The organism is Streptomyces kunmingensis, assembly GCF_039533535.1.
In the GTDB taxonomy this organism is placed as follows: domain Bacteria; phylum Actinomycetota; class Actinomycetes; order Streptomycetales; family Streptomycetaceae; genus Streptomyces; species Streptomyces kunmingensis.
Window position 1 is genome coordinate 375,847 of sequence record NZ_BAAATS010000027.1, and the last position, 55,967, is coordinate 431,813.

The window sequence follows — 55,967 nt, forward strand, 5'->3', positions numbered from 1 at the left end:
GCGAGCACGTCCGCGTGTTTCCTTTGAGCAACTGGACCGAGCTGGACGTGTGGCAGTACATCGCCCGCGAACGCGTCGCGCTGCCGTCGATCTACTTCGCCCACCGCCGCGAGGTCTTCAGCCGCGACGGCATGTGGCTGACCGCCGGCGAGTGGGGCGGCCCGAAGGACGGCGAGACCCCGCAGAAACGCCAGGTCCGCTACCGCACCGTCGGCGACATGTCCTGCACCGGCGCCGTCGACTCCGACGCGGAGACGCTTGAGCAGGTCATCGCCGAGATCGCGGCGTCCCGCCTCACCGAGCGGGGTGCCACGCGCGCGGACGACAAGATGTCCGAGGCCGCGATGGAAGACCGCAAACGCGAAGGGTACTTCTAGCCATGTCCACTCCCATGTCCACTCCCATGTCCTCTGCCACCGAAGCCGGTACGTTGCGGCTCGCCACGGCGGGCTCGGTCGACGACGGCAAGTCCACGCTCGTGGGCCGTCTGCTGCACGACTCGAAGTCGGTCCTCGCCGACCAGCTGGAGTCGATCTCCCGCACGGGGACACCCGATCTGGCCCTGCTCACCGACGGCCTGCGCGCCGAACGCGAGCAAGGCATCACGATCGACGTCGCCTACCGCTACTTCGCGACCCCGCGCCGCCGCTTCATCCTCGCCGACACCCCCGGCCACGTGCAGTACACCCGGAACATGGTCACGGGCGCCTCCACCGCCGAGCTGACCATCATCCTCGTCGACGCCCGCAACGGCGTCGTCGAACAGACCCGCCGGCACGCGGCCATCGCCGCCCTCCTGCGCGTCCCGCACCTCGTCCTGGCCGTGAACAAGATGGACCTGGTCGGCTACGAGGAGGCCGTGTTCGCCGCGACAGCCGAGGAGTTCACCGCCTACGCCACGGAACTCGGCGTGCCGCGTGTCACGGCGATCCCGGTCTCCGCGCTCGCCGGCGACAACATCGTCGATCCGTCCGCACACATGGACTGGTACGGCGGCCCGACCGTGCTCGAACACCTGGAGACGGTGCCGGTCGCCGCCGCCGCGCCCGACACACCGGCGCGCTTTCCGGTCCAGTACGTCATCCGGCACGACGAATCCCGCTACTACGCGGGCCAGTTGGCGTCCGGCACGCTACGCGTCGGCGACCCGATCACCGTCCACCCCTCAGGCCGTACGTCGACGATCGCGGCCCTCGACGTCCTGGGCACGGCGGTGGACGCGGCGCGGGCCGGGGAGTCCCTGACGGCCCGTCTTGCCGATGAGCTGGACGTGGCCCGGGGCGACCTGCTGGCACCGTCGACCGGCCCGGCCCCCTCGGTCACGCGGGACATCCGAGGTGCGGTCTGCCATCTGGCGGACGAGCCGCTCGTGGTCGGACAGCGTGTCCTGCTGCGGCACACCACGCGCACGGTGAAGGCGATCGTCAGGTCCCTCGCCGACGCCGACCGGTTGACGGCGAACGACCTGGGCCATGTGGTGCTGCGCACGGCCGAACCGGTTGTCGTCGACGATTATGCGGAGATCCGGTGGACCGGGGCGTTCTTGCTGCTGGACCCGGCGGACGGGACGACCCTGACGGCGGGGATGGCGGAGCTGCCCCGCTGAAGACATGACCCGGCGCCTGCCCGGATCGAATCAAGCCCCGTTCACTGGTTGCGCAGGCGCCACCCCGGCCCCCTGGGCTTGACGACGTGTTCGCGAGTTGGATTCTCGCGGTCGCGTACGAATCTACGACGCAGAACCTCGTCCCCCGTTATCAGCACACCTCCGGCAGCCCCTGGTGGGACGTCCTGCACCCGAGCCGGTGGACGTGTCGCTCTCCTCCTGGGACGCGGTCGTCGAGCTGCTGCTCATGACCGCGCGGGGAGAGAGCGAGGCGGTCGCCGCGGCTCTGGCCGAGAGGCCGTCCGGCTGACTCTTCGGAGAGCCACCAGCGGCGCCCCCGGGAACGTCAGCCAGGCAGAACCAGGCGCGGCTTCGGAGCGTCCAGGCGGCCCGTCTGGGGGCGGCGGCTTCCGGCCGCGTACGGCTGGGGCCATATCACCCCCGGCCCCGCATACCCCTGCTCCGCGGCAGCGTGCAGCGTCCAGTTCGGGTCGTAGAGGTGAGGGCGAGCCAGTGCGCACAGGTCCGTACGGCCCGCCAGAAGCAGGGAGTTGACGTCGTCCCAGGACGAGATCGCACCGACCGAGATCACCGGGACACCGGTCTCCCCGCGGATCCGGTCGGCGTACGGAACCTGGTAGGACCGTCCGTACGCGGGCCGCTCCCCGTCCACGACCTGCCCCGTGGACACATCGATCGCGTCGGCCCCGTGCGCGGCGAACGCCCGCGCGATCGCGACCGCGTCCTCGGCGCTCGTGCCGCCCTCGGCCCAGTCCGTCGCGGAGATCCGTACGGTCATGGGCCGGTCCTCCGGCCACACCGCGCGCACCGCGTCGAACACCTCCAGCGGGAACCGCAGCCGCCCTTTTGGCGAACCCCCGTACCCGTCCGTGCGCCGGTTCGTCAGCGGCGACAGAAACCCGGACAGCAGGTACCCGTGCGCGCAGTGCAGCTCCAGGAGGTCGAACCCGGACCCGGCCGCCCGCCGCGCCGCCGCCACGAACTCCTCGCGTATAACGGCCATCTCACCGGCCGTCAGCTCGTGCGGGATCTGGCTGCCGGGCTTGTACGGGAGCGCGGACGCCGCCACCAACGGCCAGTTGTCCTCCGCTGCGGGGAGCGGCTCGTCCATGCCCTCCCACATGAGCCGGGTGGAACCCTTGCGGCCCGCGTGCCCGAGCTGGACGCCGATCGCCGTACCGGGCGCCCGCGTGTGCACGAACTCGGTGATCCGGCCCCAGGCCGCGGCCTGTGCGGAGGTGTAGAGGCCGGCGCAGCCCGGGGTGATCCGGCCCTCGGCGCTGACGCACACCATCTCCGTCATGACGAGGCCCGCCCCGCCGAGGGCCCGCGCCCCGAGATGGACGAGGTGGAAGTCGCCGGGGACACCGTCCGCCGCCGAGTACATGTCCATCGGGGAGACGACCACCCGGTTGCGCAGGCGCAGCCCTCGCAACCGGAACGGCGTGAACATCGGGGGCGTGTCCGCGGGGCAGCCGAACTCCTCCTCGACCGCCGCGGTGAAGCGGGCGTCACGCAGCCGCAGATTGTCGTGCGTGACCCGGCGGCTGCGAGTGAGCAGGTTGAAGGCGAACTGCCGTGGTGGCTGCCCGAGATGGCGCGACAGGTCCTCGAACCATTCCAGGCTGGCCCGCGCCGCGCGCTGCGTGGAGGCGACGACGGGCCTGCGCTCGGCCTCGTACGCCTGCAACGCACCCTCGATCGTGGGGTGTTCGTGCAGACACGCGGCGAGTGCGAGGGCGTCCTCGACGGCGAGCTTGGTGCCGGAGCCGATGGAGAAGTGGGCGGTGTGCGCGGCGTCCCCGATGAGTACGCAATTGCCGTGCGACCAGCGGTCGTTGACGACGGTGCGGAAGGTGAGCCAGGCGGAGTTGTTGGACCGCAGGGACCGCCCGCCGAGCGCGTCGGTGAAGACCTTGGCGGCGCGTTCGGTCGTCTCGCGCACGTCCAGGTCCGCGAACCCGGCCGCCCGCCACACCTCCTCCCGCATCTCCACGATGACCGTGGACTCGCGGTCGCTGAACGGGTAGCCGTGCAGCTGCATCACCCCGTGCTCGGTCTCCGCGATCTCGAAGCGGAACGCCTCGAAGGCGAAGTCGGCGGCGAGCCAGATGTAGCGGTTGCGATGCTCCTCGATGTGCGGGCCGAACGCGTCGGCGTACGTCTCACGGGTCCGGCTGTGCACACCGTCGGCGGCGATGACCAGGTCGTACGCGGCGCGCAGCGCGTCGGCCGGTGGTGCCTCCGTGCGGAAGCGCAGGTCGACGCCGAGCCGGCGGCAGCGGTCCTGCAGGATCTCCAGGAGCCGGCGCCGGCCGAGGGCCGCGAAGCCGTGGCCGCCCGAGGTGTGGCGCACGCCCCGGTGCACCACGTCGATGTCGTCCCAGCGCACGAACTCGTCCCGCAGGGCCGCGTACACGACCGGGTCGGCGTGCTCGATGCCGCCGAGGGTCTCGTCGGAGAGGACGACGCCGAAGCCGAAGGTGTCGTCAGGTGCGTTGCGCTCCCAGACCGTGATCTCGCGGTCCGGGGCGAGACGCTTGAGGAGCGCGGCGGCGTACAGGCCGCCCGGTCCGCCGCCGACGACGGCGATGCGCTGTGCGCGCGTGGTCGCCCGCGTACTCACCGCGGACTCACCTCCCCTGCCACTTGGGCGGCCGCTTCTCGGTGAAGGCGGCGTGGAACTCGGCGTAGTCCTCGCCGTTCATGAGGAGCGCCTGCGTCGCCGCGTCCATCTCGACGGCCGCGGAGAGCGGCATGTCGAGTTCGGCGGTGAGCAGGGCCTTCGTCTGGGCGTACGCGAGGGCGGGCCCTTCGGCGAGCCGCTGGGCGAGGGCGAGCGCCGCCTCGTCGGCCCGGCCCTCGTCGGTCAACTCGCTGATGAGGCCGATCCGTTCGGCCTCCGGGGCGCGGACGGGGTCGCCGAGCATCAGCAGCCGGGTGGCGTGGCCGAGGCCGACGACGCGCGGCAGCAGATAGGCCGCTCCCATGTCACCGCCGGACAGGCCGACCTTGGTGAACAGGAACGCGAAGCGGGCGCTCGGGTCGGCGACCCGGAAGTCGGCGGCCAGGGCGAGGACGGCGCCCGCGCCCGCGGCGACCCCGTGCACGGCCGCGATCACGGGGAACGGCGCCTCCCGGACGGCCCGCACCACCTGGCCCGTCATCCGGTTGAAGTCGAGCAGCTGGGCGGTGTCCATGGCGAGGGTGGCGCCGATGATCTCGTCGACGTCACCGCCGGAGCAGAAGCCGCGCCCCTGCCCGGTGAGGACGAGGGCGCGGACCGTCTTCTCGCGGCTCAGCTCGGCGAGCAGGTCGCGCAGGTCGGCGTAGGCACCGAAGGTGAGGGCGTTGAGCTTCTCGGGCCGGGCGAGCGTGACGGTCGCGACGCCGCGTGCGTCCACGGCGTAGGCCAGATGGCGCCAGGTCTCGGTGCGCGGAGTGGAGCCGGTGAAGGGACTCATACGCGTGCGGCCTCCTACGGGCGGGCGTGGCGGGCGTTCGCGGCGGCTATCGTTCGAAGTTATCACCGGTTCGTGACTGCCGTCAGCAGAACGCGATAGACCTCGTGATCGGCGGCCTGCGACCCGGCATAAGCCCCGCGTCGGCCCATAGGGCCCAATGTCCCGAGGAACACCACCGGGAGCCTCTATCGGCGCACGCCGTACCATTCATAAAGTTGAAAGCAGGACGGCGCCCCGAGATGTCTTCCGTCCCGCTTCCTCCAGCCCGTCCCCGAGCCATCCCACTCAGGACTCGCCTTGCCCCCTCCCTCCGGCCCGCCCATCCCCACGTCGTGGCGGATGGCCCTGCCGCACACGGCCGCCGCCGTACCGGTCGCGCGTGCCCTCGTCCGCACCGCCCTGGCCGAGATCGAGTCTCCGGCGACCTGCGCGGACACCGCCGAGCTGCTCACGGCGGAGCTGGTGGCGAACGCGGTGGAGCACACGACGGGCGAGACCCCCATCGAGCTGGTGGTGGAGCTCCTGGAGACCGCCTGCCAGGTCGAGGTGCACGACCCGGACCCGTCGCCGCCCGCGGATCTCACCAACCCGGACGACGCCGAGATGCCCGACCCGTGGCAGGAGCACGGCCGCGGGCTGCTCCTCATCCGCACGCTCAGTTCGTCGTGCGGGCACCGCCCCACCGCGTCCGGCAAGGCGGTCTGGTTCACCCTTCCCGCGGTTCCGCGCCAGCGCCCGCCGTCGGAGTAGCGGCCTCGCCGAGCCGCGAGTGCCGGCGGCCGTAGAACGCGTAGACCAGCGCTCCCACGGCGAGGAACACCACGAACTGGACCCAGGTCGTCCAGCCCGTCCCCCAGATCAGGTAGAGGCACATCGCCACGCCGAGGGCCGGGCTGAGCGGGTACAGCGGCACCCGGAACGAGCGCGGGAGGCCCGCGTGCGAGCGGCGCAGGGCGACGACGGCGACGTTGACGGCGGCCATGGTGGCGAGCGTGCCGATGGTGGTCAGATTGACCACGGCGTCCAGTGACGAGAAGGCCGCCGGGACCGCGAAGACGAGCGCGACGATCCAGGTGTTGGCGACGGGCGTCGACGTCTTCGGGGAGACCCGCTCGAAGACCCGCGGGATCAGCCCGTCCCGGGACATCGACAGCAGGATGCGGGTCTGCCCGTACATCACCGCGAGCACGACGGAGGCGATGGCGACGACCGCGCCGAACGCGATGATGCCGCCGCCGACGGTGGAGTCCGTGACCTGGTTGACGACGAGGGAGAGCGCGGCGGGCTTGTCGCCGACGGCGTCCGCGCCGAGCGCGCCGATGGCCGCGACGGCGACGGCGCAGTACAGCAGCGTCACGACTCCGATGCAGATCAGGATCGCGATCGGAATGTTCCGCCGCGGGTTCTTGACCTCCTCGCCGGCCGTGGTGATCGCGTCGAAGCCGATGTACGAGAAGAAGGCGAGGGAGGCGCCGGAGGTGAGGCCGCCGATACCGGCCGACATGAACGGTGTCAGATGGCCCGCCTCGAAGGCGCTGAAGCCGATCGCGCAGAACGCGATCAGGATGCCGATCTTGAGGATCGCCATGGCGGCGGTGGCCCGCGCGCTCTCGCGGATGCCGCGCACCAGGAGCGTGGCGGCCATCAGGATCACGATGACGGCGGGCAGGTTGACGATGCCGCCGTCGCCGGGTCCGGCGGACAGCGCCTCGGGCAGCTGCCATCCGATGAGGCTGTTGAGCAGCTCGTTCAGGTACTGGCTCCAGCCGACGGCGACGGCCGAGACCGAGACGCCGTACTCCAGGAGCAGGCACCAGCCGACGAGGAACGCGACGCGCTCGCCGAGGGTCGCGTAGGCGAACGAGTACGAGGAACCGGAGACCGGGATCGCGCCGCCCAGCTCGGCGAAGGAGAACGCCGTGAAGATGCAGGTGATCCCGGCGAGCACGAACGAGATGACGACGGCGGGCCCGGCCTCGGCGACCGTGTCGGACAGGCCGACGAAGATGCCGGTGCCGACGATCGCGCCGACCCCGAAGCACACGAGCTGGAAGAGCCCCATCGTGCGCTTGAGGCCGTGCCCCTCCAGGTCGGCGCCGGACTCGGCGAGGAGGGACTCGGGGGACTTGATGCGCAGGCCGGTGGGGGTCGGCGACGGCGACGGCGACATGGGGGGTGGAGCTCTTTTCTTGTGGTGCGCTTTGTGAGGCGGTGGGGGTGCGACGGGGTGGGCCGCGGCTGGTGGGGCTGGGGAGGGTGTTCCGCCCCACCAGTGTGAACGGTTGTGCGGGCTTGGGTGTGACGTGTTACTTCTGGCCGAGCGTGGCGACCATGACGGCCTTGATGGTGTGCATCCGGTTCTCGGCCTCGTCGAAGACGACGGAGTGCGCCGACTCGAAGACCTCGTCGGTGACCTCGAGCGACTCCAGACCGTACTTGGCGTGGATCTCGCGCCCGACCTTGGTACCGAGGTCGTGGAAGGCGGGCAGGCAGTGCAGGAACTTCACGTCCGCGTTCCCCGTGGCGCGCAGCACGTCCATGGTCACCGCGTACGGCGTGAGCGACTTGATGCGCTCGTCCCAGACCTCCTCCGGCTCCCCCATGGACACCCAGACGTCGGTGACGACGAAGTCGGCGCCCGCGACGCCTTCCTCGACGGACTCGGTGAGCGTGATGCGGGCGCCGCTGCCCGCGGCCAGCTCGCGCGCCTTGGCGACGACCTCGTCCGCGGGCCAGTAGGACCGGGGCGCGACGATCCGTACGTCCATGCCCAGCAGGGCGCCGGTGACGAGGTAGGAGTTCCCCATGTTGAACCGGGCGTCGCCGAGGTACGCGAAGACCATGTCCGTCAGCGGCTTGTCGCTGTGCTCGGTCATCGTCAGGACGTCGGCGAGCATCTGGGTGGGGTGCCAGTCGTCGGTCAGCCCGTTGTAGACGGGGACGCCCGCGTGCTCGGCGAGCGTCTCGACGGTGTCCTGCGCATCGCCGCGGAACTCGATGGCGTCGAACATCCGGCCGAGCACCCGGGCGGTGTCCTTGCTCGACTCCTTCTTGCCTATGTGCGAGCCGGAGGGGTCGAGGTACGTCGTGGAGGCGCCCTGGTCGGCGGCGGCCACCTCGAAGGAGCAGCGGGTGCGGGTCGAGGACTTCTCGAAGATCAGCGCGACGTTCTTCCCGCGCAGGTACTGCGGCTCCGTGCCCGCCTTCTTGGCGGCCTTCAGCTCCGCGGCCAGGCCGACCAGACCGCGGAACTCCTCGGCGGTGAAGTCCGCCTCCTTGAGGAAGTGGCGGCCGGTGAGGTCGGGACGCTGGTCAGTCGCCATGGGGGCGCTCCTGGGATACGACGGGGACGGGCAGAACAAGAGAACCATGGAAGTCTATACGACCTTCCACATTTATATACGCTCACGTCGACCCGGACGCCGTCACCGCCCTCGCCCCGCCACCGTCATGGTGCCGCAGTCACCGGGTCCCTCTCGACCGGGCAGCTCATGCACCGCGGCCCGCCCCGCCCGCGGCCCAGTTCGCTGCCGGGGATCTCGATCACTTCGATGCCCTGTTTGCGCAGATACGTGTTCGTGGTCGCGTTCCGTTCGTACGCGACCACGACACCGGGTTCCACCGCGAGGACGTTGCAGCCGTCGTCCCACTGTTCGCGCTCGGCGGCGTGCACGTCCTGGCTGGCGCTCAGCACGCGGATCGCGCTCAGCCCGAGCGCCGCGGCGATGGCCCGGTGCATGTGCTCCGGCGGATGGTCGGTGACCTTCAGCTCCCGCGCCGAGCCGCCCGGCTCGATGGTGTACGAGCGCAGCATGCCGAGCCCCGCGTACTGCGTGAACGTCGAACCGTCGACCATCGTTATCACGGTGTCCAGATGCATCAGCGCCCGCCGCTTCGGAAGGTCGAGCGCGACGATGGTCCGCGCCGAGCCCGCCGCGAACAGCTTGTGGGCGAGCATCTCGACGGCCTGGGGCGTGGTGCGCTCGCTCATCCCGATCAGCACGGCGCCCTGCCCGATCACGAGGACGTCGCCGCCCTCGATCGTGCTCGGGAAGTCGGCCTGCCCCTCGGACCACACGTGGAAGTTCTCGTCACGGAAGAGCGGATGGTGCCGGTAGATCGCCTCGAAGTGGACGGTCTCGCGCTGCCGGGCCGGCCACCGCATGGCGTTGATGGAGACACCGTCGTAGATCCAGGCGGAGGTGTCGCGGGTGAAGAGGTGGTTGGGCAGCGGCCCGAGCAGGAAGTCGTCGAGCTCCATGACATGGAACCGGACGGACGTCGGCTCGGCATGCCGGTCGAGGAACTCCCGCTTCGTCATGCCGCCGATCAGCGCCTCGGCCAGCTCCCGCGCGGGCAGCGTCTCGAAGGCGGCCCGCAGCGCTCCGGTGGCGAGCGGGCCGTACTCCTTCTCGTCGAAGACCCGGTCCAGGACGAGGGAACGGGCCGCGTCGGACTCCAGTGTCTCGACGAGCAGATCGCCGAAGAGGTGCACGGTGACGCCCCGGTCGCGCAGCACGTCGGCGAACCCGTCGTGCTCCTGCCGGGCGCGCCGCACCCACAGCACGTCGTCGAAGAGGAGCTGGTCCTTGTTGCTGGGCGTGAGCCGCTTCAGCTCCAGATCGGGCCGGTGCAGAATGACGCGGCGCAGCCGCCCGGCCTCGGAGTCCACGTGAAGTCCCATGCGGTCATCATTGCCCCGCCAGGGGCGCGGGGAACTGCGCGAGCAACCACGACGGTGGTGCACCCGCACAGAATCCTCGACCGGCGACGGCGCGCGGGCCCCGGGGCTCTGCCCCGGGCCCCGCTCCTCAATCGCCGGAGGGGCTGATCCCCTCAGAACCCCTCAGAGCCGAGGATCAACCGGCTCGGACTCCAAGGCCAGCACCGCGAACACCGCCTCATGCACCCGCCACAACGGCTCCCCCTCCCCCAGCCGCTCCAGCGCCTCGACCCCCAGCCCGTACTCCCTGATGGCAAGACTCCGCTTGTGCCCGAGGAACCGCTGGCGCAGCTTCGCCAGGTTCTCCGGCCGCGTGTACTCCGGCCCGTAGATGATCCGCAGGTACTCCCGCCCCCGGCACTTGACGCCGGGCTGCACGAGCCGTCCCTTCTCGTCCCTGACCAGCGCCCCGACGGGCTTGACTACCATGCCCTCGCCGCCGCGCCCGGTCATCTCCAGCCACCAGTCGACGCCGGCCCGCACGGACTCCGGGTCCCCCGTCTCCACGTACAGCCGCCGCGTGGTCTGGAGCAGGCCGCTCCCGTCGTGCTCGACCATCCGGTCGATGAGCGCGAGCTGCTCGTCGTGCGGCAGCCCGGCCAGCGACCGGCCCCGCGCGGCGAGTATCTGGAACGGCGCGAGCCGTACCCCGTCGAGCCCGTCCGTGCTCCAGCAGTAGCGCCGGTACGCGTCCGTGAACGCGGCGGCGTCCGCGGCCCGCCCGCGCTGGCGGCTCAGCAGCCCGCCCACGTCGACGCCGCGCGCGGCCGCCGTCTCCAGCGCGCCGAGCACGCCGGGAAAGACGGCGCCGGAGGCCGCGCCGACCGCCGCGTACTGCGAGCGCAGCAGCCCGGACGCCTTGAGCGACCAGGGCATCAACTCGGCGTCGAGCAGCAGCCAGTCGGTGTCGAGCTCGTCCCACAGCCCGGCCTCGCCGACCGCGTCACGGACCCGGCCAAGGACCTCCTCGGTCACCTCCCGGCTGTCGAAGAACGGGCGTCCGGTCCGCGTGTAGAGGGAGCCCGTCACCGAGCCGTCCTCCACCCCGAACCGCTCGCGCGCCGCCTCCGCGTCCTTGCAGACGAGCGCCACGGCCCGCGACCCCATGTGCTTCTCCTCGCACACGACGCGGGTCACCCCGTCGGCCGCGTACTGGGCGAACGCCTCGGCCGGGTGCTCCAGGTAGCCGTCCTGCGACGACGTGGCGGTGGGCGCCATCGTCGGCGGCAGGTACGGCACCAGACGCGGGTCGACCGCGAAGCGGCTCATGACTTCAAGGGCCGCCGCCGCGTTCTCCTCGCGTACGGTGACCCGGCCGGTGTGCCGGGTCTCCACGGTGCGGCGGCCGTGCACGTCGGCCAGGTCGAGCGGTCTGCCCTCGTGCCCGCCGGGCGCCTCGGACGCCAGCGGCCGGACCGGCTCGTACCAGACCTGCTCGGCCGGTACGTCGACGAGCTCGCGCTCCGGCCAGCGCAGCGCGGTCAGCTTGCCGCCGAACACGACGCCGGTGTCCAGGCAGACGGTGTTGTTGAGCCAGGTCGCCGTGGGGACCGGGGTGTGGCCGTAGACCACGGCCGCCTTGCCCCGGTAGTCCTCGGCCCACGGGTAGCGCACGGGCAGGCCGAACTCGTCGGTCTCCCCGGTCGTGTCCCCGTACAGCGCGTGCGAGCGCACCCGGCCGGAGGTCCGCCCGTGGTACTTCTCGGGCAGCCCGGCGTGGCACACGACGAGCTTCCCGCCGTCGAGGACGTAGTGGCTGACGAGTCCGCGGACGAACTCGCGCACCTCGGCGCGGAAATCCTCGCTCTCGTTCCCCAACTGGGCGACGGTCTCGGCGAGTCCGTGCGTGTGCTGCACGTTCCTGCCCTTGAGCCAGCGCTCCAGCTTGTTCTCGTGGTTGCCGGGCACGCACAGCGCGGAACCGGCCTTCACCATCCCCATGACGCGGCGCAGCACGCCCGGCGTGTCGGGTCCGCGGTCGACGAGGTCGCCGACGAACACGGCGGTACGCCCTTCGGGGTGCACGCCGTCCTCGTAGCCCAACTGCTCCAGCAGCGTCTCCAGTTCGCTCGCGCAGCCGTGGATGTCGCCGACGATGTCGAACGGCCCCGTGAGGTGCCTCAGGTCGTTGAACCGCTTCTCGCGCACGACACTCGCACTCTCGACTTCCGCGACCCCGCGCAGCACATGCACCTTGCGGAAGCCCTCGCGCTCCAAGTGCCGCAGGGAGTGGCGCAGTTCGCGGGTGTGGCGGGTGATGACGCGGCGCGGCATGTCGGCGCGGTCGGTGCGGGCCGCGTTCCGTGCGGCGCACACGTCCTCGGGGACGTCGAGGACGATGGCGATCGGCAGCACGTCGTACTTGCGGGCCAGCTCGACGAGCTGGCGGCGGCCGTCCTGCTGGACGTTGGTCGCGTCGACGACGGTCAGCCGGCCCGCGGCGAGCCGCTTGCCCGCGATGTAGTGCAGCACGTCGAAGGCGTCACGGCTGGCGCTCTGGTCGTTCTCGTCGTCGGCGACCAGGCCACGGCAGAAGTCGCTTGAGATGATCTCGGTGGAGGCGAAGTGGGCCCGCGCGAAGGTGGACTTGCCCGAGCCGGACGCGCCGACCAGTACGACGAGGGAGAGGTCGGTGACGGGCAGCGTCCGTGCGTCGTCCTTCTCGATGGTCCGGGTACTGATGTCGCTCATGCGGCCTCCACCTCCGTCTTCTCGTCCGTCTTGGTGTCTGTTTTCTTGCCCGTCTTCTGGGGGCCCGTCGGCGCGGTCTTCTGAGTGCCCGTCGGCGCGTTCGGGGTCGTACCGTTCGAGTCGGTCAGGGTGAACACGGCCATCTGCGTGGGCGGCCCCACCTCGGCGTCCTCGGGCCCGACCGGCACGTACCGCACCCGGTACCCGTGCCGGACGGCCACGCGCTCCGCCCAGTCGCGGAACTCCTGCCGTGTCCACTCGAACCGGTGGTCGCCGTGCCGGACGTGCCCGGCGGGCAGCGTCTCCCAGCGCACGTTGTACTCGACGTTCGGCGTCGTCACCAGGACGGTGCGGGGCCGCGCGGAGCCGAACACCGCGTATTCGAGCGCGGGCAGGCGCGGCAGATCGAGGTGCTCGATGACTTCACTGAGCACCGCAGCGTCGTACCCCTTCAGCCGCTTGTCGGTGTACGCGAGCGACCCCTGGAACAACTGCACGCGCGCGGCCTGCCGCTCCCCCATCCGGTCCAGCTTGAGCCGGCGGGCGGCGATGGTCAGCGCCCGCACGGACACGTCGACGCCCACGATCTCGCCGAACCGCACATCCTTCAGCAGCGCCTGCAGCAACTGGCCCTGCCCGCAGCCCAGATCGAGCACCCGTGCCGCACCCGCCTCGTGCAGCGCGGCGAGGATCGCCTCACGCCGCTGCACGGCCAGCGGCACCGGCCGCTCCTCGGTGTCGCTCTGCTCGTCCACGGCATTGTCGATCTCGGCGACGTCCGTGTCATCGGCGTCCGCGAGCCGCACCAGCTCAAGTCGCTCCATCGCCTCCCGGGTCAGCGCCCAGCGCCGCGAGAGGTACCGGCTGGTGATCAGCTTCTGCTCGGGGTGCTCGGCCAGCCACCCCTCACCCGCGCGCAACAGCTTGTCGACCTCGTCGGCCGACACCCAGTAGTGCTTGGCGTCGTCGAGGACCGGCAGCAGCACATACAGGTGCCGCAGCGCCTGCGCCAGCCGCAACTCGCCCTCCAGCACGAGCCGTACGTACCGCGACGCACCCCACTCGGGGAACCGCTCGTCCAACGGCACGGACTCGGCCTCGACCGCCCAGCCGAGCGGCTCGAACAGCTTCCGTACGAGATCGGGTCCGCCCCGCGCGGGCAGCGCGGGCACCTCGATACGCAGCGGCAGGGTCTCCTCGGCGCGCTCGGGCCGCGCCTTGCAGACTCCGCGCAGCGCGCTGGAGAACACGGCGCTCAGCGCGACCGCGAGCAGCGACGACGCGGCGTAGGGCCGGTCGTTCACATACTGCGCGAGCGCCGCGTCGGGGGCGCCGCCGCGGCCCTTGCCCTTGCCGCGCCGGACCAGCGCCACCGGATCGACCTCCAGGAGCAGCGCGGCCGTGCAGCGCTCCGCGCTCGCCTCGGGGTAGAGGACGTGCGCGGTGCCGTAGGAGGTGGAAAACGCCTGCGCGCTCTCGGGATGCTTGTGCAGCAGGAACCCGAGGTCGGTCGCGGGGCGGTCCGGGGTGCCGGTGGTGCTGATCGTCAGGAACACAAGGCCGAGTCTCCCGCGCCGCCCGGCCCCCGGCCAGCGAGTTTCCCGTTCCTAGAGCTGCGACTGCACCTGCGAGGAGATCAGTTCCAGGTGGTCGAGATCGTCGAGGTCGAGGATCTGGAGGTAGACGCGCCCCGAGCCGATCGCCGCGTACCGGCCCAGCTTGTCCACCACCTCGGCCGGGGAACCCGCGAGGCCGTTGGCCTTCAGCTCCTCGACATCCCTGCCGATCGTCTCCGCCCTGCGCTTCACCTCCTCGTCGTCCTTTCCGACACACGCCACCAGCGCGTTCGAGTACACCAGGTCGTCGCCGGCGCGCCCGGCCTGCTCGGCGGCCGCCCGCACCCGGCCGAATTGCCGCTCGCTGTCCTCGATCGACGCGAACGGCATGTTGAACTCGTCCGCGTACCGCGCCGCCAGCCGCGGCGTGCGCGTCGGCCCGTGCCCGCCGATCAGCACCGGCACCTTGCCCTGCGCGGGCTTGGGCAGCGCCGGGGAGTCGGTCAGCTGGTAGTGCGTGCCGTCATGACTGAACGTGGACCCGGGCTCGGTCGCCCAGAGACCGGTGACGATCGCCAACTGCTCCTCCAGCCGCGCGAACTTCTCCTTCGGGAACGGGATCCCGTACGCCTTGTGCTCCTCCTCGAACCAGCCCGTGCCCAGGCCCAGTTCGACCCGGCCGCCCGACATCTGGTCGACCTGGGCCACCTGGATCGCCAGCACACCCGGCAGCCGGAAGGTGCCGGCGGTCATCAGCGTGCCGAGCCTGATCCGCTTGGTCTCCCGGGCGAGACCGGCCAGCGTGATCCAGGCGTCCGTCGGACCGGGGAGCCCGTCGGACGTACCCATGCGCAAGTAGTGGTCCGAGCGGAAGAAGGCGTCAAAGCCGAGGTCCTCGGTCGCCTTGGCCACGGCCAGGAGCGTGTCGTAGGTGGCCCCTTGCTGGGGTTCCGTGAAAATTCGAAGATCCATACCCCCCATCCTGCACGTCCGGATCCATCCCGCACGGCCGGATGCACCCTGCACGGCCGGATGCACCCTGCACGGTCGGATCCCTCCTGCACGCGCGGATCCGTCCTGCACTGTCCGAGGGGCGTCAACCGCACCGGTCCCGCCGGTCGCAAGCCGCGCCGGGAGCGACCGTGCCGGAGCAGCAGGGTGCGCCCTCAGGGCTGCTCCAGCAGATGGAGCAGCTGATGGCGGCGCTCAACGCCGACCTGTCGCGGCTCGACGCCGATCTGCCGCAGGCCCCCTGGACCTCCCGGCCCGGCCCCGAGGACGTCTGACGGTGCCGCCCCGCTGAGGGAGAGCATCGGTCAGGCCGCCGAGTCCGAGTCGGGCTCCACCTCCGGTCTGCGCGGCCGGCTGTCCCACTGCGGAAGTCGCCGCAGTATCTCCAGGACGTGGTCCCGGGACTCGTCCGCCGCGTCGATCGCTTCCATGCACTGCCAGTAGGCCCCTTCCTCGAAGGACGCGCTCGCCACGGCGACGAGCGCGATGCCCACGTCTCCGAGGAGCGCACCGAGCCCGCGCAGCGCCTCGTGCACCTCGCCCAGCGCGGTCAGCTGCGCCGCCCGTATGCCGCCCGCGCCCACCACCGGGATCACCGAGCCGCCACTGCCGCGTGCCCCCGCCTCGGTGAGGGCGCGCGCCTCGCCTCGTAACTCCGGTGGCCCCTGCAGCGCGAGTCGACTGCCGATCGCCTGGGCCAATGCCTGTGCCTGCCACGCCTCCCTCATGATGTCCGGCGCGTCCTGGCTCTGTGCCAGGGCCCGTCGGCCGACCCCGATGAGCCGCACCGCATCCATCCGCGTCCCCGTCCGTCCTGCCCGAACTCCCTTGCTCACTACCCAGAGTGAGGGTCCGCGAGACGAAAAGCCAGAGGAAGCCCGAAATCTGTGGACACTGCGTACGTTCTGAACAACTTCATGACTCCGGAGAGTGACACTCGGCCGGTGCCGGGAAGCGGTTCTCGTTGCGGTCGATCTTCGCCGCGAGGGCGGCCAGCGCGTCGATGCCGAGGACTTCGCACAGTTGCAGCAGATACGCGAGGACGTCGGCGACCTCGTCCTCGACGCGATGTGCCGACTCGGGGGCGTCCATCACCCGTTCCGACTGCTCGGGCGTCAACCACTGGAAGATCTCGACCAGTTCGGCCGCCTCGACACTGAGCGCCGCGGCCAGGTTCTTCGGGGTGTGGAAGGGCTCCCAGTTCCGGGCGGCGGCGAAGCGCGCGAGCCGGGTCTGGAGCGTCGCCACGTCGAGCAGGGGCCTGTCATCGGTTCCGTCTGTCACGGCTTCAGGTCTACCACCGCCGCGCCGCACGCCCGTGCCGCCCCCTCAGCGGCGCCGCCCGCGCCCACCGCGGCGACGAGCCGGATGTGGCCGCGGGCGCACATGCGGTCCGCCAGCGCGACGAGTTCGGCGCTCTGCACCGGATCGAGCCCCCGGTCGAGACCGTCGGCCAGGACGGTCAGGCTCTGGTAGGCCTCGGGCACCTCGGCCGCCGTGTCGACCTCCAGGACGCGGGGCCCTGTGAGCAGGACGAGGGCGAGGGCCAGGTACCTCAACTCGCCGTCCGCCAGCCGCTCGACCGGGGTGCGCGAACCGTCGCCGCGGTCGATGACGGCCCGTACGGCGCCCTCCGGGGTCTGTTCGGCGAGCACGTCCGCCACGCGCCCCGCGAGGCCGGCCCGGGCCGCGGTGACCAGGAGGGCGTGCCGGGTGCCGCACTCGGCGCGCGTGCGGCGCAGCACCCTCGCGAGGTTGTCGCAGCCGCCGGACAGCCGGTCGGCGCGCCTCGGAGCGGGGACCCGCATGCGGTCCGGGGCCGGGTCGCAGGGGAACACCGAGCGCAGCCCGACCACGACCTGTTCGGCGGCGGCGAGGACCCGCCGCTGTCCTTCGGTGCGGCCGGCGACGCGCAGCGGGAGGAGCGCCGTGCCGAGCAGGTCGTCGGGGAGCGGGCCGCGCGTCACGGGCACGGATCCCGCGGTGTGCCAGGCGGCCTGGACATCGCGCCGGCCGGGGTCGCGCAGAGCGGTCTCGAGGTAGGTGATGCCGGGGCCGGTCAATCGCTCGCCCACGACCCGGAGTTCGGGTTCGGCCTGGACGGCGAGGTCCAGGCGGACCGGTCCGGCCGGCCCGTCGACCGTGCAGCCGATACGGAAGCCGCGGCGGTGCTGGGCGTCGGGCCTGGCGCGTTCGGGGACGTGGCGCCGCGGGTCGGGGAAGACGTCCGCCAGGCTCGCTCCGCCACCGAGTCCGGCGAGTGCTTCGAGGGCCCGCAGCGCGCTGGACTTTCCGCTGCCGCTGGGGCCCGTCAGGACGGTGAACGGGCCGAGGGGGACGGTCGCTCCGCGGTGGCGGCCGAAGGCCGAGAGGCGGAGTTCGGTCACGCTCGGGCGGTCCGGGGAGACGCCGACTGGCGACGGGGGCGCGCCCCGGTGGAGCACGGTCATGGGGTGACGGTAGGGGGCCCGCCGTCCGCAGAACCGTTCCCTCCCCCATGGCTTCCTACGATCGGGGGACTATGCCTTCCGGGCTTGCCACCGGATCCCGCTCTGCGACCCAGGCCGTCCCGCTCTGCGACCCAGGCCGTCCCGCTCTGCGACCCGGGCCGGATCCCGCTCTGCGACCCAGGCCGGAACCCGGGCTACTGAGCGGTCGGCAGACCGGGCTCCGGTCGTCTCAGGAGAGTGCGCCCGCTCCGGCCACCAGGCCCTGCACCTCGGTTCCAGGAGGCGCCAGGAGGAAGACGTTGCGGTCGACGCGGTGCATGCCGCAGCCGAGGCCGAGGACGACGCCGCTGCTGAAGTCCAGGACGCGCTTGGCCGTGTCGCCCTCGGCTCCCGACAGGTCGAGCAGGACCGGGATGCCGGACATGACGGTCTCGGCGACCTCGCGCGCGTCGCCGAAGACGTTGACCCGCAGGACGACGAAGCGGCGGCGTGGCTCGGTCTCGGGTTCGGGAATCGCCCTGTGGCCGACCGCCGACGGCCACTCGTTGCGGCTGCGCAGCGGTACGACCTGGGCGAGCCCCTCCCACTGTTCGTCGGTGACGTCGTGGCCGTTCACTGCCCCCACCCCGTCCGGGCTCGCACTGATGTCTGCACCGGACAATTCTTACGCCATGTCACCCGTTCAGCCCAACACCGACACGGACCGGAGTCCTACGCGGCCAGGGTGACGGCCTCCACCGCGGGCACCCGGACCCCGCGGCGCGCGGTGACCAGGCTGGTGACCAAAGTGGCCGCGGCGGCCATGGCCACCACCGTGATCCAGATGCCGAGCCCCCGCTCCGGCAGCAGCCCGTCGGTGCGTACGGCGGTGAACGGGACGATGCCCGCGAGCGCCGCGAGTGTGCCGAAGAACACTCCGGTGACCGTCAGGACGACGCCTTCCACCGCGACGGTTCCCAGCACCTGGGCGGGGGTCGCGCCGGCCAGGCGCTGCTGCCCGAACTCACGTACGCGGTAGGCCGTGGCGGCGTACAGGGAGTTGATCAGCATGATGCAGGCGAAGACGACGATGATGCCGACGACCGTGAAGTTCAGTGTCTCGAGGCTCTTGTCCTCCACCGACTTGGCCAGGCCCGATGCCTTGATGGCGTCGTTCTCGACACCCTGCATGTACAGCGTCGCGGTGGCCATGCCGGTGAAGAGGATCAACGGCATGAGGACGCCGGAGAGTTCGGGCGCGCGGCGGCGCATGTTCCGCACCGTCAGGTAGCCGCTCGCCCCGGCGAGGGCCGTGAGGAGGGGTTCCACGCGGCCGAGGACGGTGCGCAGCAGGCTCGTGGAGACGAGGGCGAAACCGACGGAGAGGAGGATCGCCCCGTAGGCGGGGGCCGCCATCAGGGCCGCGTCGGTGGCCTTCATGGCGAAGGTGCCGCAGACGGCGAGCGCGCCGGCCAGGAGGGCCGCCCAGGAGGCGAACTTCCGTGCCCGCCCCTTGGGTCGGCGGCCGCCCGTGGCCGCCTTAGTGGCGCGGCGCACGGCGAGGAAGGCCGCGCCGGCCGCCGCGAGGAGCGTGACGACGAAGCCGGACATGAGGGCGATCGGGCCGAAGGCGTGGTCGACGGAGCCGGCGACCTGGCCGCTGTCCTTGAAGACGTCGAGCAGGACGTTCCCGCCGAGCACGGCGGGGCCGATCGCGAGCAGCGTGCCCACGAGCGCGACGGCGACGGATTCGCCGACGACCATGCGCTTGATCTGGGCGGGCGTGGCGCCGGTGGTGCGCAGCAGGGCGATCTCCTCCGCGCGTTGCCGCACGTTGACGGTGAGCGTCGACGCGATCGCGAAGAAGACCAGGAGGGTGCCGTAGCCGCCGACGACGCTCGCCGCGGTGGTGAGCGTGTCCGCGCTCACCGTGTCGATGCCGTCCGCGCTCGCCGTGTCGTGCATCGAGTTGAACGTCATGATGATGGCCGCGCCGAGAAAAGCGGACAGGAGGGTGGCGAGAAAACGTCCGGGGCGCTTACGTACGGAGCGCGCTGCGAGGCCGAGCATGGTGAACACGGTTCACACTCCTGTCATCGTCGTGGCGGACGTTCCGTCGAGGTCGTCGCCGAGGTGGGCGAGGCGCTCGGCGATCTGATCGACCGTCGGGGCCCGCATCTGCCCCGCGAGCCGGCCGTCGGCGAGGAACTGCACGGTGTCCGCGTACGACGCCGCGACCGGGTCGTGCGTCACCATCACCACGGTCCTGCCGTGCAGCCGCACGGTCTCCTGGAGCAGCCGCAGCACATCGCGGGCGCTGCGGGTGTCGAGGGCGCCGGTCGGCTCGTCCGCGAAGATCACGGAGGGTTCCGTGACCAGGGCGCGGGCGATGGCGACGCGCTGGCGCTGGCCGCCGGAGAGCTGGTCGGGAGTGTGCCCGAGCCGGTCGCCGAGGCCGACGCCGGTGAGGATCTGCTCGGCCCTCGCCCGGTGCACGCGCCGCCCGGCGAGCCGGAGCGGCAGGACCGTGTTCTGCGCGACGGTGAGCGTGGGCAGCAGGTTGTACTGCTGGAAGACGAAGCCGATGCGGGTGCGGCGGAACTTGGTGAGCGCCGCCTCGCCGCGGGCCGGGCCGGGGCCGCCCGTCATCTCCTCGCCGTCGACCACGACCAGTCCGCTGTCGGGGCGGTCGAGCCCGGCCGCGCAGTGCAGCAGCGTCGACTTGCCGGAGCCGGAGGGGCCCATCACGGCCGTGAAACTGCCGGTGGGAAGGCTCAGGGTGACGTCGTCGAGCGCCTTGACCAGTGCGCCGCCTTCCGCCGTCCCCGTGTCGCCGTACGTCTTGGTGACCCTGACGAGGCGGAGCGCCTCGCCGCGGCCGTACTCGGATGTCCGTGCGTGCCGATGGTTCTTCCGCATGTCGCCGATCCCCTCGTCCGGCGCCCCGTGCGCCTCTACCAAGACGCTAGGGACGGCGGCCGCGCGACACATTGGGCGTACGGCCCGGACCGGGGGTGTCGCTACGTACACCCGGCACGTACACACGTACACCCGGCACGCACCCGGAGGGGGCGCCGGGACCGGATCTACAGGCCGCCCGAGCGGGCCAGCCAGCGGCCGGCGTGCCGGGTGACCTCGATGGGGCGGCCGAAGCAGGCCGTCATGCGCTCGGCCGTCAGGACCTCCTCGACGGTGCCGCGGGCCAGGACCCGGCCCTCGCGCAGGAGCAGCGCGTGGCTGATCGCCGGAGAGAGCTCCTCCAGGTGGTGGGTGACGGTCACGGTCGCAAGCCCCGGCCGGTTGACGGCCAGCTGACGCATGGTGTCGATGAGGTCCTCGCGCGAGGGCAGGTCGAGCGCGTTGAACGGCTCGTCGAGCAGCAGCAGCGCCGGGTCCGCCATGAGGGCGCGGGCGATGAGGATGCGGGCGCGCTGGCCACCCGAGCAGACCCCGTACGGGCGGTCGGCGAGGTCCTTGATCTGGAGCTCGGCGAGCAGTTCGTGGGCGCGCTCGCGCACGTCACTGTCGTAGGACTTCCAGAGCGGCTGGACCGTGCCGGTGTGGCCGGTCAGGACGACGGTGTGGCCGGGGAGGTCCTGCGGGACGCGCTGGGAGGTGGAGACGTGGCCGATGTGGGCGCGCAGCTCACGCACGTCGACGCGGCCGAGCCGGTGACCGAGAACCTCGACGATGCCGGTGGTGGGGAACGTGGTGGCGCCGACGAGCCGCAGGATGCTCGTCTTGCCCGCACCGTTGGGTCCGAGCAGCGCCCAGTGCTCGCCGGAACGTACGGTCCAGTCGATGCCGTCGAGGATGACCTGGCCGGTGGTGAGGCGGCGCATGCTCGCGCCGTCGAGGGCGGCGACGACGCGCCCGCCCTGTGCGCTGCCGGCCTGCTCGTCCGTCCCGTTCATGGCGCCTCCCGCTGCGTGGCGTACCGCTTCGTCGCGTACCGGACGGAGAGTAGCTGTAGGCGGCATTTATCCGCGGCGGCGTCCGAGTCGTGGACGTGGCGTCCCGAAATCGTCCCGGGGGCCGCGTCGCGCCGGCCCGGGGTCCACCGACCGGTGGACCCCAGGTTCAACCGGCCGCTGCTGTCCCCGGCACCGACCCCGCGACCAGCATGGACGTCATGACCAACTACCCCGTGAGCATTGCTCGTTGGAGCGCAGGACACCCCTGGCGGGCCATCGCCGGCTGGTTCCTCTTCGTCGTTCTCTGCCTCGGCGCCGGGATCACCATCGGCGCGAACCCCGCCACGTCGGCGGATTTCGGCGTCGGCGAGGCCGGACGCGGTGAGGCGATCGCCCGGGACGGAGGGCTCGCGCAGCGGCCCGTCGAACGCGTTCTCATCGAGCACCGTGACGGCACCGCCCGACTGGCCCGCGCCGAGGGCGGCGCCGTCGCCGCGGACGTCGTGGACCGCATGCGCGAGCTGCCCGAGGTGCGGTCCGTGGCCGCGCCCGTGTGGTCGAAGGACGGCCGGGCGGTGCGCGTCGACATCACCATGAAGGGCGCCGAACTCGACGGCAAGAAGCACGTCGACCCGCTGCGCGCCCAGACCGCCGAGGTGCAGAAGACGCATCCCGAGCTGCGCGTCGAGGAGACCGGCGGCCCCTCGATCAGTCAGGGCACCGACAAGCTGCGCGGCAGTGATCTGTCCCGTACGGAGATGATCGCGCTGCCGATCACGCTGCTGACGCTGCTCTTCGTCTTCCGTTCCGTGGCGATGGCCACCGTGCCGCTGCTCCTCGCGCTCACCTCGATCATGTCCGCCGTGGGCCTGTCCATGCTGGCCTCGCACGTCTTTCCCGACGCGGGCGTCGGCACCAACATCATTCTGCTGATCGGCCTCGCCGTCGGCGTCGACTACACGCTTTTCTATCTGAAACGAGAGCGAGAGGAACGGGCGCTTGGCGAAGGGAAGTTGAGTCCGCAGGCGCTGGTCGAGCTGGCCGCCGCCACCTCCGGCCGGGCCGTGGTCCTCTCCGGGTTCGCCGTCGCCGTCTCCAGTGCGACGCTGTACCTCGCCGACGACGTGATCTTCTCCTCGATCGCCACCGCGGCGATCGTCGTGACGCTGGTGGCCGTGGTCAGCTCCCTCACCGTGCTGCCCGCGCTGCTCGTCAAGATCGGGGCGCGGGCCGAGCGCCGGGCGGCCCGCCGCGGGAAGCGCCCCGCCGCCGCGAAGCCCGTACGCCACAACGCCCTGCTGCGCCTCACCGCGCGCCGCCCCGCCGCTGTACTGACCGTCGCGGTCGTGGCGCTGCTCGCCCTGGCCGCTCCGGTGCTCGGCATGAAGCTGACCGACATGGGCCGCGAGACGCACTCGCGGCAGGTGCAGTCGATGCCCACGTTCGACCGGCTCAACGCGGCGTTCCCCGAGGTCAAGGCCGCGCACCAGGTCGTCGTACGCGCCGACGCGGACCGGTCGGACGAGGTACGGGGCGCGCTGCGCGAGCTGGCCGCGACCGCCACGAAGGACGATCCCGCGCTGGCCGGCACGTACACCCTGCGCACCTCCGCCGACCACCGCGTCAGCTCGCTCGAACTGCCGGTCCCGCACTACGTGAGCACCGAGCCCGCGCAGGGCTCCCTGGAGCGGCTGCGCGACCGCTATCTCCCGGACACGGTCGGCGAGTTGAGCGAGGCGGGCGGCACTGTGGAGTCCGCCGTGACCGGTGACGTGGCCCGGTACGCCGACTATCCCGCGCACCAGAAGCAGAAGCTGCCGCTGATCATCGGGGCGCTGCTGCTCGTGACGTTCGCGATGACCGTGTGGGCGTTCCGCTCGGTCGTGCTCGGCCTGGTCGGCATCGTGCTCAACCTGCTGTCGGCCGGGGCGTCCCTCGGCATTCTGACCCTGACGTTCCAGGGCAGCTGGGCCGAGTGGTTCCTGGACTTCGACTCGACCGGGACGATCGGCTCGCGTGTGCCGCTGTTCCTCTTCGTGATCCTGTTCGGCCTGTCGATGGACTACCAGGTGTTCGTGATCAGCCGGATCAGGGAGGCCGCGCTGCGCGGGGTGCCGACGCGCCAGGCCGTCCTCGACGGGGTGGCCAGTTCGGCGGGGGTGGTGACGAGCGCGGCGTTCGTGATGGTGACGGTGTTCGCGAGCTTCGTGTCGCTGCACTTCATCGAGATGAAGCAGATCGGTTTCAGCCTGGCGGTGGCGGTGCTGCTCGACGCCTTCGTGATCCGGGTTCTGATCCTGCCCGCGCTCATGTTGCTGCTCGGCAAGGCGAGTTGGTGGCCCTCGCGGGGTGTCGGCCGGGCGCGGCAGCGGGCCGGTTCGCCGACCGCCCCGAGCCTGACGAACGTAGGCTGATCACCATGGTCCCGAGCCGGCAGCCCGTCGTCGACACCCCGACACCGCCCGTGTCCGCCGTCCCTGTCGCGCACCGCTGGAACGCGGTGGTGTGGGTGCTGTTCGGCCTGCTGCCGCCCGCGATCGCGGTGTCGGACGCGGCGCCCGGGGTGAAGTTCACGACGTACGGACTGCTGGCCGTCCTCACCTTCTCCTACGCGGCCGTCGCGATGTTCCCCGGGAACCCGGTCCTTCGGCCGCCCGTGTACCTGACGGTCCTGGCCGTCGGGATCGGCGCCGTCGCGTACGTCATGGGTAGCGGCGCCGCCCTGTTCATCGTGTCGCTGCCGCACTTCTGGATCTACGCGTCCGGGCCCGCCGCCGCTCTCTCCTTCAGCGGCGGTGCGGCGGTGCTCACCGCGCTGGCGAGTGCCGCCGGACGCGACCCGGAGCCCCGAATCCCCACCGGGGACGCGGCGTTCATCGCCCTCGGGTATCTCGTAGGCGCCGGTGTGGGCCTTCTCGTGCACCGGATCAGCGAGCAGGGCGAGGAGCGCGCGCAGCGTCTGACCAATCAACTGGCAGACACACAAGCCGAGTTGGCGGAGGCCCACCGCCGGCAGGGCGCGGCGGACGAGCGGGAGCGGCTGGCCCGCGAGATCCACGACACGCTCGCGCAGGGGTTCGCCTCGATCATCGTGCTCGCGGAGGCCGCCCGCGCGGGCCTGACCTCCGAACCGGGGCGCGCCACACAGCAGTTGACGTCCATCGAACAGACGGCGCGGGAGAACCTCGCGGAGGCCCGCGCCCTCGTCGGCGCGACGCCCCCGCCGGGCGGCGCGGTCCAGGGTTCGGTCTCCACGACCCTGCGGCGCATCCTCGACCGGTTCGCCGAGGACACCGGTATCGCCGTGGACGCGGAGCTCGCGGACGCCGACTGCGATCAGCAGACCCGCATCGCGCTGCTGCGCTGCACCCAGGAGTCCCTCGCCAACGTCCGCAAGCACGCGGGGGCGTCCACCGTGATCGTGGTCCTCGCGCACGGCCCGTACGGCATCGATCTGGAGATCACCGACGACGGACGGGGCTTCGACGTCGGCGCGGCGCGCGGCTTCGGCCTCGACGGCATGCGCAAGCGGCTCGCGGAACTCGGCGGTGAGCTGACCGTCACCAGTTCGCTCGGCGACGGCACCCGGATCCTCGCCTCCCTGCCCACCTTCACCTCCGGCCACCAGGAGCTCGTATGACCGTCCAGGACCAGTCCCGGCTGCGGGTCGTCGTGGTCGACGACCACACGGTGATGCGCGCCGGAGTCGTCGCGCTGCTCGCGGTGGATCCCGGCATCGAGGTCGTCGGAGAGGCGGACGACGGCCGCGCGGGCGTGACGCTCGTCGAGGAACTCCGGCCCGACGTGGCCCTGTTGGACCTACGGATGCCCGTGCTCGACGGGGTGGCGGCGACGCAGCGGATCGTCGCGGGCCCGAGCGGCACCCGCGTGCTGATCCTGACGACGTACGACACGGACACCGAGATCGAGCGCGCGGTGGAGGCCGGCGCGATCGGCTACCTCCTCAAGGACACCTCGCGCGAGCAGCTGGTCGACGCGATCCGGTCGGCGGCGCGGGGCGAGACGGTGCTCGCCCCGCGTGTCGCGCAGAAGCTCGTCGCGAAGATGCGCCGCCCGGTCCAGGCGGCGCTCACCGCGCGTGAGGTGGATGTGCTGACGGCGGTGGCCGACGGCCTGTCCAACGCCGACATCGGCAGGCGCCTGGTGATCGGCGAGGCGACCGTGAAGACGCATCTGCTGCGGGTCTTCGCGAAGCTCGACGTCAGCGACCGGACGCGGGCGGTCGTGGTGGCGATGGAGCGCGGCCTGCTGGAGCGGCCCGGCCGGGTCTGAGGGCCCGGCCGGCCCGACCGCGCTCAGCTTTTGTCGGTCAACTGCCGCAGCGCGACGTTGAGTTCGAGGACGTTGACCCCCGGCTCCCCCATGAAGCCGAGGATCCGGCCGTCCGTGTGATCGTCGACGAGCTGGTGCACCCGCTCGACGGAGAGGTGGTTCTTCTCCGCGACACGGTGGATCTGAAGCTCGGCGTAGGCCGGGGAGATCTGCGGGTCGAGGCCTGAGGCGGAGGAGGTGACGGCGTCGGCGGGGATGTCCGCGGCCTTCACCTTGTACGTCGCCGTGGAGTTGTCCGCGACGACGGCGGCCCTGGCGTCCTTCACCTGCTCGACCAGCTCCTTGCTGGAGCCCGCGAGGTTGGTGGCCCCGGACAGGATCAGCTTGTACTGCGTGTTGACGCTGTTGGTGCCCAGGCCGTTGGACGGGCGCGGCTGGAACCAGTGCAGGTCCGGCTTGCCGTCCTTGGTGAGGTACGTCTGCCCGATGAGGGACGAACCGACGACCTTGCCCTCGGACCGGATCTCCGAGCCGTTGGCCCGGTCGCGGAAGAAGCCCTGGGCGACTCCGGTGACCGCGAGCGGGTAGAGCACGCCGCACACGACGGTGAGGAGGAGCAGAGCGCGCAGGCCCGCCCACAGCAACCGGCCGGTGTTTCCTACGGAGTTGTTCATGGCCGTCAACCGATTCCGGGGATGAGGGAGAGGAGCATGTCGATGATCTTGATGCCGATGAAGGGGGCGATCAGGCCGCCGATTCCGTAGATCCCGAGGTTGCGGCGGAGCATCCGGTCGGCGCTCACCGGCCGGTACCGGACCCCCTTCAGGGCCAGCGGGACCAGCGCGATGATGATCAGCGCGTTGAAGACGACGGCCGACAGGATCGCGGAGTCCGGGCTGGACAGGCGCATGATGTTGAGCTTGTCGAGGCCCGGGTAGACCGCCGCGAACAGCGCCGGGATGATCGCGAAGTACTTCGCCACGTCGTTGGCGATCGAGAAGGTCGTCAACGCGCCCCGGGTGATGAGGAGTTGCTTGCCGATCTCGACGATCTCGATGAGCTTGGTCGGGTTCGAGTCGAGGTCGACCATGTTGCCGGCCTCCTTCGCGGCCGACGTGCCGGTGTTCATCGCGACGCCGACGTCCGCCTGGGCCAGGGCCGGGGCGTCGTTGGTGCCGTCACCGGTCATCGCGACGAGCTTGCCGCCCGCCTGCTCCCGCTTGATGAGGGCCATCTTGTCCTCGGGCGTGGCCTCCGCGAGGAAGTCGTCGACGCCCGCTTCGTCCGCGATCGCCTTCGCCGTCAGCGGGTTGTCCCCCGTGATCATGACGGTCTTGATGCCCATGCGGCGCAGTTCGTCGAACCGCTCCCGCATCCCCTCCTTGACGACGTCCTTGAGATGGATGACGCCCAGCACGCGGGCCCCGGCCGTGTCCTCGACGGCCACGAGCAGCGGTGTGCCGCCGGCCTCGGAGATCCGGTCCGCCAGCACATCGGCGTCCCCGGCGACCCGCCCGCCCCGCTCCTCGACCCACGCGACGACCGAACCGGCCGCGCCCTTGCGGATGCTGCGCCCGTCGACGTCCACGCCCGACATCCGGGTCTGGGCGGTGAACCCGATCCAGTCGGCCCCGGCGAATCCGCTCCGGTCGAGCCCGGGCCGGCCGTACCTCTCCCCTTCGGCCAGGACCACGATCGAGCGGCCCTCGGGCGTCTCGTCGGACAGTGACGAAAGCTGTGCGGCGTCGGCGAGTTCGGCCCCGGTGACGCCCTCGACCGGGACGAACTCCGCGGCCTGCCGGTTGCCGAGGGTGATGGTGCCGGTCTTGTCGAGCAGCAGCGTGGACACGTCACCGGCGGCTTCGACGGCCCGCCCGGAGAGGGCCAGTACGTTGCGCTGCACGAGCCGGTCCATGCCCGCGATGCCGATGGCGGAGAGCAGCGCGCCGATGGTGGTCGGGATGAGGCAGACGAGCAGCGCGACCAGGACGACCAGGTTGAGGTCCTTGCCCGCGTAGTGCGCGAACGCCGGCAGCGTGGCGACGGCGAGGAGGAAGACGATGGTCAGGGACGCGAGCAGGATGTTGAGCGCGATCTCGTTCGGTGTCTTCTGCCGGGCCGCGCCCTCCACCAGGTTGATCATGCGGTCGATGAACGTCTCGCCGGGCTTCGTCGTGATCTTGATGACGACGCGGTCGGAGAGCACCTTCGTGCCGCCGGTGACGGCCGAGCGGTCGCCGCCGGACTCGCGGATGACCGGGGCCGACTCGCCCGTGATGGCGGACTCGTCGACGGAGGCCACACCCTCGGCGACGTCACCGTCTCCGGGGATGATGTCGCCGGCCTCGCAGACCACGAGGTCGCCGATCCTCAGCTCCGTACCCGGGACCTGTTCCTCGCGGCCGCCCACGAGCCTGCGCGCCACCGTGTCGGTCTTGGCCTTGCGCAGCGTGTCGGCCTGGGCCTTGCCGCGGCCCTCGGCGACGGCCTCCGCGAGGTTGGCGAAGATCACCGTCAGCCAGAGCCAGGCGCTGATGGTCCAGCCGAACCAGTCGGAGGGGTCGGTGAAGGAGAAGACCGTCGTCAGGACCGAGCCGACGAGCACCACGAACATGACGGGCGACTTGACCATCACCCGCGGGTCGAGCTTGCGGCAGGCGTCGGGCAGCGACCTGATCAGCTGCTTCGGGTCGAAGAGACCCGCCCCGACCTTGCCGTCCCCGGACCCACCGGGTGCGGAGCCGCTCGGCGCGGACTGGTGCGGCGCCCGGGCGGGTGCGGCTGTGGACATGGCGTCCTCGGACTTGTCGGTGTCGGTCACGTTCATGAGGCGAGTCCCTCGGCGAGCGGCCCCAGCGCGAGCGCCGGGAAGTAGGTGAGTCCGGCGACGATCAGGACCGTGCCGACCAGCAGACCGGTGAAGAGCGGTTTCTCGGTGCGCAGGGTGCCCGCGGTGGCCGGGACGGGCCGCTGCTCGGCCAGCGAACCGGCGAGCGCGAGCACGAACACCATCGGCAGGAAGCGGCCGAGCAGCATCGCGAGGCCGATCGTGGTGTTGAACCAGTTCGTGTCGGCGCTCAGCCCCGCGAAGGCGGAGCCGTTGTTGTTGGCGCCCGACGTGAACGCGTAGAGGATCTCGGAGAAGCCGTGCGCTCCCCCGTTGAGCATGGAGTCCTTCGGTGTCGGCAGGGCCATCGAGACGGCCGTGAAGACGAGGACGAGCGCCGGGGTGATCAGGATGTAGCAGGCGGCGAGCTTGATCTCGCGGGTGCCGATCTTCTTGCCGAGGTACTCGGGCGTGCGCCCGACCATGAGCCCGGCGATGAACACCGCGATGATCGCCATGATCAGCATGCCGTAGAGGCCGGAGCCGGTGCCGCCGGGCGCGATCTCGCCGAGCTGCATGCCCAGCATCGTCAGGCCGCCGCCGAGGCCGGTGAAGGAGGAGTGGAAGGAGTCGACCGCGCCGGTCGAGGTGAGGGTCGTGGCGACCGCGAAGATCGAGGAACCGCCGATGCCGAAGCGGTTCTCCTTGCCTTCCATGGCGCCGCCCGCGAGGTCGAACGCGGGGCCGTGGTGAGCGAACTCGGTCCACATCATGAGGCCGGTGAAGACGATCCAGATCGTCGCCATCGTGGCGAGGATCGCGTATCCCTGCCGGAGCGAGCCGACCATTTTGCCGAACGTGCGGGTCAGCGCGAACGGGATGACCAGGATCAGGAAGACCTCGAAGAGGTTGGTGAAGCCGTTCGGGTTCTCGAAGGGGTGGGCGGAGTTGGCGTTGAAGTAGCCGCCGCCGTTGGTGCCCAGCTCCTTGATGGCTTCCTGGGAGGCGACGGCGCCGCCGTTCCACTGCTGCGTACCGCCGCCGAACTGCCCGACCTCGTGAATGCCGGAGAAGTTCTGGATCGCGCCACAGGCGACCAGGACGAGCGCGCCGATGACCGCGATCGGGATCAGGATGCGGACGACGCCGCGCACCAGGTCCGCCCAGAAGTTGCCCAGTTCACCGGTGCGGGACCGGGCGAAACCGCGTACCAGAGCCACCGCCACGGCGATGCCGACGGCAGCCGAGACGAAGTTCTGCACCGCGAGGCCGCCGGTCTGTACGACGTGGCCCATGGCCTGCTCGCCGTAGTACGACTGCCAGTTGGTGTTGGCGACGAAGGACGCGGCCGTGTTGAACGCCTGGTCCGGGTCGATGGACCGGAAGCCGAGCGAGCCGGGCAGCGAGCCCTGGAGCCGTTGCAGCAGGTAGAGGAAGAGGACGCTCACGGCCGAGAAGGCGAGGACGCCGCGCAGATAGGCGGGCCAGCGCATCTGCGTGTTCGGGTCGGCGCCGATGCCCTTGTAGATCCACTTCTCCACCCGGAGGTGTTTCCCGGAGGAGTAGACCCGGGCCATGTGGTCGCCGAGGGGACGGTAGGCCAGCGCCAGCGCAGCGCACAGGGCGAGGAACTGGAGCGCTCCGGCAAGTACGGGGCTCATGTCGGCGCTCAGAACCTCTCCGGGTGGATGAGGGCGAGGACGAGATAGCCCAGCAGGGCGACGGCCACGACGAGGCCCACGCCCATCTCGATGTTCGAAACGGCTTCGGCGGTCACAGCTTGGTCACCCCCTTGGCGACAAGGGCCACCAGTGCGAAAACCGCGATCATGGTGACGACGAAGGCCAGGTCGGCCATCGTGAGCTCCCGGATGAGGTGCGAAAGGGACAGGGACGGACTCGAAGTGCCCGAACGTGTGAAGTGTTCGGACGCTTAGAGCAAACATCCGGTCGTGGCCGGATCCGATCCCCGTTGACGCCTCTCATACGGGGACGTATGTGCCCTTGACGCGTCTCTTACGGGGGTGGGGGCGCCGCTCTTACGGGGTGGGGCCGCGGCTCCTTACGGGGGCGGGGCCGCGGCGCCATACGGGGGCGGGGCTGCGGCTCCTTACGGGGGCGGGGGCTGCGGCGCCTCCCTGGGTGCGGGCCCCCGGTGATGCACGCAGAGCGGCCCGCCCCGGACAGGGGCGGGCCGCGCACACGGCTGTTCTTCCGGTCAGGCGCCGACGTACTCCGCCAGGTGCTCCCCGGTGAGGGTCTTGCGGTGGGCGACCAGTTCGGCCGGGGTGCCCTCGAAGACGACCTTGCCGCCGTCGTGGCCCGCGCCGGGGCCCAGGTCGATGATCCAGTCGGCGTGCGCCATGACGGCCTGGTGGTGCTCGACCACGATGACCGACTTGCCTGCGTCGACGAGGCGGTCGAGCAGGCCGAGCAGCTGATCGACATCGGCGAGGTGCAGTCCGGCGGTCGGCTCGTCGAGGACGTACACGCCGCCCTTCTCGCCCATGTGCGTCGCCAGCTTCAGGCGCTGCCGCTCGCCGCCGGAGAGCGTGGTGAGCGGCTGGCCGAGGGTGAGATAGCCGAGCCCCACGTCCTTCAGCCGCTCGAGGATCTTGTGCGCGGCGGGCGTCCGCGCGTCGCCCGCACCGAAGAACTCCTCGGCCTCGGCCACCGACATCGCGAGCACCTCGCTGATGTCGCGGCCGCCGAAGTGGTAGTCGAGGACGGAGGCGTCGAACCGCTTCCCGTCGCACTCCTCGCAGGTCGTCGCGACCCCGGCCATCATCGCCAGATCGGTGTAGACGACGCCGACGCCCTTGCAGGTGGGGCAGGCGCCCTCGGAGTTGGCGCTGAACAGTGCGGGCTTCACGCCGTTGGCCTTGGCGAACGCCTTGCGGACCGGTTCGAGCAGCCCGGTGTACGTCGCCGGGTTGCTGCGCCGCGAACCGCGGATCGCCCCTTGGTCGACGGAGACGACGCCCTCGCCGGCCGGGATCGAGCCGTGCACGAGCGAGCTCTTGCCGGACCCGGCGACGCCGGTCACCACGGTCAGCACGCCGAGCGGAACGTCGACGTCGACGTCCCTGAGGTTGTGCGTCGAGGCGCCGCGGATCTCCAGCGCGCCGGTGGGCTTGCGCACCTCGGTTGCGGCCTTCACGGCGGCCCGGTCGTCGAAGTGCCGTCCGGTGACGGTGTCGGCGGCCCGCAGCCCTTCCACGGTCCCCTCGAAACACACACTGCCGCCGCCCGCCCCGGCGCCGGGACCGAGGTCCACGACGTGATCGGCGATCGCGATCATCTCGGGCTTGTGCTCGACGACGAGCACGGTGTTGCCCTTGTCCCTGAGCCTCAGCAGCAGCTCGTTCATCCGCTGGATGTCATGGGGGTGCAGCCCGGTGGTCGGCTCGTCGAAGACGTACGTCGTGTCGGTGAGCGACGATCCGAGGTGGCGGATCATCTTGACGCGCTGCGCCTCACCGCCGGAGAGGGTCCCGGCCGGCCGGTCGAGCGAGAGGTAGCCGAGGCCGATCTCCACGAACGACTCCAGGGTCTGCTGCAACGATTCGAGCAGCGGGGCGACCGACGGCTCCTTCAGCCCGCGCACCCACGCGGCCAGATCCCGGATCTCCATCGCGCAGGCGTCGGCGATGCTGATCCGCTTGATCTTCGACGACCGGGCGCCTTCGTTGAGCCGCGTCCCCTTGCACTCGGGACAGACGCTGAAGGTGACGGCCCGCTCCACGAACGCCCGGATGTGCGGTTGCAGCGAGTCGACGTCCTTCGAAAGCATCGACTTCTGGATCTTCGGGATCAGACCTTCGTACGTCAGGTTGATGCCGTCGACCTTGATCTTGGTCGGTTCCTTGTGGAGCAGATCGTGCAGCTGCTTCTTGGTGAACCGGTTGATCGGCTTGTCCGGGTCGAAGAACCCGCAGCCGCTGAAGATCCGCCCGTACCAGCCGTCCATGCTGTAGCCGGGGATGGTGAGGGCGCCCTCGTTCAGCGACTTGGTGTCGTCGTACAGCGCGGTCAGGTCGATGTCGGTGACCGCGCCCCGGCCCTCGCAGCGCGGACACATGCCGCCGGTGATGCTGAAGCTGCGGCGCTCCTTCACGTCCTGCCCGCCGCGCTTGACGGTGACCGCACCGGCCCCGCTGATCGAGGCGACGTTGAAGGAGAACGCCTTGGGCGAACCGATGTGCGGCTTGCCGAGCCGGCTGAAGAGGATCCGCAGCATCGCGTTGGCGTCGGTCGCCGTACCGACCGTGGACCGCGGATCGGCGCCGAGCCGCTGCTGATCGACGGTGATCACGGTCGTCAGCCCGTCGAGCACATCGACCTCGGGCCGGGCGAGCGTCGGCATGAAACCCTGGACGAAGGCGCTGTACGTCTCGTTGATCAACCGCTGCGACTCGGCGGCGATCGTGTCGAACACCAGAGAGCTCTTGCCCGAGCCGGAGACACCCGTGAACACCGTGAGCCGCCGCTTGGGCAGCTCGACGCTCACGTCCTTGAGATTGTTCTCCCGCGCGCCGTACACCCGGATCAGGTCGTGGCTGTCGGCGACGTGCTGTTCCGGCTGCGGGACATCGGCATTTCTGGCACTGGTCATCAAGTCTCCATACGTCGGGCAACCGGCTGCGAGCAGCAGTATCTCCGGCGGGGCGAGCGGACGCGGGGGTTCAGTTCAGCTCGTTGCGGTCAGCTCGTCGCAGTCAGCTCGTTGAAGCGGATCAGATTGCCCGCGGGGTCCCGGAAAGCACAGTCGCGTACGCCGTACGGCTGCTTGATCGGCTCCTGCACGACCTCGGCCCCACTGGCGAGCACCCGCTCGAAGGTGGCGTCGAGGTCGGTGGTGGCGAGGGTGATCCGGGCGTAACTGCCGCCCGCCATCATCCCCTTGATGACGGGCCGCTCCTCGTCGGTGAGCCCGGGCTCCATGGCCGGCGGCTCCAGCACGATGGACGTCCCGGGCTGCCCGACGGGCCCGACGGTGAGCCAGCGCATCCCGTCGTACCCGACGTCGTTGCGCACCTCGAATCCGAGGGTGTCCCGGTAGAAGGCGAGCGAGGCCTCCGCGTCGGTGTGCGGGAGGAAGGTGAAATGAATGGTGAGGTCCATGCCCTTGACGCTATTTCGGGCCGGGCCACCGGGGCTTCTTCATTCCTGACCGGTTTCCGGGGGCCGGCCGCGCTCAGTCCCGGCGACCCCGCTCCTGCTCCAGCAGCTCGTCCAGATCGCGGAGGCGGTCGAGCCCTCGTACGGCCTGCGACATCCGTGCGTTGTGCTCGAACCGGTCGCGGTGGCGGTGCAGGAAGTTCCAGTACCCGGCGGTGAAGGGGCAGGCGTCCTCGCCGACCCGTACGGACGGCTTGAACCGGCAGGGCCCGCATAGGTCGCTCATGCGGTCGATGTACGCGCCTCCGGACGTGTACGGCTTGGTGGTCATGCGGCCCCCGTCCGCGTACTGCGACATGCCGACCACGTTCGGCACCATGACCCAGTCGTAGCCGTCCACGAAGCTGCGGTGGAACCAGTCGGTGACGGCGCGGGGCTCCCATCCGCGTTGCAGGGCGTAACTTCCCAGGATCATCAGGCGCGGAATGTGGTGCGTCCAGCCCGTCTCCCGGACCTGCTTCAGGGCGTGGGTCAGGCAGTTCGCGTCGGTCCCGTCCGGGGACAGCTCCGTGAACCAGTCGGGCAGCGGCGCGCGATGGCGCAGGGTGTTGCTCGTGCGGTACGTGGTGCCGAAGTACCAGTAGACGTGCCAGACGTACTCGCGCCAGCCCGCGATCTGCCGTACGAACCCTTCGGCACTGTTGAGCGGCACCTCGCCCGACCGCCATCGCGCCTCGGCCCGTTCGACGCATTCCGCCGGGTCGAGCAGGCCGAGGTTGAGCGACGAGGAGAGCAGGCTGTGACTCATCGTCATGTCCTCGGCGAGCACCGCGTCCTCGTACGCCCCGAAAGTGGCGAGCCGGTGCTCGACGAAGCGGCGCAGCGCGGCGAGTGCCTCACGCCGCGTCGCGGGAAATCCGCGCGGCCCGTCCTCGCCGACGAACTCGACGTCCCCGTCCCGCTCCCATCGGTCGAGATCGGCCCGCACCTCGTCGTCGATCTCGCTCTCCCGGGGGTGGTAGGGCGCCGGAACACCCAGGTCGGCGGCGTCCTTGGGCGGGGGCTCCCGGTTGTCGTGGTCGAGGTTCCAGCGGCCGCCGGCGGGCTGGTCCCCCTCCATCAGCAGGTCGTGCGTCTGCCGGACCCACCGGTAGAAGTCCTCCTGACGGAGGTGCTTCGTGCCGTGCCCGTCCGCCCAGACCTTGAACTCGTCATGCGTCACGAAAAAACCGCGCGCGGGCAGAACCCGTACGAAGGGCAGCGAGTCCACGAAGGCGCGGGCCGCGTGGGACGTCGGATGGTGCACGGTGACCGGGGCCCCCGGCTTGTCCCCCACGGCCTCGCGCAGCCCTTCGCGGTAGGTGTCCGCCTTCACGTACGTCACGCGGTCCCCGAGCTCGGCGGCCCGATGCCGCATCGCCGAGAGGATCAGATGAGCCTTGGCCCGATGAAACCGCCGCCGTCTGAAGACGCTGCGCGCCTCGATCATCAACAGCGGAGCATCCCGATGCGGACCGCCCCGCGCGGGGTCGACGAAGTGGGGGCCGAGCTGATCGCCGAAGAGCCAGTGGTGGGAGCCGGACTCTGCGGAGTGCATTGCGGGACTACTTGCTCGGGTCATGGCCCCAATTCATCAGTGAGTACCGCCACGGCGTATCCGTGATGTCGCCCGAGGGCCGTTGCTTGAGGTGCCGGTGCACGTAGCCGACGACTTTTCGCATATGGGCGACGTCGTCGTCCGTGAGGTCGGCCTTCTTCTTTTCCAGGAGGCCTACGATGCGGCGCCCGGAGGCGTGTCCCACGCTCTCGCCGTTGCCGTCCGACTGGCCGACGCTTTTGGAGTCGTCGGTGTCCAGCCATTTCTTGAGGGCCGCGGGTGTCATATTGACGGCGTCGCCGAACTCGTCGATGGTGTCCTGCCGGTCCGCGTCGCTCTTCTCGCTCATGAGCCGCTGTTCTTCTTGCGCAGGGACTCCGGCTTGTGGACGGCGTTGCGGCCGGACTTGTCGCTCTCGACCTCGTACTGCGGCTCCTCCTTCGAGGCCTTGACCTTACGTCCCGCCACCTCGTCGGTTCCCGTGATCTTCTTCTTCACTTTTCCGGGAACGGTCTGCCCATGACTGCTCCAGGAGACCTTGTCACCCTTGCTGAGCTTCTTTCCTTTTGCCACGATCCGCACGCTCCTTCGGTTCCGGCCCCCGATGGACGACGTTCTTCACTCTCCCGTCCTTCGGGCCCGGCCGCATTCCGACGAACCCGACTTCAGCGGACGACCGCACTCGCGTACTCCCACAGACGGTCCGCCGCCTCCGTATCCAAAGCGTGGGCCGCGACGCCTCCCACGATCTGCTCGTCCTCCGCACCGGTGACGACCGGGGCCTCTTGGTTGTCCTCGAAATAACGGCCCGTCACACCCTTCACCAGAGGAGATGCCGCGAGCAGGACGGAGGTCGCGGCGCCCTGAGCCGGGGTTTTGTAATAGGGCGTCTTGATGATCTCGCCGTCGGCATCGATCGCGCCCATGGCCCGCATCGTGTCCTGGTCGACGTGGCGCTGGAGGTTGGTGCTGATCCAGCCGGGGTTCAGCGCGTTGGCGGTGATGCCGTCGCCGGCCCAGATGCGGGCGCCCACGCAGAGCAGGACGTCCGCCGTCTTGGACTGCCCGTAGGCGGCCCAACGGTCGTACGCGCGCCGCTCGAAGTGCGGGTCTTCGAAGTCGAACGGAACGTCCCTGTGGGCACCGGAACTCACCACGACCAGGCGCGCGGACCCCGACTCCTTCAGGTTCCCGTGCAGTCCGGATGTCAGGGCGAAGTGTCCGAGGTAGTTGGTCGCGAGTTGCATCTCCCATCCGTCGGCCGTCACCTGGCGCTCCGGAAGCGCCATCACGCCGGCGTTGGCCACCAGGATGTCCAGCGGCCCCCGCCATGACGCCGCGAAGGCCCGGACCGACTCCAGGTCCGACAGGTCGAGCGCGGCTGTACGAACCGGCCCGCCCCCGGGACCGCGGGCAAGGTCACGGGCGAGATCACGTACGACGGACTCCGCCGCGGCGGGGTTGCGGGTGGCGATGGTGACATCCGCGCCGGCCGCGGCGAGCGCGCGCACCGTCTCCACACCGATACCCGAGCCGCCGCCCGTGACGAGGGCACGCCGGCCGGTCAGATCGACACCGTCGATGACCTCGTGGGTGGTGGCGTGGGAGTGGAACGGGGTCGTCACACGGTTCTGGTCGCTCATGGTCGGTCCTTCTCGACGTCGACGGGGGGTCGGAGGTTCCGGTCGCCCCTTCTCTGTTCCACCGTACGTACGGGAAGTTGGACGCTCCATAACTGAAGATCCAAGGAACATGCGCCATCGTCCAGAAGTGGGGACGGGAGGGGTCTGCCTACCCGACCGGGCCCGCAGCCGCGCGGTACCGGCTGCGGTAGTCACGGGGAGCAACACCCGTGGCCCGTTTGAACGCCGTACTGAACGCGCTCTCGGACCCGTATCCGACCGCGCGCGCGACAGCGGCGATCGTGCCGTCGTCCTGCCGCAGGCGCCGGCCGGCGAGTTCGACGCGCCACCGGCCGAGGTAGTCGATCGGGCTCTGCCCCACGAGCTCCTTGAAGCGTGCCGCGAGGGTGGACCGGGAGACCACGCAGCTCCGCGCCAGGTCGGCCACCGTCCACGGCCGCTCGGGACGCTCGTGCAGGCAGGCCAGCGCGGTGGCCACCACCGGATCCCGCAGACCTGTCAGCAGCCCGGCGGCGCTGCTCGTATCGCGGGCGAGGTGCAGTCGCAGGATGTGGACGAACATCACGGTGGCCAGCTGCTCGGCCACCAAGGAGGAGCCCATCTGCCCGTTCAGCAACTCCTCGCTGATCTGCGCCAGCGCCCATTGCAGGGTCTCGGCGTGCGAGCTGTCGGCCGGTACGTGGATGACCGGCGGCAGTTCGTTCAGCAGGAGAGCCGGCGAACGCTCGCTCAGGGCGAAGCTGCCGCCGATGAGCAGGACCTCGTCACCGTCACCGTCCCCGGTCCGCGCAAGGCCCCGCTCGGTCGTGGCGTACACCGCTTCCGCGTCCACCGGGACGGCGTCTTCCCCGTCCACGGGGACAGCCGCTGGTTCACTGCGCAGGACGAACGGGAGCGGCTTGGTCAGCAGGTAGCAGTCCCCTGCCCGCAAGGTGACGGGGTCGGCCCCCTCGACCTGGAGCAGGCACGTGCCGCGCCGGACCGCGTTGAACTTCACCCCGGTCGGCGCCCGGAACCGCACCGCCCAACGACCGCCGGCCCGCAGCCCGGCCGACAGATGACTCCGCAGCCCGAGCAGCGCCAGCACGTCCTCCAACGGATCCACGCACACTCCCATGCCGCGCTGTACCGTGCCGGACGGTGCCTTCAGGTCCGAAACAGCAGGTCAGGCGTCCTTCTTCACCGGCTCCAGAATCGCCACGCACTCCACATGATGCGTCATCGCGAAACATGTGAAACGAAAACATGTGGAAATCGTCGCAGTTCAACGGCCCGCCGGGAAGAAGTAGGGCAATTTACCGGCGTGCGTTACGTGCGTTACGAGCATTACGTGCGCGGGTCTGACGCACGGCGACGGGATGTCCGCCAGCCCGCACGGCCAACTCGGACCATACCCTCCGACGGGATGGCAGCCAGGGCCGCTGCAGCGAGGGAGGCAACGGACAGCGCAATGAACATGTGCGGGTAACCGCCGAACGTCTGGGCGAGGTTGGCTCCAGCCCAGGGCGCGAGTGCCGCAGCGACGGTCGCCGGGGCGGCCAGGAGACCGGAGAGGGTGCCGTAGTGGGTGGCGCCCCAGCGGTCGGTGACGGCGGTGGCCTGGAGGAGCGTGAGGTTGCCGCGGACCATGCCGGCCGCGATGGCGAGCACCACGAGCAGCGGGATCGGGCCCGGGACCAGGCCCAGGGCGAGCGTGGTGGCGCCGCCTGCGGTGATGAGGAGCACGGTGCGCGTGGCTGCGGAGGTGCGGCGGGCGAGGCCGGCGTAGAGGGTGCGCCCCAGAGTCTGGCCCGCACCACCGAGTCCCAGTGCCCATGCGGCCGTTGTCGCACCGGCGCCGCGTTCGGTCAGCAGGGGAACGAGGCCGATGACGACGGCGTAGACCGCGAATCCGGAGAGGGCGAAGGCGGCGGAGAGGAGAAGGAAGGGGCGGGTACGGGCGACCGTGTCCTGCCCGTGTGCGGTACCGCTCGGGGCGGGATGTTCCGGTGCCGCCGGCCAGGGGGCGCGTAGGGCCAGCGCGTGGGCGGGGACTGTGATCAGGGCGAGCAAGGCGGCCAGGATCACATACGTGGTACGCCAGTTGAAGTGGTCGGCGAGGGTGGCGGTGATGGGGGCGAAGACGGTGGAGGCCAGGCCGCCGGCCAGGGTGACGACGGTGAGTGCGTGGACGCGGCGCGGGCCCCACCAGCGGGTGACGGCGGCGAAGGCGGGCTGGTAGAAGGTGGCGGCCATCGCGATGCCAGCCAGGAGCCAAGCGGCATAGAAGACCGCCAAGTTGGGTGCGAAGGCGATTGCGGCCACGGCGGTCACCGCGAGGACCGAGCCGTACGTCATGACCTTGTGCGGTCCGCGGCGGTCCAGGGCGCGGCCGATCGGTATGCCGCTGGCGGCGGAAACCAGGAGCGCCAAGGAGAAAGCGCCGGTGGTGGCGGTTGTCGACCAGCCGGTGTCGGCCGTGATGCGGGCGTTGAGCACCGGGAAGGCGTAGTAGACGATGCCCCAGCTGGTGATCTGAGTGGCGCACAGGGCGGGCAGGACGGCGCGGGGCCGCGACGACCGGTGATCCGGTTCGGCGGCCCCGCTGGTGTGGAGGTTCGTCATCGTCAGGTTCAGCAGCAGCTGGTGGACTCGGCCTCCGCCGACTCACTTGTACTGGCGCAACAGGTGCTCTGGGGCTGCTTGGCGAGGGTGTCCGCGTCGGCCTTGACGACGTACACCTCCCAGGGCTCCTGACCGGGGCCGTGGACCCAGACCTTGTCCTGGAGGGCGTAGCAGCAGGTGGTGTCGTTCTCCACCGTGGTGTCGAGCCCTTGGTTGCCGAGGCGGGTGGTGGCCGCCTGGACGTCCTCGGACGAGGCGACCTCTACGCCGAGGTGGTCCATGCGGGTGTCCTGCCCGGCCTCGCCCTGGACGAGGACGAGCTTGAGCGGGGGCTCGGCGATGGCGAAGTTGGCGTAGCCGTCGCGGAGCTTCGCCGGTTCGGTGTTGAACAGCTTGCTGTAGAAGGCGATCGAGGCGTCGAGGTCGGGCACGCGTAGAGCCAGTTGCACACGGGACATGGTGGTCCTCCGGTTGTGGTGGATGGCGCGGGCGTGGTGGTGCGGGTCAGCAGCCGCCGGAGGCGGTGGTGGGAGCGCCGAGCTGAATGAGAGCCGGGGCCGGGGCGCAGCAGCCGCCCCCTGCTTCCTGCTCGGTGTCCGGGGTGTCGAAGAGGCCGGCGCCGCCGCAGACCCCGGTCTCCGGGAGCGTCAGCTCGACACGGTCGGCGGACTCCTCGTCCCCGGCGAGGGCGGCGACGACCGAGCGGACCTGCTCGTATCCGGTCATCGCGAGGAAGGTCGGGGCGCGGCCGTAGGACTTCATGCCGACCAGGTAGACGTCCTGTTCGGGGTGGGAGAGCTCGCGGTGGCCGTGCGGGTAGACGGTGCCGCAGGAGTGCTGGTTGGGGTCGATCAGCGGGGCCAGTTCGACGGGGGCCTGCAGGCGCTCGTCGAGGCCGAGGCGGAACTCGGAGAGGAAGGTCAGGTCGGGACGGAAGCCGGTGAGGACGATGACCTCGTCGACCGCGTCGAGACGGCGGCCGTCCTCGGCCACCAGGACCAGGCGGCCCTCCGCATCCCGTTCGACGGCGTCGGTCCGGAACCCGGTCACCGCGTCCGCGTGGCCGTCGTCGACCGCCGCCTTCGCGGCAAGGCCGAGGGCGCCGCGGGCGGGCAGCTGGTCGGCTTCGCCCCCGCCGAAGGTGGAGCCGGAGATGCCGCGCCGCACGACCCACAGACCCTTGGTGCCCGCGCCGTCGTCGGCCTTGGCGAGGTCGGCCAGGGAGGCGAGGGCGGTGAAGGCGGAGGCACCTGAGCCGATGACCGCGGTGCGCTTGCCTGCATAACGAGCGCGTACAGCAGGGTCCTTCAGGTCGGGCACGCGGTAGGTGATGCGGTCAGACGCGGCGCGCTCGCCGGGGACGGGGTGGCCCAGGTGCCGGAGGCGTCGATCACGGCGCGCGCGAACAGCCGCTTCTCGCGGCCGTCGGCGTAGGCGACATGGACGACGAAGGGCTGGGCCTCGCGGTCGGCGTCGACGATGCGGTCGCGCCCGGAGCGGGAGACGCCGGTGACGGTGGTGCCGGTGCGGACCTTGTCGCCGAGAGCGTCGGCTAGCGGCTGCAGGTAGTCGTTGGCCCAGTCGCCGCCGGAGGGGTAGGTGTCGGCATCGGGCCTGATCCAGCCGGTGGGGGCGAGGAGCTTCTCGGCGGCCGGGTCGACGACCTCGCCCCAGGTGGAGAAGAGCCGGACGTGCGCCCACTCCCGCACAGCGGCGCCGGCCTGCGGGCCGGCTTCCAGGACGAGCGGCTCGATGCCCTGCTCGACAAGGTGGGCGGCGGCGGCCAGACCGATGGGGCCGGCCCCGATCACGACGACGGGGAGGTCCTCGGTGCGGGTGGTGGCAGGTGCGGTCATGGCGGCGACCCTCCGGAGCTTGTTTCGATTGCTGTCGATACAGAGGAGCTTGCCTCCTGTATCGACGAGTGTCAACATAGAAGCATGTCGAATTCTCAGATGGTGGAGCTGACGCTCCTGGAGCCGGACGGGTCGGAGTCGGCCGTGCCGTGCTGCCCGCCCATCACGGCGGGCGAGCTGTCGGTGGCGGACGCCGAGAAGATGGCCGCGATGTTCAAGGCGCTGTCGGACCCGGTGCGGCTGCGCCTGTTCTCGAAGGTGGCCTCGCACGCCGGCGGCGAGGCGTGCGTGTGCGACATCTCCGACGTCGGCGTCTCGCAGCCGACGGTCTCCCACCACCTGAAGAAGCTGAAGGACGCCGGGCTGCTCACCTCGGAGCGGCGCGGCACCTGGGTGTACTACAGCGTCGAGCCCTCAGTGGTGGCGGCGATGTCGGCCATGCTCGATCTGCGTAACTAGCTTCCCGCCAAAGGCGGTTCAGGTGCCGCAGCCAGGCGGGCAGCAGCGCGCCAGATACGACTGAAGGTCGGCGAGTCGCCTGCCCATGGTGGCGCCGTCGGCGCGGTAGAAGACCTGCTTGCCCTCGCGTCGGGAGGTGACCAGGCCGCCGCGCCGCAGCAGGCTCAGGTGTTCCGAGGCGGTCGACGGCTTGAGGTCGCAGCGCTCCGCGATCTCCCCGACGGTGAATTCGACGTTCCCGGCGAACTGCAGCATCACGCGCTGACGGGTCTCGCTCGCCAGCGCCTTGAGGAAGTCTGCGGTCGCGGTGTCGACCGCCTGCTCTTCTTGCCCCTCGGACACTCGCGATCACCCACACCCTTCATTTCGTCATTTCCCGAATTGACGACACATTGCAGGAAGGCCACTGTCTCATGGAGCACTCCGACCTGATCATCATCGGCGCGGGCCAAGCGGGTCTGGCCACCGCCGCCCTCGCACGCCGGTACGGCTTCGGCCGCCCTCTGCTTCTGGAGGCGGCCGCCGAGCCCGCAGGGTCCTGGCCGTACTACTACGACAGCCTCACGCTCTTCTCGCCGGCCCGGTACTCGGCGCTGCCCGGCCTGCCCTTCCCCGGCGATCCCGACCGGTACCCCACCCGCGACGAAGTCGTCGACTACCTGCGCCAGTACGCCGCCCGTCTCGACGCCGACATACGAACCCGAACCCGCGTCACCTCCGTGCGCCGCGAGGGCGGAGCGTGGATCGTTACCGCCGAGGACGGCGAGTCCTGGTCGGCGCGTACCGTGATCGCCGCGACCGGGAACTACACCACCCCCCGTGCGCCGTTCCTGCCTGGCCAGGACGCGTTCAGCGGCCGTGTGCTGCATGCGGCCGAGTACCGGAACCCCGAGTCGTTCGCCGGGCAGCGGGTCGTGGTGGTCGGTGGCGGAAACACCGCGGTGCAGATCGCCGCTGAACTCGGCGCCGTGGCCGACACGTCCCTGGCCACCCGGCGCCCGCTGGGCTGGATGCCGCAGACCATGCTCGGCCGGGACCTGCACTGGTGGCTCAAGCACACGCGCCTCGACATCGCGCCCATCCGGCGGTGGCTGGCGAAGTTGCCCGTCTCCGTGCTCGATGACGGCCGCTATCGAGCCGCTCTGGACCGGCACGGTGTGGACCAGCGCTCGATGTTCGCGCGGTACGAGGCCGACGGCGTGGTCTGGGACGACGGCACGAAGGAACGGGTGGACGCCGTGCTGCTGGCTACGGGGTACCAACTCGCCTTCCCCTACCTCGAAGGCACCGGCGCCCTGGACCACGACGGGCAGCCGTTGCAGCGGGGCGGGGTCGCCTCCGGCGTGCCGGCACTCGGGTTCGTCGGCATCGAGTTCCAGCGGAGCTTCTCGTCCAAGACGCTGCGCGGGGTGGGGCGGGACGCCGGGTTCGTGCTGGCGCGCCTGCGATCCTGACTGGCTGGTGTACCGCCCCGCTCAGTCGTGCCGGGCGAGTTTCACCGACGACACGAGAAGGATCACGGCCAGCACGGGGATGAGGACGAGCTCCGAGAACACCCCGAGCAGGAGCCCGCCCAGCAATGCGCCGACGATCGAGCCCGCGGCCATGACCGCGGTGAAGCGGAGATTGGCACCCAGTACCGCGAAACTGCCGTCGCGGCTGTAGCGAGCGAAGGCGACCAGCATGGTCGGCAGCGACACCAGCAGGGACAGGCTTCCCGCGGTTTTGATGTCGATCCCGAAGAGCAGCACGATCGTCGGGATCAGCAGCTCGCCCCCGGCCACCCCCATGATCGCGGCAACTACGCAGATGCCGAAGCCGGCCGCGACGCCGCAGGGGACCTGCGCCCACAGGGGCAGCGCGAGCGTCCCCACGGTGGTGAGGTGCGTGACCATCAGTGCTGCGGCCATGAGCACCATCAGCGCGGCCAGCACCTTGTACAGAGTGGAGCTGCGCATCCGCACCGCCCAGCTCGCCCCGGCCCATGCGCCGAGCAGGCTCCCGGCCAGCAGATTGGCGGCAACGGTCCAGTGCGCCGTCACCTCGGAGGCGGACACTGCGGCCAGCCGGGCGGGCAACGCGGCCAGGACCACAACCAGGCTCATCGCCTTGTTCAGGATGACCGCTGAGAGCGCCGCGAATCCGAACAGGCCGATCAGCAGCGGCAGTCGGAACTCGGCCCCGCCCAACCCGATCATCCCGCCGAGCATTCCGATGGCCGCACCTGAGCCGAATACCAAGGGAATCGAGTGCGTCCGGCTCACGGGATGGGGCGGGTCGGCGGCCAGGGGAGAAGTCATAGCCAGCAGTCTTCAGTGATCACGCTGTCGCCCGGCACTGGCGAAAGCCACGAAATGCGGTGGAGCGGCACGTTAGTTCTGCGCGAGCAGTGCCGCGATCCCTCGGGCAGCCTCCCGCGCGGGCCTCCCCACCCCGATCAGGGTGGCGGAGGCGGGTCCGGTCCAGTCGCCGTAGCCGAGCAGGTGCAGGCGGGGCTCGTCGGCCGCGCGGGTGCCCTCCGTGGCGATGTGGCCGCGGGGGCCCCGGAGGTGGAGCGGACCGAGATGGGAGAGGGCGGGCCGGAAGCCGGTGCACCAGATGTTCGCGTCGGCTTCGGCGCGGGTCCCGTCGGCCCAGACCACGCCGCCTCGCTCCAGGCGGTCGAACATGGGGGACGCCTTGAGTAGTCCCGCATCCCGTGCCGCCCGCACGGGCGGGACCGCCACGATGTCTCCGAGGGAGGCGACGCCGCCGGTGTCGGTGCGGCCCGCGTCCAGGGCGCGGCGTCGGGCGGTGGCCGCGTCGAACAGGGCCCGCCCGTCGATGTCGTCGGCAAGGAAGCGAGCCGGGCGCTGGGTGACCCAGGTCAGCTCGGTGTCGTAGGCGAGGTCGGCGGCGATCTGGGCGCCGGAGTTGCCGCCGCCGACGACCACGACGCGCTGGCCGGCGAATTCGGCCGGGCTGCGGTAGTCCACGGTGTGCAGCTGACGGCCGTCGAAGTCGGTACGTCCGGCGATCGCGGGCAGGAACGGCCGCCACCATGTTCCCGTCGCCGAGACCACAGCCCGCGCCCGCCACGTACCTCCGTCGGACTCGATATGCAGGAAGACTCCGTCGCGGTGCACGCCGTGGACTCGAACTGGCCGTACGACCGGCAGCTCGTAGCGCTGCTCGTATTCGGTGAGGTACGCGACCACGTGCCGCGCGTCCGGGTAGGCCTCGCCGGTCTGCACCGGCATCGGCCGCCCTGGCAGCGAGGAGAACGCCGCAGGGGAGAACAGGTGGAGCGAGTCCCAGGTGTGCTGCCAGGCGCCGCCGGGCGTGGGCTGGGCGTCCAGGATGACGAAGTCCAGGCCCTGGCGGCGTAGGTGGTAACCGGCGGCGAGCCCGGCCTGGCCGCCGCCGATCACCACCACATCGACGTACTCCTTGGTCATGCGGCCGTCGCTGCCGTAGCGCACTTGGGGCAGCGCACCGTACGGGCGACTGCCTCTTGGGGAGCCCCGACCACGGGACCGCGTCGGACGCTTCGGTCCGTCACCCGCGCATGTTCTTCGCACACGGCGGCGCCGCAGTCGTGGCACACGCCGACGGCGGTCGCCGCGGTTCCTTGCGCGTGACAGTCGAGGCAGTGCATCAGCTCTCCTTGGCGGTTGTCGTGAGCTGGGTCGGGGCGAAGTTCTTGCGCCAGGCCAGTGCCACGTAGACGAGTCCGATCAGGACCGGGACCTCGATCAGCGGGCCGACGACCCCGGCCAGCGCCTGCCCGGACGTTACGCCGAAGGTGGCGATGGCGACGGCGATGGCCAGTTCGAAGTTGTTGCCCGCCGCCGTGAACGCGAGCGTGGTGGTGCGCTCGTAGGAGAGGCCGATGCCCTTGCCCAGCAGGAAGCTGCCGAAGAACATCACCGCGAAGTAGACCAGCAGCGGCAGCGCGATCCGGACGACGTCCAGCGGCTGCGAGGTGATGGCGTCACCCTGGAGCGCGAAGAGGATGACGATCGTGAAGAGCAGCCCGTACAGGGCCCACGGGCCGATCTTGGGCAGGAAGTTCGACTCGTACTTCTCCCGGCCCATCTTCTTCTCGCCGATGCGGCGGGTGAGGAAGCCGCCGAGGAGCGGGATGCCGAGGAAGACGATGACGTTCAGGGCGACGTGCCAGACGGGTACGTCCAGGCCCTGGCCGTCGCCCAGGCCGAGCCACTGCGGGAGCAGGTCGAGGTAGAACCAGCCGAGCAGGCTGAACGCGATGACCTGGAAGACGGAGTTGAGCGCCACGAGGACCGCCGCCGCCTCGCGGTCGCCGCAGGCGAGGTCGTTCCAGATGATGACCATGGCGATGCAGCGGGCCAGGCCGACGATGATCAGGCCGGTGCGGTACTCGGGCAGGTCGGGCAGGAAGATCCACGCGAGCGCGAACATCACGGCCGGGCCGACAATCCAGTTGATGACCAGCGACGAGACCATGAGCTTCTTGTCGCCGGTGACCGTGTCCAGCTTGTCGTAGCGGACCTTCGCGAGGACCGGGTACATCATCACGAGCAGGCCGATGGCGATCGGCAGGGAGATGCCGCCGATCTCGACCTTCGCCAGCGCGTCGCCCAGGCCGGGGATCAGGCGGCCGAGGCCGAGCCCGACGCCCATGGCGAGCAGGATCCACACCGCGAGGTAGCGGTCGAGGGTCGACAGTTTCGCGACGACCGAGGATTCCTCGGTCGTCGCGGTGGCGGGTGCGTCGGTGCGGGTCACGGGCAGGCCCTCTTGTTGTCGGCGGCGGTGCGGGCGGACTCGGCCAGGTCGGCGAACTGGCTGGCGAGCTGGGCGATGACGTCCGGGCGCAGCTTGTAGTAGGTGAAGCGGCCGCACGGCTCGGTCTCCACGACCCCCGCCTCGCGCAGGACCCTCAGGTGGTTGGAGAGGTTCGTCTGGCGGGCGCCGGTCTCCTCCACCAGGTGCGTGGTGCACAGCGTCTCGCGGGCGAGCAGGGTCACGATCTGGAGCCTGAGCGGGTCGGCCAGCACCCGGATCAGGTCAGTGTCGACTGACGTCATCATGGACTGATACTCTCACATCAGTGGCCGCCGATGCCACCGGGTGCTGATGTCAGTCGGCCCTGACTTCGCCGTTCGGCGGCGCTCACGAGATCAAGAGAGACCTCTGATGTCCGACAAGCCCTCTGTGCTCTTCGTCTGTGTCCACAACGCCGGCCGTTCCCAGATGGCCGCCGCCTGGCTGACCCACCTGGCCGGAGACCGTGTCGAGGTCCGCTCGGCCGGTTCCAACCCCGGCAAGGAAGTGAACCCGGCCGCCGTCGAGGCCATGGCCGAGGTCGGCATCGACATCTCCGCCGAGACCCCGAAGATCCTCACCGTCGACGCGGTCAAGGAGTCGGACGTCTGCATCACCATGGGCTGCGGCGACACCTGCCCCGTCTTCCCCGGCAAGCGCTACCTCGACTGGAAGCTGGAGGACCCGGCGGGCCAGGGCGTCGAGGCCGTGCGCCCGATCCGGGACGAGATCAAGGCGCTCGTCGAGGGCCTGATCGCGGAGATCGCCCCGGAGCCGCAGGCATGACCACCACGCCCCCTGCCGCCTCCGGCGACGGCATACGCAACGTCATCATCATCGGCTCCGGACCGGCCGGGTACACGGCCGCCCTGTACACGGCCCGCGCCAACCTCAAGCCCCTGCTCTTCGGCAGCTCGATCTTCGTCGGCGGTTCGCTGACCACGACGACCGAGGTCGAGAACTTCCCCGGCTTCCCCGAGGGCGTCGACGGCCCCGTCCTCATGGACAACATGAGGGCGCAGGCCGAGAAGTTCGGTGCCGAGATGCTGGACGACGATGTCGTCGAGGTCGACCTGACCGGCCCCGTCAAGACCGTCACCGACAGTGCGGGCACCGTGCACCGGGCGAAGACGGTGATCATCGCAACCGGCTCCGGCTACCGCAAGCTCGGCCTGCCCAAGGAGGACACCCTCTCCGGGCGGGGCGTGTCCTGGTGCGCCACCTGCGACGGGTTCTTCTTCCGTGACCGCGACATCGTGGTCGTCGGCGGCGGTGACACCGCCATGGAGGAAGCCACCTTCCTCACCCGCTTCGCCCGCTCGGTGACCATCGTGCACCGTCGCTCCGCGCTCCGCGCCTCGCAGGTCATGCAGAACCGGGCGTTCTCCGACGACAAGATCTCCTTCGCGTTCGACAGCGAGATTGCCGAACTCCACGAGGAGAACGGCATGTTGAACGGGCTGACGCTGCGCGACACCTTCACAGGTGACACTCGCAAGGTCGACGCCACCGGGCTGTTCATCGCGATCGGGCACGACCCGCGCACCGAACTGTTCGCCGGGCAGCTGGAGTTGGACGCGGAGGGCTATCTGAAGGTGGATGCCCCCTCGACGCGCACGAACATCCCCGGCGTCTTCGGGGCGGGCGACGTCGTCGACCACACCTACCGTCAGGCGATCACGGCCGCCGGTTCCGGGTGCGCTGCCGCACTCGATGCCGAGCGGTACCTGGCCGGCCTTGCCGACGGCGAGAAGGCGCTCGCCGCGGCCACAGCCTGACGGTGCCGCCGCCTGCCCGGTACGGACTCCCGCTGAGGCGTCCGTGCCGGGCAGCGTCGTTCCTGTGCGCGGTGAGCTGCGGTCAGATCGCCGGGTCCAGGATGACGCGAATCGCCTTGAGGCCGTCCTCGTTGATCGAGTACTGGGCCCACGTCCCCGCGACGCTCGCGGTCGAGGAGGCCCGCCTCGGTCATGATCTTCAGGTGGTGGCTGACGGTGGGCTGTCGAAATCCAATCGAACTGCACCGCGCCGGATCACGGACTGGCCCACCCTCTGTTCGACGCCTGCCGATCAGGACGGGTGGTCGACTCCACCGACATGCTTGGACGCAAGCAGCCGGGCTGCAGCCACATCACCCGCGGCACCCGCTCGCGCGAGCGAAGAACGCGACCACGAGCGGACGACTAGCTGCGTGATTCCGGCGGAAGTTAGGATCCCGGTCCATGACCGAACGCCCCTTAACTCCTCGCTCACACACACCGAACCGGACACTCGCTGCCCGTGTCCGGGCACTGCGTGAGGATCGCGCGTGGACTCCTGAACGCCTGGCGAAGGAGGCGGGCATTCAGCTCGCGACGCTGAGGCGACTGGAGGGCGGGGGGCCGATTCAGCCAGGTTTCTTCACCGTTGGTGCACTCGCTGCCGCACTCGGCGTCTCCCTCGACGACCTGTTCCGCCAGGCCCAGACGGCAGACCGCGGACTGTGGTCCGCCGGATATGAGGGGCGGGACATCGACTCCTTCGTCGCTTCCCTCCTCTCTGCCCAGATCAGCACGGTCGCCGACGTCCGCCTGACCCCCATCAGCCGCAAGCCCGGATTCAGCAAGACCCGCCTCACACACGCCCTCAACGAGGCCGGCATCGCCTACACCCACCTGCGCGCCCTGGGAAACCCGAAGGACAACCGCGCCCCCTTCTGGGAAGGACGGATCAGCGAGGGCCGCGCGCGCTTCCGCAGCCTGCTGCGCTCCGAGGCAGCACAATCCGACCTCAACCAGCTCGCTGAACAAGCAGCTCAGGCGCGGGTCACGGTGCTGTGCTTCGAGAAGGACCAACAGCGCTGCCACCGCCACGTCGTCCTGGAGACCCTGCGCCGGCGCACGTCACTACCCGTCAGCCCCTTGGCCTGACTTCAACTCCCCTACGTGACGGCACTCTTGCGCGTGTCAACTACCTCGCTTCCAATCTGGTCCAGACGCAGAGGACCGGGGGTGGGGTATGGCAGGAGCGTGGGAGCGGGCCCGAATACTGATCACGGTCAAGACCTACCCGGAGCTGTCCACGAAGTACCGCGAGACCAGCTGCGTCGCCGGCATACGCCTTGACCGCGGTGCCCCCGAGCACGTCCGCCTCTTCCCGGTTCCCTTCCGACTCCTGAGCCAGGAGAGCCAGTTCGCCAAGTACGCGATCATCGAAGTCGACGTACGCCGCCATCACCAGGACCGCCGGCCCGAGAGTCTGCGCCCGAACCCGGACACCCTCAAAGTCGTCGACAGGATCGGTACGAGCGACGGCTGGCGCGAGCGCTACTCGATCCTTAGGCCGCTGATCGCCCCGTCGCTGTGCGCCATCAAACGGGACCAGGAGCAGCACGGCACGTCCCTCGGCCTCTTCCGGCCCGCGGCGGGCACGGTCGACTTCCGCCTCGAGCCCGCCGAACCCTGGCCTGTTTCCAAGGCCGCCCTGGCCGACCAGATGGACCTCCTCGACCAGGACCTGCGCCAACTGGAATGGGTGCCGCTGGAGTTCCGCTACCGCTTCCGCTGCGACGACGCCGACTGCACCGGTCACGACATGGCCCTCAGGGACTGGGAGGCCGGCGAGTCCTACCGCAAGTTCCTGCACCAGTACGGGCAGCAGGGAGTGGAGGACAAGCTGCGGGAGCGCTGGTTCACCCGGATGTTCACCCCGGACCACGTCGTCCACTGCTTCGTCGGCAACCTCGCCAAGCGGCCCAGGACGTTCATGCTGCTCGGCCTGCTCTATCCGCGCCGCGGCATCGTCGAGAACTACCAGGAAGAACTGTTCTCGCTGTAAACAGCCCGTGCGACACGTCTCATTCGAACGAAGGTCCTCTCATAAGCACCGGAATTCCTGTGGAAGCGACGGGCATTGCCTCTGGGGCAGCACGCCCGGGAACCGCGGGAGAACGACATGCACGGGGACCTCAACGAGCGGCAGCAGGCCGTGCTCGGCTGGGTGGGCCAGGGGTGTCCCGACGGAGTCTGGCCGGACAGCACGTTCAAGGTCAGCGCTCAGGCCCTGCAGAACCGCGGGCTCATCAACATCACCAAACGCCGCGGGCATTGGAGCGCCCACCTCACCGACAAAGGGCGGCAGAAACTCGCCGACCGTGGCATCTGCCCCGTCGAGCAGAACGCTGCGCCACCCGAGCAGCCCAGGCGCAAACCGGCACCGCCGCGCCCCAAGACCGCACCCGGGGCCCGTACGAACTACACAGACCAACTCCTCGAAGAACTGGCCGCGAACGACGGCTGCCTCATCAAGCCCATCGAATCCGGCCCACACGCGGTGAATTGGACCTCACGGGTGAACACTGCCCGCAAGTCCGGCAAGATCCCGCGCACACAAGAGCTCTACGCATACCGCACCCACCGCGGCTACGAAATCAAACTCGTCGACATCCCCGGCTGGCGCCTCGCCGAACTCACCCCGCTCCCCGTTCCGGCGAGACTCACCAAACCCCACTCCCTCGTGGCCGCCCTCCAACAACGGCCACAGCCCATGGGGCTCACCAAATCCATCCAAGGCCGAGCCCTGCGCATCATCCACGCCCTCATCACCGCCACCGAAACACAAGGCCATAAGGCAGCACTCGGAACCACCCAAGGCGCTCCCCCACCCCACCGTCGCCGCAGCGCACCACCACACTTCACCATCACCGCCCAAGGCGAAAGCGTCGGATTCCTCGTCCTTCAAGAACAGGACCGCAGCGAGCACATCCCCACCGACAAGGAACTCGCCGACGCCAAGAAGCACTCATGGATGCGTATCGCCCGCTTCGACTACACCCCCTCAAACCGCCTGCGCTTCATCCTCCGCGGCGGTAGCCCGCACCGCGCCAGCGAATGGGCCGACCTCCCCGACCGGCCGCTGGAAGACCAACTCGCCGAAATCGCGCAAGAAGTCGGCCTCCGCGGCGAAGCCGCAGCGCGCAAACGCCTTGCAGACCAGCAAGCCAGGGAAGCCCAGCACAGGCGCTGGGAAACCGCCATGGAGGAAGCACGCGCCGCGTACGCCCACGCCTACCGCGTCAAGCACCTCGAAGAACAAGCAGACGCCTGGCACCAGACCAAGCGCCTGACCGAATACGTCACAGCGGTACGCGACCACGCCACATCGCTGCCACCCGGGCAGGAAAAGACAGAGACCGAGGCATGGCTCGCCTTCGCGGACGCCCGGCTCCAGCAGCTCACCGAGTCCGCCGCAGCGCCGAAGCTGCCCTCCCCACCGAAGCCCAGCGGCGACGACCTCATGCCCTTCCTCGGCCACTGGAGCCCTTACGGACCCCGTTCCTACTGAGCCTCAAATCGGGTCATATCGAGCACGGTTTCACCAAGAGACGGTAAAGACGGAGCCGCCTCAAGCCGTACTCGACACACCGCCACCTGCGGAAACAAAGACCTGACATCCCATCAGAACGTGCGTCAAACGTGCGTCAGAAGGGCCCAACGTGCGTCGAAAATGCGTCAAGATATCGCCCGTAACGCACACAACGCACATAATGCACACCCGCTAAAACAGCAGGTCAGGCACCCTTTTCGGCGGGCTCAAGGATCGCGACGCACTCCACATGATGCGTCATCGGGAACAGATCGAACGCCCGCAGCGTCCGCACCCGGTACCCGCCCTCCCGGAAGTACCCGATGTCCCGGGCCAGCGCAGCGGGATCGCAGGCCACGTACGCGATCCGGCGGGCGCCGAGCGTCGTGAGGTGGGCGACCGTCTTCTTGCCGGCGCCCGCGCGCGGCGGGTCCAGGACGATGAGGTCGGCCTCGGTGATGCCGGTGCGGGGCAGGGTCGCGTCGACCTTGCCCTGCTCGATGCGGACCCGGTCGAAGGCGGCGAGGTTGTGCCGGGCGTCCTCGACCGCGCGCTTGCCGGACTCGATGCCGAGCACCGCGCCCTTCTCGCCGACGCGGTCCGCGAGGGCGCCGGCGAACAGGCCGACGCCGCAGTACAGGTCGAGCGCCGTGTCGCCCTTGCGCGGGAGCAGGCCCTGCATCACGGCGCGCATCAGGGTGTCCGCCGCCTGCGGGTGGACCTGCCAGAAGCCGCCGCTGCCGACCCGGTACGTACGGTCGTCGGCGCGCTCGCGCACGAAGGCGCGGCCGTGCACGCGGTGCACGCCGCCGTCCTTCTCGCCGACCCGCATCACGGAGACGGGCTTGTCCAGCTCGACGAGGGGCAGCCGGGCGCCGGGCTTCGGCTCCAGGATCACCATGCGGTCCTGGGATCCGGTCGCCGCGATCGCGTCGACGGACTCCATGCCCGACCAGTCCCGCTTCTCGATGCCCAGCTCGGAGACGCCCTCGGCGGCGATCATGCAGAAGTCGATGGGCTCGACCTCGTGCGAGCGGTGGCGGCGCAGTCCGGCGTTGCCGTCCTCGTCGACCGCGTACTGGACGCGGGTACGCCACTGCGGCACCTGGCCGGCCGGCAGTTTGTCGCCCTCGGCCGGCATCACCGTGCCGTCCCAGCCGGCCTCCTCGGGGGTGAGGCCCGCGAGCCGCTGGAGCTGCTCGGCGACGACGTCGCCCTTCAGGCGGCGCTGGGCGCCGGGCTTCGCGTGCTGCCAGTCGCAGCCGCCGCAGCGGCCGGGGCCCGAGTAGGGGCAGGGCGCCTCGACCCGGTCCTTGGACGCGTCGAGGACCTGCACGGCGTCGGCCCGCAGGAAGCGGTCGCCCTCGTCACCGGACGTCACCCGCGCGACGACCCGCTCGCCGGGCAGCGTGTGCCGGACGAAGAGGACCTGGCCCTCGGACGTGCGCGCGATGCAGTGACCGCCGTGCGCGACGGGCCCGACCTCGACCTCGTACTCCTCCCCCACCAGTGACGTCTTCTCTTCTGCCTGCATGGCGGGGGCTCCAGTACCTCAAGGGGGAAACGGCCACATGCGAGAGCGGCCGGACAACAGCCCACCAGTCTACGTGGCTGTCACCCGGCCGCTCACCACGAGCCGACCTTCGCACAAGGGCTACTTGTGACTCGGCTCCTTCGGGCGCTTCTCCACCGGGCCGCGGCGGACCGCACCCGGCGCGTTCCACTCGGAGCGCCTGCGGGCCCGCTTCTTCGCGGCCTCGGAGGACTCCAGCTGGTAGGGGACGGACGTCACCATGATCCCCGGAGTGAACAGCAGCCGCCCCTTCAGCCTGAGCGCGCTCTGGTTGTGCAGCAGGTGCTCGTACCAGTGGCCGACCACGTACTCGGGGATGATCACGCTGACGGCGTCGCGCGGCGACTCCCGGCGCAGGCTCTTCACGTACTCGATGATCGGCCGGGTGATCTCGCGGTAGGGCGAGTCGAGGACCTTCAGCGGTACGTCGATGCCGCGCCGCTCCCACTCCTCGCGCAGCGCCTTCGTCTCGGCCGGGTCGACGTTCACGCTGAGTGCCTCGAGCGTGTCCGAGCGCATCAGCCGGGCGTAGGCCAGGGCCCTCAGGGTGGGGCGGTGGATCTTCGAGACGAGGACGATGGAGTGCACGCGGGACGGGCGGACGCTGTCGTCGGACGGCGTGTCCGGCGCGGCGATCTCCTCGGCGACCCGGTCGTAGTGCTTACGGATCGCGGTCATCGTCGCGTAGAAGATGCACATGCCGAGCAGCGCGACCCAGGCGCCGTGCGTGAACTTCGTGACGAGGACGACGACGAGGACCAGGCCGGTGAAGAAGGCTCCGAACGCGTTGATCGCGCGGGAACGGATCATGTGGCGCCGCTTGTCCGCGTTCTTCTCGGTGCGCAGGTGGCGGTTCCAGTGCCGGACCATGCCGGTCTGGCTGAGCGTGAAGGACACGAACACGCCGACGATGTAGAGCTGGATCAGGCGGGTGGAGTCGGCGCCGTAGATGACGACCAGCAGCATGGCCGCGCCGGCGAGCAGCACGATGCCGTTGGAGAACGCGAGGCGGTCGCCGCGGGTGTGCAGCTGGCGCGGCAGGTAACGGTCCTGGGCGAGGATCGAGCCGAGCAGCGGGAAACCGTTGTAGGCCGTGTTCGCGGCGAGGAAGAGGACCAGTGCCGTGGCCGCCGCCAGGATGATGAAGAGGAAGCTGCCCTTGCCGAAGACGGCCTCGGCGACCTGGGAGATCACCGGGTTCTGCACGTAGCCGGAACCGACCGCGATGCCGTTGTGGATCAGGTCGGTGGCCGGGTGCTCGGCCATCCGCACCTTGGTGACCATGGCGAGCGCGATGATGCCGCAGAACATGGTGACGGCGAGGGCGCCCATCAGCGCGAGCGTGGACGCCGCGTTCTTCGACTTGGGCTTGCGGAACGCCGGTACGCCGTTGGAGATCGCCTCGACGCCGGTGAGCGCCGCACAGCCTGAGGAGAAGGCGCGCAGCAGCAGGAAGACGAGCGCGAAGCCCGCGAGCCCCTGGTGCTCGGCCTTGATGTGGAAGTCGGAGGTCGGCGCCCGCATGGAGTCGTCGAGGACGATCCCGCGGAAGGCGCCCCAGGCGATCATGATGAAGACGCCGGCGACGAAGACGTACGTCGGGATGGCGAAGAGCTTCCCGGACTCCTTGACGCCGCGCAGGTTCATCAAGGTCAGCAGGACGATGACGGCGCAGGCACAGAGGACCTTGTGCTCGACGACGAAGGGGACCGCCGAGCCGAGGTTCTCGATGCCGGAGGCGATGGAGACGGCGACGGTCAGGACGTAGTCGACGAGCAGGGCGCTGGCGACGGTGAGCCCGGCTTTCGGGCCGAGGTTGGTGTTGGCCACCTCGTAGTCGCCGCCACCGCTCGGGTAGGCGTGCACGTTCTGCCGGTAGGAGGCGACGACCGTGAACATCAGCACGACGACCGCGACCGCGATCCAGGGGCTGAAGTGATAGGCCGACACGCCCGCGATGGAGAGGACCAGCAGGACCTCGCCCGGCGCGTACGCCACGGAGGACAGCGGGTCGGAGGCGAAAACGGGGAGTGCGATGCGCTTCGGCAGGAGCGTTTCTCCGAGCCGATCACTGCGCAGTGCGCGCCCGATCAAGATCCGTTTGGGCACGTCGGTCAGTTTGGACACGCAGAGGATCGTAAGCGTTCGAACGGGGGGCCGCCCACCCACCACCCCGAATCGGCGAACGGCCCGCCAGAAGTACAGGTGGCGGCGGCGATCCGGGCACCGACGCGGGGGCGGACTTCGCGCGCATAGCCGCTACGGTGGTCCCGAGCGCGAGCCGGAACAAGCCCGCATCGCGCCAGAGATCGAGCCGCACCGGCTGGACCGAGCCGCGAGAGAGAGACATGAGCAGGACGTTCAGGCAGGTCATCAGGCCTATGAGGAGTGCGGGGTAGGTCCGTGCATATCGTGATCATGGGCTGTGGCCGAGTAGGGTCCCAGCTCG

General features: G+C 70.3%; 53 protein-coding genes and 1 pseudogene (2 of these 54 only partly in view). 16 read left to right on the forward strand and 38 right to left on the reverse strand.

The features are described from left to right. The 3 genes from cysD to ABD366_RS29970 form a co-directional block, all read left to right on the forward strand. Nucleotides 1–377: the 3' end of a sulfate adenylyltransferase subunit CysD gene (gene cysD / locus ABD366_RS29960; protein ID WP_324769238.1), read on the forward strand. It extends 544 nt beyond the left edge of the window; 377 of the gene's 921 nt are visible here — the last part of the coding sequence; the start codon falls outside the window, past its left edge; it ends in the stop codon at nucleotides 375–377. 14 nt (nucleotides 378–391) lie between these two features. After that, complete coding sequence (locus ABD366_RS29965) at nucleotides 392–1,606, forward strand: sulfate adenylyltransferase subunit 1 (RefSeq protein WP_324769269.1); 1,215 nt, start codon at nucleotides 392–394, stop codon at nucleotides 1,604–1,606. Nucleotides 1,607–1,781: 175 nt separating this feature from the next. Beyond that, entirely contained in the window at nucleotides 1,782–1,916 is a 135-nt protein-coding gene (locus ABD366_RS29970) for a hypothetical protein (protein ID WP_324769237.1), read from the forward strand. A gap of 36 nt (nucleotides 1,917–1,952) precedes the next feature. Here ABD366_RS29970 and ABD366_RS29975 read toward each other — a convergent pair whose 3' ends face one another. Together ABD366_RS29975 and ABD366_RS29980 are read right to left on the reverse strand one after the other, a co-directional pair. Then, nucleotides 1,953–4,253, reverse strand: coding sequence for a bifunctional salicylyl-CoA 5-hydroxylase/oxidoreductase (locus tag ABD366_RS29975; RefSeq protein ID WP_324769235.1), 2,301 nt, complete (start codon nucleotides 4,251–4,253; stop codon nucleotides 1,953–1,955). Nucleotides 4,254–4,260: 7 nt separating this feature from the next. After that, entirely contained in the window at nucleotides 4,261–5,091 is an 831-nt protein-coding gene (locus tag ABD366_RS29980) for an enoyl-CoA hydratase family protein (protein WP_324769234.1), read from the reverse strand. Between the two features lie 339 nt (nucleotides 5,092–5,430). Here ABD366_RS29980 and ABD366_RS29985 point away from each other — a divergent pair, with 339 nt between their 5' ends. Further along, nucleotides 5,431–5,841, forward strand: a complete 411-nt coding sequence (locus ABD366_RS29985; protein ID WP_324769268.1) for an ATP-binding protein — start codon at nucleotides 5,431–5,433, stop codon at nucleotides 5,839–5,841. Here ABD366_RS29985 and ABD366_RS29990 read toward each other — a convergent pair. From ABD366_RS29990 to ABD366_RS30015, 6 genes are all read right to left on the reverse strand, one after another. Further along, nucleotides 5,798–7,261 carry an amino acid permease gene (locus tag ABD366_RS29990; RefSeq protein WP_324769233.1) on the reverse strand — a complete coding sequence of 488 codons (1,464 nt, stop codon included), beginning with the start codon at nucleotides 7,259–7,261 and terminating at the stop codon, nucleotides 5,798–5,800. The genes ABD366_RS29985 and ABD366_RS29990 overlap by 44 nt on opposite strands. A gap of 136 nt (nucleotides 7,262–7,397) precedes the next feature. Beyond that, nucleotides 7,398–8,414, reverse strand: a complete 1,017-nt coding sequence (gene argF, locus ABD366_RS29995; protein ID WP_324769231.1) for an ornithine carbamoyltransferase — start codon at nucleotides 8,412–8,414, stop codon at nucleotides 7,398–7,400. Between the two features lie 125 nt (nucleotides 8,415–8,539). After that, nucleotides 8,540–9,775, reverse strand: a complete 1,236-nt coding sequence (locus tag ABD366_RS30000; RefSeq protein ID WP_324769229.1) for an arginine deiminase — start codon at nucleotides 9,773–9,775, stop codon at nucleotides 8,540–8,542. Between the two features lie 162 nt (nucleotides 9,776–9,937). Further along, complete coding sequence (locus tag ABD366_RS30005) at nucleotides 9,938–12,505, reverse strand: polynucleotide kinase-phosphatase (protein WP_324769228.1); 2,568 nt, start codon at nucleotides 12,503–12,505, stop codon at nucleotides 9,938–9,940. Then, a complete protein-coding gene (locus ABD366_RS30010) occupies nucleotides 12,502–14,061 on the reverse strand; it encodes a 3' terminal RNA ribose 2'-O-methyltransferase Hen1 (protein ID WP_324769227.1) in 1,560 nt (519 codons plus the stop codon). The genes ABD366_RS30005 and ABD366_RS30010 overlap by 4 nt, the downstream gene beginning before the upstream one ends. Before the next feature lie 51 nt (nucleotides 14,062–14,112). Continuing rightward, nucleotides 14,113–15,033: an LLM class F420-dependent oxidoreductase gene (locus ABD366_RS30015; protein WP_324769225.1), complete on the reverse strand. Its 921-nt coding sequence runs from the start codon at nucleotides 15,031–15,033 to the stop codon at nucleotides 14,113–14,115. A gap of 170 nt (nucleotides 15,034–15,203) precedes the next feature. Between ABD366_RS30015 and ABD366_RS30020 the strand changes: the two genes are divergently transcribed. After that, nucleotides 15,204–15,347, forward strand: coding sequence for a hypothetical protein (locus ABD366_RS30020; protein ID WP_324769223.1), 144 nt, complete (start codon nucleotides 15,204–15,206; stop codon nucleotides 15,345–15,347). A 30-nt stretch (nucleotides 15,348–15,377) separates the two neighbouring features. Here ABD366_RS30020 and ABD366_RS30025 read toward each other — a convergent pair whose 3' ends face one another. The 7 genes from ABD366_RS30025 to ABD366_RS30055 all read right to left on the reverse strand — a co-directional run bounded on the left by ABD366_RS30025 (nucleotide 15,378) and on the right by ABD366_RS30055 (nucleotide 21,415). Next, nucleotides 15,378–15,869 carry a DUF6099 family protein gene (locus ABD366_RS30025; protein ID WP_324769222.1) on the reverse strand — a complete coding sequence of 164 codons (492 nt, stop codon included), beginning with the start codon at nucleotides 15,867–15,869 and terminating at the stop codon, nucleotides 15,378–15,380. A gap of 118 nt (nucleotides 15,870–15,987) precedes the next feature. Next, nucleotides 15,988–16,356, reverse strand: coding sequence for a nucleotide pyrophosphohydrolase (locus ABD366_RS30030; RefSeq protein ID WP_324769220.1), 369 nt, complete (start codon nucleotides 16,354–16,356; stop codon nucleotides 15,988–15,990). Further along, complete coding sequence (locus tag ABD366_RS30035; RefSeq protein WP_324769219.1) at nucleotides 16,353–17,522, reverse strand: AAA family ATPase; 1,170 nt, start codon at nucleotides 17,520–17,522, stop codon at nucleotides 16,353–16,355. The genes ABD366_RS30030 and ABD366_RS30035 overlap by 4 nt, the downstream gene beginning before the upstream one ends. A 229-nt stretch (nucleotides 17,523–17,751) precedes the next feature. Next, nucleotides 17,752–18,138, reverse strand: a complete 387-nt coding sequence (locus ABD366_RS30040; protein WP_324769218.1) for a cell division protein SepF — start codon at nucleotides 18,136–18,138, stop codon at nucleotides 17,752–17,754. A 95-nt stretch (nucleotides 18,139–18,233) separates the two neighbouring features. Further along, nucleotides 18,234–19,571, reverse strand: coding sequence for an FtsX-like permease family protein (locus ABD366_RS30045; RefSeq protein ID WP_324769267.1), 1,338 nt, complete (start codon nucleotides 19,569–19,571; stop codon nucleotides 18,234–18,236). A gap of 12 nt (nucleotides 19,572–19,583) precedes the next feature. Further along, a complete protein-coding gene (locus ABD366_RS30050; RefSeq protein WP_324769217.1) occupies nucleotides 19,584–20,420 on the reverse strand; it encodes an ABC transporter ATP-binding protein in 837 nt (278 codons plus the stop codon). Nucleotides 20,421–20,587: 167 nt separating this feature from the next. After that, entirely contained in the window at nucleotides 20,588–21,415 is an 828-nt protein-coding gene (locus ABD366_RS30055) for an ABC transporter ATP-binding protein (RefSeq protein WP_324769216.1), read from the reverse strand. A 218-nt stretch (nucleotides 21,416–21,633) separates the two neighbouring features. On the opposite strand from ABD366_RS30055, the gene ABD366_RS30060 reads away from it, so the two are divergent. The 3 genes from ABD366_RS30060 to ABD366_RS30070 are packed head-to-tail and all read left to right on the forward strand — an operon-like array spanning nucleotide 21,634 to nucleotide 25,708. After that, nucleotides 21,634–23,829, forward strand: coding sequence for an MMPL family transporter (locus ABD366_RS30060; protein WP_324769215.1), 2,196 nt, complete (start codon nucleotides 21,634–21,636; stop codon nucleotides 23,827–23,829). 5 nt (nucleotides 23,830–23,834) lie between these two features. Then, nucleotides 23,835–25,055: a sensor histidine kinase gene (locus tag ABD366_RS30065; protein ID WP_324769214.1), complete on the forward strand. Its 1,221-nt coding sequence runs from the start codon at nucleotides 23,835–23,837 to the stop codon at nucleotides 25,053–25,055. Next, entirely contained in the window at nucleotides 25,052–25,708 is a 657-nt protein-coding gene (locus ABD366_RS30070) for a response regulator transcription factor (RefSeq protein WP_324769213.1), read from the forward strand. The genes ABD366_RS30065 and ABD366_RS30070 overlap by 4 nt, the downstream gene beginning before the upstream one ends. Before the next feature lie 23 nt (nucleotides 25,709–25,731). Here the strand turns inward: ABD366_RS30070 and ABD366_RS30075 are convergent, their stop codons facing one another. From ABD366_RS30075 to ABD366_RS30140, 14 genes and pseudogenes are all read right to left on the reverse strand, one after another. Beyond that, the gene (locus ABD366_RS30075; protein WP_324769211.1) at nucleotides 25,732–26,382 is read right to left on the reverse strand and encodes a potassium-transporting ATPase subunit C; all 651 of its coding nucleotides are present in this window, start codon (nucleotides 26,380–26,382) and stop codon (nucleotides 25,732–25,734) included. A 5-nt stretch (nucleotides 26,383–26,387) separates the two neighbouring features. Continuing rightward, on the reverse strand, nucleotides 26,388–28,535 hold the full coding sequence (kdpB, locus tag ABD366_RS30080; RefSeq protein WP_324769209.1) for a potassium-transporting ATPase subunit KdpB: 2,148 nt from the start codon (nucleotides 28,533–28,535) through the stop codon (nucleotides 26,388–26,390). Further along, entirely contained in the window at nucleotides 28,532–30,196 is a 1,665-nt protein-coding gene (kdpA, locus tag ABD366_RS30085) for a potassium-transporting ATPase subunit KdpA (RefSeq protein ID WP_324769208.1), read from the reverse strand. The genes kdpB and kdpA overlap by 4 nt, the downstream gene beginning before the upstream one ends. Before the next feature lie 8 nt (nucleotides 30,197–30,204). Next, on the reverse strand, nucleotides 30,205–30,282 hold the full coding sequence (gene kdpF / locus ABD366_RS30090; RefSeq protein WP_411293710.1) for a K(+)-transporting ATPase subunit F: 78 nt from the start codon (nucleotides 30,280–30,282) through the stop codon (nucleotides 30,205–30,207). A gap of 470 nt (nucleotides 30,283–30,752) precedes the next feature. Further along, entirely contained in the window at nucleotides 30,753–33,149 is a 2,397-nt protein-coding gene (locus tag ABD366_RS30095) for an excinuclease ABC subunit UvrA (protein ID WP_324769206.1), read from the reverse strand. An 89-nt stretch (nucleotides 33,150–33,238) separates the two neighbouring features. Continuing rightward, nucleotides 33,239–33,658: a VOC family protein gene (locus ABD366_RS30100; RefSeq protein WP_324769205.1), complete on the reverse strand. Its 420-nt coding sequence runs from the start codon at nucleotides 33,656–33,658 to the stop codon at nucleotides 33,239–33,241. Between the two features lie 73 nt (nucleotides 33,659–33,731). After that, nucleotides 33,732–35,252 (reverse strand): cryptochrome/photolyase family protein, encoded by a 1,521-nt coding sequence (locus tag ABD366_RS30105; protein ID WP_324769204.1) that lies wholly within the window; start codon nucleotides 35,250–35,252, stop codon nucleotides 33,732–33,734. 7 nt (nucleotides 35,253–35,259) lie between these two features. Further along, nucleotides 35,260–35,601 (reverse strand): DUF3140 domain-containing protein, encoded by a 342-nt coding sequence (locus ABD366_RS30110; protein WP_324769203.1) that lies wholly within the window; start codon nucleotides 35,599–35,601, stop codon nucleotides 35,260–35,262. Continuing rightward, nucleotides 35,598–35,825, reverse strand: a complete 228-nt coding sequence (locus tag ABD366_RS30115) for a hypervirulence associated TUDOR domain-containing protein (protein WP_324769202.1) — start codon at nucleotides 35,823–35,825, stop codon at nucleotides 35,598–35,600. The genes ABD366_RS30110 and ABD366_RS30115 overlap by 4 nt, the downstream gene beginning before the upstream one ends. 92 nt (nucleotides 35,826–35,917) lie before the next feature. After that, complete coding sequence (locus tag ABD366_RS30120) at nucleotides 35,918–36,895, reverse strand: SDR family NAD(P)-dependent oxidoreductase (RefSeq protein ID WP_324769201.1); 978 nt, start codon at nucleotides 36,893–36,895, stop codon at nucleotides 35,918–35,920. 148 nt (nucleotides 36,896–37,043) lie between these two features. Continuing rightward, nucleotides 37,044–38,000, reverse strand: a complete 957-nt coding sequence (locus tag ABD366_RS30125; RefSeq protein WP_324769200.1) for an AraC family transcriptional regulator — start codon at nucleotides 37,998–38,000, stop codon at nucleotides 37,044–37,046. Between the two features lie 221 nt (nucleotides 38,001–38,221). Continuing rightward, nucleotides 38,222–39,499, reverse strand: coding sequence for an MFS transporter (locus ABD366_RS30130; protein WP_324769198.1), 1,278 nt, complete (start codon nucleotides 39,497–39,499; stop codon nucleotides 38,222–38,224). Between the two features lie 8 nt (nucleotides 39,500–39,507). Next, a complete protein-coding gene (locus ABD366_RS30135) occupies nucleotides 39,508–39,957 on the reverse strand; it encodes an ArsI/CadI family heavy metal resistance metalloenzyme (protein WP_324769197.1) in 450 nt (149 codons plus the stop codon). Between the two features lie 46 nt (nucleotides 39,958–40,003). Further along, nucleotides 40,004–41,355: pseudogene (locus tag ABD366_RS30140) on the reverse strand (NAD(P)-binding domain-containing protein). 84 nt (nucleotides 41,356–41,439) lie between these two features. Between ABD366_RS30140 and ABD366_RS30145 the strand changes: the two are divergent. Next, nucleotides 41,440–41,814 (forward strand): ArsR/SmtB family transcription factor, encoded by a 375-nt coding sequence (locus tag ABD366_RS30145; RefSeq protein WP_324769196.1) that lies wholly within the window; start codon nucleotides 41,440–41,442, stop codon nucleotides 41,812–41,814. A gap of 18 nt (nucleotides 41,815–41,832) precedes the next feature. Here the strand turns inward: ABD366_RS30145 and ABD366_RS30150 are convergent, their stop codons facing one another. Beyond that, complete coding sequence (locus tag ABD366_RS30150) at nucleotides 41,833–42,156, reverse strand: ArsR/SmtB family transcription factor (RefSeq protein ID WP_324769194.1); 324 nt, start codon at nucleotides 42,154–42,156, stop codon at nucleotides 41,833–41,835. Between the two features lie 71 nt (nucleotides 42,157–42,227). Between ABD366_RS30150 and ABD366_RS30155 the strand changes: the two genes are divergently transcribed. After that, nucleotides 42,228–43,268: a flavin-containing monooxygenase gene (locus tag ABD366_RS30155; RefSeq protein WP_324769193.1), complete on the forward strand. Its 1,041-nt coding sequence runs from the start codon at nucleotides 42,228–42,230 to the stop codon at nucleotides 43,266–43,268. A gap of 21 nt (nucleotides 43,269–43,289) precedes the next feature. Here ABD366_RS30155 and ABD366_RS30160 read toward each other — a convergent pair whose 3' ends face one another. The 5 genes from ABD366_RS30160 to ABD366_RS30175 all read right to left on the reverse strand — a co-directional run bounded on the left by ABD366_RS30160 (nucleotide 43,290) and on the right by ABD366_RS30175 (nucleotide 46,868). Continuing rightward, on the reverse strand, nucleotides 43,290–44,114 hold the full coding sequence (locus tag ABD366_RS30160) for a sulfite exporter TauE/SafE family protein (protein WP_324769192.1): 825 nt from the start codon (nucleotides 44,112–44,114) through the stop codon (nucleotides 43,290–43,292). Between the two features lie 72 nt (nucleotides 44,115–44,186). After that, nucleotides 44,187–45,251, reverse strand: coding sequence for an ArsO family NAD(P)H-dependent flavin-containing monooxygenase (locus ABD366_RS30165; RefSeq protein WP_324769264.1), 1,065 nt, complete (start codon nucleotides 45,249–45,251; stop codon nucleotides 44,187–44,189). Next, a complete protein-coding gene (locus ABD366_RS43565; protein ID WP_161306114.1) occupies nucleotides 45,248–45,451 on the reverse strand; it encodes a DUF2180 family protein in 204 nt (67 codons plus the stop codon). Before ABD366_RS43565 ends, ABD366_RS30165 begins: the two co-directional genes overlap by 4 nt. After that, nucleotides 45,451–46,563 carry an ACR3 family arsenite efflux transporter gene (arsB, locus tag ABD366_RS30170; RefSeq protein ID WP_324769191.1) on the reverse strand — a complete coding sequence of 371 codons (1,113 nt, stop codon included), beginning with the start codon at nucleotides 46,561–46,563 and terminating at the stop codon, nucleotides 45,451–45,453. The genes ABD366_RS43565 and arsB overlap by 1 nt, the downstream gene beginning before the upstream one ends. Beyond that, nucleotides 46,560–46,868, reverse strand: coding sequence for an ArsR/SmtB family transcription factor (locus ABD366_RS30175; RefSeq protein ID WP_324769190.1), 309 nt, complete (start codon nucleotides 46,866–46,868; stop codon nucleotides 46,560–46,562). The genes arsB and ABD366_RS30175 overlap by 4 nt, the downstream gene beginning before the upstream one ends. A gap of 106 nt (nucleotides 46,869–46,974) precedes the next feature. On the opposite strand from ABD366_RS30175, the gene ABD366_RS30180 reads away from it, so the two are divergent. Then, nucleotides 46,975–47,388: an arsenate reductase ArsC gene (locus ABD366_RS30180; RefSeq protein ID WP_324769189.1), complete on the forward strand. Its 414-nt coding sequence runs from the start codon at nucleotides 46,975–46,977 to the stop codon at nucleotides 47,386–47,388. Continuing rightward, a complete protein-coding gene (gene trxB, locus ABD366_RS30185) occupies nucleotides 47,385–48,380 on the forward strand; it encodes a thioredoxin-disulfide reductase (RefSeq protein ID WP_324769187.1) in 996 nt (331 codons plus the stop codon). The genes ABD366_RS30180 and trxB overlap by 4 nt, the downstream gene beginning before the upstream one ends. Here trxB and ABD366_RS43570 read toward each other — a convergent pair. Next, on the reverse strand, nucleotides 48,272–48,676 hold the full coding sequence (locus tag ABD366_RS43570; RefSeq protein ID WP_425576986.1) for an ArsR family transcriptional regulator: 405 nt from the start codon (nucleotides 48,674–48,676) through the stop codon (nucleotides 48,272–48,274). The two genes, trxB and ABD366_RS43570, sit on opposite strands and share 109 nt — an antisense overlap. Before the next feature lie 148 nt (nucleotides 48,677–48,824). Here ABD366_RS43570 and ABD366_RS30195 point away from each other — a divergent pair, with 148 nt between their 5' ends. From ABD366_RS30195 to ABD366_RS30205, 3 genes are all read left to right on the forward strand, one after another. After that, the gene (locus ABD366_RS30195) at nucleotides 48,825–49,511 is read left to right on the forward strand and encodes a DUF488 family protein, N3 subclade (protein ID WP_324769186.1); all 687 of its coding nucleotides are present in this window, start codon (nucleotides 48,825–48,827) and stop codon (nucleotides 49,509–49,511) included. Nucleotides 49,512–49,599: 88 nt separating this feature from the next. Continuing rightward, complete coding sequence (locus tag ABD366_RS30200; RefSeq protein ID WP_324769185.1) at nucleotides 49,600–50,418, forward strand: hypothetical protein; 819 nt, start codon at nucleotides 49,600–49,602, stop codon at nucleotides 50,416–50,418. 117 nt (nucleotides 50,419–50,535) lie between these two features. After that, on the forward strand, nucleotides 50,536–51,924 hold the full coding sequence (locus tag ABD366_RS30205) for a hypothetical protein (RefSeq protein WP_324769183.1): 1,389 nt from the start codon (nucleotides 50,536–50,538) through the stop codon (nucleotides 51,922–51,924). A 226-nt stretch (nucleotides 51,925–52,150) separates the two neighbouring features. Here the strand turns inward: ABD366_RS30205 and ABD366_RS30210 are convergent, their stop codons facing one another. Both ABD366_RS30210 and ABD366_RS30215 read right to left on the reverse strand, forming a co-directional pair. Then, nucleotides 52,151–53,479 (reverse strand): class I SAM-dependent RNA methyltransferase, encoded by a 1,329-nt coding sequence (locus ABD366_RS30210; RefSeq protein ID WP_324769182.1) that lies wholly within the window; start codon nucleotides 53,477–53,479, stop codon nucleotides 52,151–52,153. A 120-nt stretch (nucleotides 53,480–53,599) separates the two neighbouring features. Further along, nucleotides 53,600–55,645, reverse strand: a complete 2,046-nt coding sequence (locus ABD366_RS30215; RefSeq protein ID WP_324769181.1) for an APC family permease — start codon at nucleotides 55,643–55,645, stop codon at nucleotides 53,600–53,602. A 276-nt stretch (nucleotides 55,646–55,921) separates the two neighbouring features. Between ABD366_RS30215 and ABD366_RS30220 the strand changes: the two genes are divergently transcribed. Further along, nucleotides 55,922–55,967, forward strand: partial view of a potassium channel family protein gene (locus tag ABD366_RS30220; protein WP_324769180.1) — the 5' portion only. The gene runs 623 nt beyond the window's last position; only the first 46 of its 669 coding nucleotides appear in the window; its start codon is at nucleotides 55,922–55,924; the stop codon falls past the right edge of the window.

Bases quoted from the DNA above. Each gene is read 5' to 3' on its own strand.
- ABD366_RS30100 (WP_324769205.1), bottom strand. From the start codon at position 33,658: ATGGACCTCACCATTCATTTCACCTTCCTCCCGCACACCGACGCGGAG.
- ABD366_RS30210 (WP_324769182.1), bottom strand. From the start codon at position 53,479: ATGCAGGCAGAAGAGAAGACGTCACTGGTGGGGGAGGAGTACGAGGTC.
- ABD366_RS30050 (WP_324769217.1), bottom strand. From the start codon at position 20,420: ATGCGGAAGAACCATCGGCACGCACGGACATCCGAGTACGGCCGCGGC.
- kdpF (WP_411293710.1), bottom strand. From the start codon at position 30,282: ATGGGCGTGGGCCTCGTCGTGGCCGTCGCCCTGCTGGGCTATCTCGTC.
- ABD366_RS30070 (WP_324769213.1), top strand. From the start codon at position 25,052: ATGACCGTCCAGGACCAGTCCCGGCTGCGGGTCGTCGTGGTCGACGAC.
- ABD366_RS30035 (WP_324769219.1), bottom strand. From the start codon at position 17,522: ATGACCGTGCTCCACCGGGGCGCGCCCCCGTCGCCAGTCGGCGTCTCC.
- ABD366_RS30005 (WP_324769228.1), bottom strand. From the start codon at position 12,505: ATGAGCGACATCAGTACCCGGACCATCGAGAAGGACGACGCACGGACG.
- ABD366_RS30165 (WP_324769264.1), bottom strand. From the start codon at position 45,251: ATGACCAAGGAGTACGTCGATGTGGTGGTGATCGGCGGCGGCCAGGCC.
- trxB (WP_324769187.1), top strand. From the start codon at position 47,385: ATGACCACCACGCCCCCTGCCGCCTCCGGCGACGGCATACGCAACGTC.
- kdpB (WP_324769209.1), bottom strand. From the start codon at position 28,535: ATGAACGTGACCGACACCGACAAGTCCGAGGACGCCATGTCCACAGCC.
- ABD366_RS30130 (WP_324769198.1), bottom strand. From the start codon at position 39,499: ATGACGAACCTCCACACCAGCGGGGCCGCCGAACCGGATCACCGGTCG.
- ABD366_RS30180 (WP_324769189.1), top strand. From the start codon at position 46,975: ATGTCCGACAAGCCCTCTGTGCTCTTCGTCTGTGTCCACAACGCCGGC.
- ABD366_RS30175 (WP_324769190.1), bottom strand. From the start codon at position 46,868: ATGATGACGTCAGTCGACACTGACCTGATCCGGGTGCTGGCCGACCCG.
- ABD366_RS29990 (WP_324769233.1), bottom strand. From the start codon at position 7,261: ATGTCGCCGTCGCCGTCGCCGACCCCCACCGGCCTGCGCATCAAGTCC.
- ABD366_RS30135 (WP_324769197.1), bottom strand. From the start codon at position 39,957: ATGTCCCGTGTGCAACTGGCTCTACGCGTGCCCGACCTCGACGCCTCG.
- ABD366_RS43565 (WP_161306114.1), bottom strand. From the start codon at position 45,451: ATGCACTGCCTCGACTGTCACGCGCAAGGAACCGCGGCGACCGCCGTC.
- ABD366_RS30160 (WP_324769192.1), bottom strand. From the start codon at position 44,114: ATGACTTCTCCCCTGGCCGCCGACCCGCCCCATCCCGTGAGCCGGACG.
- ABD366_RS30055 (WP_324769216.1), bottom strand. From the start codon at position 21,415: ATGAACGGGACGGACGAGCAGGCCGGCAGCGCACAGGGCGGGCGCGTC.
- ABD366_RS30075 (WP_324769211.1), bottom strand. From the start codon at position 26,382: ATGAACAACTCCGTAGGAAACACCGGCCGGTTGCTGTGGGCGGGCCTG.
- ABD366_RS30200 (WP_324769185.1), top strand. From the start codon at position 49,600: ATGGCAGGAGCGTGGGAGCGGGCCCGAATACTGATCACGGTCAAGACC.
- ABD366_RS30045 (WP_324769267.1), bottom strand. From the start codon at position 19,571: ATGCTCGGCCTCGCAGCGCGCTCCGTACGTAAGCGCCCCGGACGTTTT.
- ABD366_RS29980 (WP_324769234.1), bottom strand. From the start codon at position 5,091: ATGAGTCCCTTCACCGGCTCCACTCCGCGCACCGAGACCTGGCGCCAT.
- ABD366_RS29965 (WP_324769269.1), top strand. From the start codon at position 392: ATGTCCACTCCCATGTCCTCTGCCACCGAAGCCGGTACGTTGCGGCTC.
- ABD366_RS29985 (WP_324769268.1), top strand. From the start codon at position 5,431: ATGGCCCTGCCGCACACGGCCGCCGCCGTACCGGTCGCGCGTGCCCTC.
- kdpA (WP_324769208.1), bottom strand. From the start codon at position 30,196: ATGAGCCCCGTACTTGCCGGAGCGCTCCAGTTCCTCGCCCTGTGCGCT.
- ABD366_RS30025 (WP_324769222.1), bottom strand. From the start codon at position 15,869: ATGGATGCGGTGCGGCTCATCGGGGTCGGCCGACGGGCCCTGGCACAG.
- ABD366_RS30060 (WP_324769215.1), top strand. From the start codon at position 21,634: ATGACCAACTACCCCGTGAGCATTGCTCGTTGGAGCGCAGGACACCCC.
- ABD366_RS30065 (WP_324769214.1), top strand. From the start codon at position 23,835: ATGGTCCCGAGCCGGCAGCCCGTCGTCGACACCCCGACACCGCCCGTG.
- ABD366_RS30145 (WP_324769196.1), top strand. From the start codon at position 41,440: ATGTCGAATTCTCAGATGGTGGAGCTGACGCTCCTGGAGCCGGACGGG.
- argF (WP_324769231.1), bottom strand. From the start codon at position 8,414: ATGGCGACTGACCAGCGTCCCGACCTCACCGGCCGCCACTTCCTCAAG.
- ABD366_RS30095 (WP_324769206.1), bottom strand. From the start codon at position 33,149: ATGACCAGTGCCAGAAATGCCGATGTCCCGCAGCCGGAACAGCACGTC.
- ABD366_RS30105 (WP_324769204.1), bottom strand. From the start codon at position 35,252: ATGCACTCCGCAGAGTCCGGCTCCCACCACTGGCTCTTCGGCGATCAG.
- ABD366_RS30205 (WP_324769183.1), top strand. From the start codon at position 50,536: ATGCACGGGGACCTCAACGAGCGGCAGCAGGCCGTGCTCGGCTGGGTG.
- ABD366_RS30155 (WP_324769193.1), top strand. From the start codon at position 42,228: ATGGAGCACTCCGACCTGATCATCATCGGCGCGGGCCAAGCGGGTCTG.
- ABD366_RS30195 (WP_324769186.1), top strand. From the start codon at position 48,825: ATGACCGAACGCCCCTTAACTCCTCGCTCACACACACCGAACCGGACA.
- ABD366_RS30120 (WP_324769201.1), bottom strand. From the start codon at position 36,895: ATGAGCGACCAGAACCGTGTGACGACCCCGTTCCACTCCCACGCCACC.
- ABD366_RS30110 (WP_324769203.1), bottom strand. From the start codon at position 35,601: ATGAGCGAGAAGAGCGACGCGGACCGGCAGGACACCATCGACGAGTTC.
- ABD366_RS30000 (WP_324769229.1), bottom strand. From the start codon at position 9,775: ATGGGACTTCACGTGGACTCCGAGGCCGGGCGGCTGCGCCGCGTCATT.
- ABD366_RS30015 (WP_324769225.1), bottom strand. From the start codon at position 15,033: ATGGATCTTCGAATTTTCACGGAACCCCAGCAAGGGGCCACCTACGAC.